Below are 57,671 nucleotides of genomic sequence, written 5' to 3' on the forward strand. Positions count from 1 at the left end.
CGCACAGGGGGTGCTGTGCGGTTATGAGTTCCAGACATACGCCATTTTTAACGATGCCCCCAAGCCGTTTGACAAGGGAGGATGGTGGCTGAATATCGCTCTGGGTGCGATCGCAACCGTCGTGGTTGCGGCAGCAGCGGTGGCTTTGGTCGTGGCGACGGGCGGAGCGGCCGCGGTGGCGATTGGAGTGGGGCTTGGAGCGGTCGCGGCAGGAGGCAGCGCAACTGCGATGGCTGCTATGGAAGACAAGGCGGACGGAGAGGTGAGAAGCTGGGGTTCTGCGGTTGGACAGGCGGCGCTTGGCTCGACGATTGGCGCGGTGACCGGCGGGGTTGTTGCCGTGGCTGCTCCAGCGGCAACTTCCTTGGGAGAAGCAGCCTTGCTCAGCGGAGTTTCAGGGGTAGGTGTGCGCACAGGTGAATCTATGGGCAGTGAAAACATGACATCGGAAGAAAAGCTGAGGAATATCTACGATCCGACTTCAATCGCCATAGATGTTGTTTTTGGAGCATCATTGTATGGATTGGCTCGCTCGATAAAGGCGGCCCCCATTCCCCGGCCGCAGCCGTCCGTTCCGAAAAAAGCCTATGATGTCCTGAGACAGATACGGAATAACAAAGGCTCGCCTCCCAAAGGGTATAAGGGAGGAAGGACTTACCACAACAATCCTACCAACCCTAAAGCGCAGAAGTTGCCAGAGGGTGTATCCTACAAGGAATATGATGTCAATCCCAGTGTGAAGGGCCAGAACCGAGGGAGTGAAAGGATGGTCTTGGGAGATGACGGGTCGGCTTGGTACACAGATGACCATTATAATACCTTTACTCGGATGTAGTAGAAAGAGGAGAGTACTTTATGTATGAAAAAGCGATCAGGCTGTTGGAACAAAGGGGGATTCAGCTGACTCGAGGGCTAAACCAAGCGGAACTGGATCGGATCAGGGAGGTTTACGGAATAGAATTTCCGGAGCCGTTAAAGGTGTTTTTTCAAAGTGTCCTCCCAATGTCAGATGCTTTTTATGATTGGAGAGATTTCAGTGAAAGCAATATCAGTTTTCTGAAAGAGCTTATGGAGTCACCGTTAAAGAAAATTTATGACTGGGCGGGTGAGGTCTACTGGTGTGACGACTGGGGAGATGAACCGGAAGATGAGGCGAAACGTGTTGCATTTATTCGGGGAAAAATACCAGATGCTCCAAGACTGATCCCGATCTACTCTCATCGTTATATGCCGCTATGTAGCTTGGAAAACTATCCGGTTTTGTCAGTGCATGGGGTTGATGTCATTTACTATGGTGGGAATCTTGAAGAATACTTCAATATAGAGTTTGGCGATCAAAAGCAATCTTCTTTGGACATCGCTCATATTGAATATGTACCTTTTTGGTCTGATCTCATGTAGAACCAGCCCCTATCTTTCAGGAGATTTTTCCGTTTAGGGATGACGGGCGCCCAACGCTTGAAATGCGGAACGGGAGGGGGCGTGAGATCAGATATGGAGAAAAACAATAGGGAACCGGAGATGCAGGAAGAGTGGATCAAGCTGGAACAATACGGGATACCGAAGGGGGAATTTATTGTAACAGAGCTGATTCAGGATTGTGAAGGTACGAAAGTTGTGCTCGGGGATGAAAAGGACAGCGTTGAAATCTTTTTTGACGGTATCCCTGTGTTGGTAAGGAATACAGTCGAGGGAATGCGGATGGGTACTTGGGGTGCCGTCCAGCAAAAATATTCTGACCGGTCATTTTTCCGAGACGAAACCTTGTTTGAAGTCAAAAATTCAAAACTGGTACAGTGGTGCGTCGAGGAGAGCTGCGGTTTTTATGAGGCGGATGAGCTGAAACATTATTGTGTCGTCACTGGCGAAGAGCTGGTTGACATTGTTGCAGCCTTTGAACCAACCGTAAAAATAGGACCGCTGCAAGACTCCCTGTGAATATATGTGCTGGGAAGGGTTCGAGTCCACCCTAAAATAGAAAAACTGTTTCGTATTTCTTTACGCAAGGGGGCTTTTTCACTTGCAAAAGGCCCCCTCTTGCCGCTTCGCGGCAATTCACCCGAAAAAAGCGCTTCACAGGATAAAGTATTTCGCTCATTGCGATGAGCGACCAAAGGCTCTGCCTTTGGAAACCGCAATTTTTTGAAAAAAATTGAGTAAAACTTTAGATGCGAACCAGGTTTTTAGGAATAGGTTTTTGTCGTGAGAAGATCATGTTATGCTTAAAACGATACAGGAAAAGATTGACCAAACAGAATATTGGGATTTACCGGTTTTGGATTTTCAGATCAAATTCTTTGGCGATGAGGTGGATCTGTTCCTCTATCATGATGAGGACACAAGTTGGAAACTTTCTTTTTTGACATGCCATCGTGTCGCATATGAAACAGATGCAACCTGGCGAGGCGTTGCCCGCGTGCGGGAGATGAAGAAGCCTCAGCTTGGTTATTATGGGCAGGATATTACCCTGAATGAAAGCAAAGAGTTTGACGGGTTTTACGATGTGTCCATGGACTTGACCATATTAACGGCACAAATCGTCTGCAAAGAGATAACTGTTGAAAAGGTATCCAACGATTCGTGGGACATATTCTGGAAAAAGAATGAAAACGGCAAATAGAAATGAAGTGAAATTTCGATCCAAGTTTTCCGGCGGCATCATCTGGCTCTGCCAGGTGGTGCCGGTTTTGCAATCTTGACATCCCTGGAAAAACCCACTAAGATAGAATTGAGCCAGTCAAAAACGCGGAAATAAAAACACAGCCCGGTCGGTAGTCCGGGCGCGGCCTGTGGGCCGTCAGTAACCTGCCTCCTTGGTTGTCCGTTTTCCGTGGGAAACATCTTTAAGGAGGAAAACAGGATGAACAGCACCGTATCCAGCTTTACCGTTTTTTTCGAAGGCCCGTTCTGGGTGGGCGTTTACGAACGCTTCACCGATGCCGGGCTTGAGGCGTGCAAGGTCACATTCGGGTCCGAGCCAAAGGACTATGAGGTCTACGCCTTTATGCTCCAGAACTGGGGCAGGCTGCGGTTTGGCCCGCCGGTTCCGCAGATGGGCCTGCGGACAGGCAGCAGAAATCCCAAACGGATGCAGCGGCAGATTCAAAAACAGCTTCAGGATACCGGAGTTGGCACCAAAGCCCAGCAGGCCCTTGCACTTCAGCGGGAGCAGCAGAAACAGGAACGGCGGCTGGTTTCCCGCGCAGAGCGGGATGCGGAAAAGGCCCGCCGGTTTGACCTGCGGCAGCAGAAAAAGCGGGAGAAGCACCGGGGGCATTAGCGGGTTCCGGAAGCGGGCCGGGATATTTCCCGGCCCGCTTGCATCTTTTACGCCTTGCTTTTTTGAAAAGATGGAATTTCTCTATTCAAAAAGTTTCGCCCACCTTTTCAAAGGTGGCGGGGCCGAGGGGCGGAGCTCCCGCCGCGCTCCGCAGAGTGCGGAATACTTCACAGCTTCGGCTGTCAACAGACAGGAGAGACCGCTTATGGTAATCGCAGATCTGCATATCCACTCGCGCTATTCCCGCGCCACCAGCCGGGACGCGGTTCCCGAACTGCTCGAACTGTGGGCGCGCAGAAAGGGAATCGGGCTGGTTGGAACCGGGGATTTCACCCATCCGGCGTGGAGGGCCGAACTTGCGGAGAAGCTGGTCCCCAACGGGGAGGGACTTTACACCCTGCGGGAGGGACTGCGGCGTCCGTCCGGCGTCACGGGGGACCAGCAGGTCCCTCACTTTGTAATCTCGGGAGAGATCAGCTCGATCTACAAAAAAGATGGACGGGTTCGCAAGGTGCATAACCTGATCCTGCTGCCCGGCCTGGAAGCGGCGGAAACCCTTTCACGCAGGCTGGAGGCGATCGGGAACCTGCATTCGGACGGGCGTCCGATCCTCGGGCTGGACAGCAGGGACCTGCTCGAGATCACGCTCGAGAGCTGCCCGGATGCGGTCTTTATCCCAGCACACATCTGGACGCCGCATTTTTCCCTGTTTGGGGCATTTTCTGGGTTTGACACGATTGAGGCGTGCTTTGGGGACCTGACGCCCTATATCCACGCGCTTGAAACCGGCCTTTCCTCTGATCCTCCGATGAATTGGCGGGTCTCCGCGCTGGACGGTTATACGCTGGTCTCCAACTCGGACGCCCACTCCCCAGCCAAACTGGGCCGGGAAGCAAACCTTCTGGACATCCCGTTTTCCTATGCTGCAATGGCCGATGCGATACAGGGCAGAACGCCCGAGCGGTTTGGGGGGACGATCGAGTTTTTCCCGGAGGAGGGCAAATACCATTATGACGGCCACCGGAACTGTCACCTTTGCCTGAAACCTTCCGAGGCAGAGAAGTACGACGGAAAATGCCCGGTCTGCGGCAAAAAGCTGACGATCGGGGTGGAGCATCGGGTGGAGCAGCTCGCTGACCGGGCGGAAGGCGCGGTCAGAAACGGTGCAAAGCCGTTTGAAAGCCTTGTTCCGCTCCCTGAGACGATCGCTGCATCCACTGGGCTTTCGGTTTCGAGCAAGCGGGTGGATGCGCAGTATCTTTCGATGCTCGAAACGCTCGGGGACGAATTTTCCATCCTCCGTCAGATGCCGGTTGAGCGGATCGAACAGGCCGCAGGCCCCTGCATTGCGGAGGGAATCCGGCGCCTTCGGGAGGGCAGGGTCGAGCGGATTCCGGGGTACGACGGGGAATATGGGATCATCCGGCTGCTTAGCCCCAGTGAGATCGAGTCTCTGAATGGACAGACCTCGCTCTTTGTGGTCCGGCCGGTGGAAAAGGAGGTGTCCGGCAAGCCGCTGACCGATCATCCCGCCCCTGCTGCCTCCGAACAGCAGGCATCTGTGAAACCCGATATGCTGCCCGCTGGTTCGCTGAATCCGGAACAGCAGGAAGCGGTCGAGGCGGTGGAGCCGGCGGTCGCGGTGATCGCCGGGCCGGGCACCGGCAAGACCAAAACACTGGTGGAACGGATCGCGTTCCTGATCGAGCAGCGCCGGGTCAAGCCGTCTCAGATCACCGCGGTCACCTTCACCAATAAAGCGGCAGCCGAGATGCGGCAGCGTCTGGAGGTGCGCCTCGGAGGAAAACGGGCGGTTCAGGGGCTGACGGTCGGGACCTTCCATGCGATCTGTCTGGAACGCCTCTCCCAGCAAGGCCCGGTTCGGCTGGTGGACGAATCCGAAGCAATCGAGCTTGCGCAAACCGTCTTGCGGGAGCTGGGGCTGTCGAAAAAGAAAAATGCGCCCCGGATGCTTCTGAGCGAGCTTTCCAGACGCAAAAACGGCCTGCCGGAGGAGCATTCAGCGATTCCGGAAGAGGCGTTCACGTGTTATCAGGAGCGGTTACAGCGGTCGGGCTGTCTGGATTTCGACGACCTTCTGCTGAAAGAGCAGGAGCTTCAGGCATCCGCCGGGAAAACCAAGGGAAAGTCCAACCCATTTGCCTATCTGCTGGTGGATGAATTTCAGGACATCAACCGGATTCAATACGACCTGATCTGCGCATGGAGCCGGGGGAGCAAAAGCCTGTTCGTGATCGGGGACCCCGACCAGTCGATCTACGGGTTCCGGGGCGCGGACGCCGGGTGTTTCGACCGGCTGCTGTCCGACCGTCCCGGCTTGCGGAGAATACGCCTGGTGAAAAACTACCGCTCCACCCCCGAAATTCTGGACAGCGCCCTGCTGGTCATCTCTGCCAATCCCGGGGAGGCGCGCGTTTTGGAGGCCCAGCGTCCGACAGGTGCTGCGGTCCGGGTGGTAACCGCGCCCAGCGAGCTTTCCGAGGGCATCTTTCTGGCAAAGGAGATCAACCGCATGGTGGGCGGGGTCGATATGCTGGATGCACAGGGCAGCGCCGCGGTGTCACGGGAACACCCCCGCAGCTTTTCAGAAATTGCGGTACTCTACCGCACCCACCGGCAGTCCGAGCTGCTCGAGGCCTGCCTGAAAAAAGAGGGCATCCCCTATGTAGTGGCGGGGCGGGAGCCGTTCCTTTCGGACAGGACGGTGCGCGGTGTCATCGACTTTTTCCGCTTTCTGGAGGGGGGCTGGGACCGTCCCGCGCTGGAAGGGTGCCTGCGGCGGCTGTGGGACTGCCCGCCCGACCTGGCGGAACAGGTTTCTCTTGCAGTGGGGCGGATGGCGGAGGCCGGGTCAGGCTGGATGACGGCAGGACATCTGGAACAGGTCGCGGCTGGGTTTGACGGTTTACCGCAGCTTGTGCCGTTCTTCGGGGCGGCGCAGGAATGGATGCCGCAGCTTCCCAAGGGCAAGCCATGGAACCTGCTGGACAGCTTCTGTGCACAGCTTCACCCGCCCAAAACCGGCGCAGCCGCTCTGGAAAAACTCCGCCGGATGGCGGTGTTCCATCGGACGATGGGGGATTTTCTGCGTGTGTTGACCCTTGGGCAGGAGAGCGACCTGATGCGCAGCCCGACGGGGCGGATTTACGACGCGGGAGCGGTCACGCTAATGACCCTCCACGGCGCCAAAGGCTTGGAATTCCCGGCGGTCTTTCTCTGCGGTGTCCGCAAGGGGAGCATCCCGCTTGAGTCCGAGCGGCGGTCGGTCGATCTTGAGGAGGAACGCAGGCTGTTCTATGTCGGGTTGACCCGCGCGAAGGAGGAACTGATCCTGGTCTGCGGGAAGGAGCCGTCCCCATTTTTGGAGCAGCTTCCGACCGACCGGATGCAGCAGGAAACGGCGAAGACCTTCTCACATAAGACCCCTGAAGCCGATCAGCTTCGCCTGTTCTGAAAAGCTGGTCCCTACGCTCCGGAAAAGAGGGGCTCTTCTTCTGCGAAAGTCCGTTCATAAAAAATTCACTTGACTTGAAGCTGGCTCCAGCCTGTAAAATAATACAAAAGGAGGTGGCCGGCGGGTTTATCGCCTGAGAACCTGTTTTATGCGCCAAAAGGCCGCCTGTGCCAGGACTTCCTCCGCTGGACAACGCCTGCTGGATGCCGAACCCCTCTCATGGCGTTCAGAGAAAATTGGAAACGGAAGGCGAAAAAGACGTTCCTTGGTCCGGTAATCCGAGGCTGTGAAACAGGTTTTCAGGAAAACAGGACGTCCCTTGTGGGACAGGCAGAAGGAGGAATTTTATGAAGGTATTGCTGCTGAACGGGAGCACCCGAAAGAACGGCTGCACCTACACCGCATTGTCTGAGATTGCATCGGTCCTCAACGAGGAAGGGATTGAAACCGAGACACTTCAGATGGATGCCCATCCAGTGCGGGACTGCGCCGGGTGTGGGCAGTGCGCCGGTAAGGGGAAATGCATATTCGAGGACGACATGGTGAACGACTGGCTCCAAAAAGCGCGGGAAGCGGATGGGTTTGTATTCGGCTCACCGGTATACTATGCCCATCCCACCGGTCAGATGCTGGCTGTGCTCGACCGGATGTTTTATGCGGGCGGAGACGCTTTTTCCCATAAGCCAGGCGCAGCGGTCCTGTCGGCAAGGCGCGGCGGTACGGCAGCTTCTTTCGATGTGCTCAATAAATACTTTACCATCTCCCAGATGCCGGTTGTCTCCTCCACCTACTGGAACATGGTCTATGGGAAGACCCCGGAAGAGGTGCGTCAGGATTTGGAGGGGCTTCAGACCATGCGGAATATCGGCAGAAATATGGCATGGCTGCTGAAATCAATCCAGGCGGGCAGACAGCAAGGTCTGGAAATTCCGCGGACCGAACGGAATGTGCGAACGAATTTTATCCGATGACAGAAAGGAAGAGACAGGATGATCTACAAGCAGTTTCAGGACCTCCAACTGTCTGCGCTCGGGATGGGCGCCATGCGGCTCCCGGTGATTGGCGGCGATGATGCGAAGATCGACCAGCTGGCGGTGGACCGGATGGTTGATGTCGCGATGGAACGGGGGATTAACTACTATGATACCGCCTGGGGGTACCACAGCGGCAGCTCGGAGATCGCGATTGGACGGTCATTGGGACGGTATCCGCGTGAGCGCTGGTATCTTGCAACCAAGTTCCCGGGCTATGACCTTTCTAATATGGATCAGGTGAAGACGGTCTTCGAAAGGCAGCTCGAAAAATGCGGGGTCGACTACTTCGATTTTTACCTTTTTCACAATGTCTGCGAGATGAACATTGAAGCCTATCTGGACCCGAAATATGGGATATTCGACTATCTGACCGAACAGAAGCGCAGCGGCCGTATCCGGCACCTCGGCTTCTCCGCCCACGGCAGCCGCGAGGTAATCGAGCGGTTCCTCAAGGCGTACGGAAAAGGGATGGAGTTCTGTCAGTTGCAGATGAATTATCTCGACTGGTCGTTTCAGGATGTCAAGAACAAGGCCGCGCTTTTGGCAGAGTATCAGCTCCCCATTTGGGTGATGGAGCCGCTTCGCGGCGGGAAGCTGGCGTCGCTTGCGGAAGAGGATGCTGCAAAGCTCAAGGCCCTGCGTCCGGATGAAACCACCCCTGCGTGGGCGTTCCGGTTCCTTCAGTCGATCCCCGGTGTGACGGTGACCCTTTCCGGTATGTCCAACATGCAGCAGCTCGAGGAGAATCTGAGCACCTTTGAAGCCGAGCATCCGCTGAACCAGCAGGAGATGGAAACCCTGCTGGGGATTGCCGACAGTATGGTGCAAAAGACATCGGTTCCCTGCACCGCCTGCCGTTACTGCACCAGCCACTGCCCGCAGTCGCTCGACATTCCTATGCTGCTCGAGCTTTATAATGAACATTGCTTTACCGGCGGCGGATTTATCGCCCCAATGGCGTTGATGGCTGTACCGGAGGAAAAACACCCCGCTGCCTGCATCGGCTGCCGCAGCTGCGAGGCAGTCTGTCCGCAGCAGATCAGGATTTCTGAAGCACTGGCGGATTTTGCGCAGAAGCTTCGATAGTTACCCGCCTGAAAAAGGGGAGCACCGCTTATAAACGAAAAACCGCCTGTGCAATTTTGAGGTTGCACAGGCGGTTCTAATATATGCGAGTTTCTTACATCAGCCGCATCCACAGCCGCCACGCTTATTTCGTTTGGCATAAGGGGCGGGCTGCTGCGCAAACGGGAATTTACAGCTGCCCATGGGGTGTGGCTGCGCGCATCCGCATCCGCACCCATTCGGGGAGGAGGGCTGCTCCGGCATTTTTGCACATGGAGCGGGTTCCGATGGAGCACCGCAGCCACAGGGTGGAACAACAACGACCTCTTCCGCTGTCTGCGGACAGGCGGCTGCTCCGATCGGCATTGCCTCAGGCGGGTTGCAGTGGGTGTCAAAACTCGGGTTAAACGCATAGAAGTTTTTGGAGTTCAGGCCGTCCTGTGTAATCCGCAGCGCATCTCCAAAACGCTGGAAGTGGACGATCTCGCGCTCCCGCAGGAATATGATGGGATCGCGCACATCCGGGTCGTCGATCAGCCGCAGGATATTGTCATAGGACAGCCGGGCTTTCTGTTCCGCAGCGAGATCCTCGTAAAGATCGGCAAGCGCGTCACCAGTGACCTGAAGCGTCGCCGTCGAGAACGGTACCCCGGATGCTGCCTGCGGATAAACCCCGGTGGTATGATCGACAAAATAGGTATCGAACCCACTCTTCTTAATATCGCAGATTGAGAGATTGCGGGTGAGCTGATAGAGGATTGCTGAAATCATCTCGATATGGGCGAGTTCTTCCGTACCAATATCAGTTAAGATCCCTTTCACCTTGGAAGATGGCATACTGTAACGCTGCTGCAGATAGCGGGTTGCGGCTCCGAGCTCACCGTCTGGGCCACCGAGCTGGGAAATGATTACTTTTGCCAGTGCGGGGTTGGGATTTTTGATTTTTACAGGGTATTCGAGTTTTTTTTCATACAGCCACATGTATTACGCCTCCATTTCCCAGGGCCACGGGCTGTCTACCCAGGTCCATCTGTCAGGGTCATTGTTCGAGCGGATATTCAGCGGGCCGAACTGCGCCTGATATGCGGCCGCGGCTTCGTCGCGCATCTGGCGATGCTTCTGGTAGTATGCGAGTCCCTTTTGACAGAAAGGATGGCTGTCGAGATAAAGGCCCACCTCAGTCAACGCAAAATCGCACATACGGATCTGGTTTAGCAGACGATGACGTTCACACACAGGAACACGCCCCCTCCAAAAAAGGTTTATCCAGCCCGGGGAATATTGTGCCGCGGCGGATTGCCTCGGGCAGTTCATAGACGTCCTCCCATTCCTGCCATGGGGAGTAGAGCATGGCGAGGGCGGGCATGTTGTCGGGGCATTGCTGCTGGACAACAATCACATCGGCGCCTGGCTTCAGATTACATTCCATATACCTGCTTCTCCTTTTCCAAATTTTAGGTTGGGACCGAAGTCCCCTTATCACATTCTATGGAGGCGGTTGGGTTTGGTGCAATGGGCGCCCCGCCTCATAAAAAGCGGTAAAACGGAAAAGCTCAAAAAAATTTGGCAGATATGCGGGTAAAACCAGGGGAGTCCGGCGGACAAAAAACAGGAAATCCGGTGCGGGAGAAACCGTCAGGTCACGAAAAATTCAAAATTTATGGCGGAACAAAACTTGTCATTATGGGGAGGATATAGTATAATCGAAGTATTTTAAAAGGGCCATTTCGATTCTTTGGCTTTCTGTGGTGCCTTTGCCGCAGAAGGCTGCCCACAGCGTTCCTGCTTGGGATTTTAGGACCTGTATGCCTGGTATGCTGGAGGGCTATCATAGTAAAAATCTGTTTTGTGACCAGAGACGGCAGAAACTGCTGGTCAACGCCGTGAGACAGGTTTTTAAAAGAAATTCCCAGAGAAACGGTGGGCGGTGCTATGCAGGCCGGACCTGAACTTTCGATTGTGATGATTAACTATAACGCAAAGGAGTTGACCGCACAGGCGGTTGACTCTATTTTTGCTGTATCACCGCAGCTATCGTTTGAGATTGTGCTGGTTGAAAATGGAGATCGTCCAGAGGAGCAGTTTCCAGGCCGGCCTGGCGTAACCGTTTTGCGGAACGTTGAGAACCACGGGTTTGGTCATGCCTGCAATACCGGTGCGGCAGCAGCCAAGGGGAACTGCCTGCTTTTCCTGAACAACGACACGATTATGCATCCGGGGACGCTCGAAGCCTGTACAGCCTATCTGAAAGAAAATCCCCGGACGGGTGGACTGGGGGCGCGCACCCTGCTGGCGGACGGGACGCTCGACCATGCCTGCAAGCGGGGATTCCCCACCCCGATGGCTTCCCTGTACTATTTTACTGGGATGGACAGGCGCCACCCGAAGAGCCGCAGGTATGGGGCCTATCGCCAGACCTTCCTGCCGGAGGATGCGGTTGCGCCGGTGGATTCGGTGGCGGGATCGTTTCTGATGATGCCGCGGCGGGTGTTTGAGCAGGCAGGTGGGTTCGATGAGACATTTTTTATGTATGGGGAGGACATCGACCTCTGTTACCGGGTGAAACAGGCGGGCTATGAGATCGTCTATTATGGTGCGGCAAGCCTGACCCATCTCAAAGGGCAGAGCGGCCTGCATACCAAGTCAAGGCGGGTGATCCGCCAGTTTTATGATGCGATGGCATTGTTCTATAATAAGCATTATCGTGGTCTGTATCCACGTCCGGTCTCGTGGGCGGTCTTGTCTGCAATCTGGGCAAAGCGGACGCTGTCCCTCATCCGCGCGCGGAACTGATCTCAAAAAGAATTGATCGAAGATGGAGGAATGGAATTGTTACCTTATATCTTGCTGGCCGTACTTGCCGGAGGGTTTGGGCTGGTCTGCGAACGCAGGCAGTCCCGCAGACTGGATTTTGCATTCCTGCTGCTGCTGACCGCAGTCATGGTCGGGATGGCGCTTCTGCGCGCGCCGCAGGTGGGGATTGACTACGAATTTACCTACAAGAACTATTTCAACCAGACCGACGGCCAGGGGCTTGCATGGCTGACATCCCCCGCAAATGCCTACAAATCGGAACCCGGCTATGGGGTGCTCAACCTGCTGGTCGGCATCTTCACCGACAGCCCGCTGGTTTTTGCGGGAATTGCGTCCTCGCTGATTATCCTACTGCGGATGGCCTGGACCTGGAAACATTCGTCAATCGTCTGGTTGAGCGTGTTTGTCTATATCACCTTCGACTTTTTCGGATATGCGCTCTGCACCCTGCGGCAGGAGCTTGCGATTTCGATTGCACTGTTTGGCATTCCGTTCCTGCAAAAGCGCAAAATCGTCCCCTATATGCTGATCGCGGTGGCTGCTGGGCTGTTCCACACCAGCCTTTGGATCATGGTACCCATCTATTTCCTTGCAACCCTGCCGGTGAACAAGATCACCCTGCCGCTCTATCTGGGGGGGACGGTCTGCGTCCTGCTGTTTGCGGAGCCGCTTGTGGAACTGTTCATCCGGTTTGTCCCCAAATATGCCGGATATATGCCCGGCAGCTACTTCATGCAGGGCCGCGACTTCAACACCGCGCTGATCCCGGTGATCGTCGGGGCGCTGGCGGTTGTTCTCAAGGGGAAACTGCTCGAGCGGAACCCTGGGAACATTGTCTTGATTAACTTTTCGGTCTATGCGGGGCTGCTGTTTGTGATTACGGTGAAACACTTTGTGTTCCAGCGGGTCGCGTTGATCTTTTTGCCGGCGGCGATGCTGCTGATTCCCGAGATGGTCAAATGCATGATCCGGCCCGAGTGGGAAAAGGAAGCAGCGGATACATCGGGGCAGAAGTACGAAAAACGGGGCGGCAGCTATGTCCGCAAACGGGACAATCTCAAAACTGCGCAGGAGATGTACCGGCTCACGATGGGGATGCTGATGGCGGCGAGCGTGCTTTATTTCTTTTTCCTGCTCAACACCAACCGGCTCGACCTCGTGCCCTACCTGACGATTTTCAGCTAGGAGGCAGGACATGATTAAAGAGAACCAACGCCTGCTCAACTGGCTCTTGAAGCTCGCGGATGTGTCGATCGCCATACTGGTGATGCCGGTCGCCTACTATATCCGGTTTGACCTGCTTTTTGGCAGGCCGGGGATCGGGCCGGGCTACTATATGCAGCTGCTGGTGGTGATCCTGCCGCTCTACCTGCTGCTCTACTACCAGTTCAACCTCTACGACCCGTTCCGCTACAAGTCGCTGCTGAGCGAGGTGCGGCGGGTCGTGCAGGCAAATGCGGTGGGGCTTGTCCTCATCTTTGTGCTCAACTTTTTTCTGCGCGAGGTAGATGTCTCCCGCCTGACCATCGTGATCTTTTCAGCGCTGAATACCACCCTGACTTCCCTGATCCGGGTGAGCCTGCGCAAGACGCTGCGTGTGCTCCGGGAAAAGGGGTATAACATCAAGCATCTGCTGCTGGTGGGATGGAACGAATCGACAGGGGATTTTTTCGACCGGATCACATCCAACAAACAGTTTGGATACCAGATCGAGGGCTACCTGAGCGACAAGGTGCGCCAGGTGGGGAACCGCAGCATTCTATATAAGGGGACGATCTCGCATCTTGCCGGCCTGCTCGACCAGGAGGAGATCGACGAGGTCATCATTTCGCTTGACTACGATGAATTCCCGCTGCTGGCTGAGATCATAGAGGTCTGCGAAAACGAAGGGGTCAAATCCAACCTTCTGCCGTTTTATACAAAATATCTTCCGTCCAAACCCTACATAGACGATATTGACGGGCTTCCGCTGATTAACATCCGGCATATCCCGCTGGACAATTTCCTGTACAGCTTTCTCAAGCGCGCGTTTGATATTGTTGCCTCTGCGCTGGGGCTGGTGGTGCTTTCGCCGCTGCTGCTGGTGACAGCGGTCGGCGTCCGGCTGACCTCCCCCGGCCCGGTGATTTATAAGCAGCTGCGGGTGGGCAGGAATAAGAAGGAATTTATGATGTACAAGTTCCGGTCGATGCGGGTGGACGGCAACGCGGACATGACTACCTGGGGCGGACGCGCCGACAGCCGCCGGACCGCGTTCGGGACCTTCATCCGCAAATGCAGCATTGACGAGCTGCCGCAGCTTTTCAATGTGCTCAAAGGGGATATGAGCCTGGTTGGGCCGCGGCCCGAGCGGGAATATTTTGTACAGAAGTTCCGCGAGGAAGTTCCTCTTTATATGCTCAAGCATCTGGTACGGCCGGGGATCACCGGCTGGGCACAGGTGAACGGATGGCGGGGGGACACCTCGATCGTTGAGCGGATCAAGTGCGACATCTACTATATTGAGAACTGGTCGTTCCTGCTCGACCTGAAAATCCTGATTATGACCGTATTCAAAGGCATCATCAATCCGGAAGAGGAACTATAATGTATAGAGGGAAAGCCTGATTGCGCGGTTTCCCAATATGTGTTATAATCAAAAGTACTTTATAATATGGGATAAGCGATGAACGGAAGTGTCGAGAAAGGATGGGTAAAGATGGACGAAGTGAGGCTGCTCGAAGCAATCGGCAAGATGATGGACGAGAAGCTGGAAAAAATGTTTGATGAGAGGCTTGAGGAAAAGCTGGAAAAAGTTCTGGATAAGAAGCTTGATGAAAAGCTGGACGAAAAACTCGGAAAAACTCTGGATGAAAAGCTCGGAAAAACTCTGGATGAAAAGCTCGGAAAAACTCTGGATGAAAAGCTCGGAAAAACTCTGGATGAAAAGCTGGACCAAAAGTTTGACGAAAAGCTGGCGCCGGTTCATGAACGGCTGGGGCGGCTGGAAAACGATGTCTCCGGGCTGAAAAAGGACATGGCGGAGGTCAAAGCGGACATCAAGGACCTGAAATACAGGGTGATTGTCCTGGAGGACAAGGTTGACGTAATGAGAAAAGACATCGACGGGATGAAAGCCGACATCGACGAGCTGAAATATCAGGGTGAAGTTACCCGGTCGGGCGTGAACACGCTGTTGAGCTGGGCGGAAAATGTGGAATCGGTGGTAAAGGTGCCGTTGATGGGCGCGGCCCGCTGATTTGTGGGAGGATTTATGAAAAAAAACAATGTAATCGAGATGCCGCTGAAAAAATCGGTACTCTGGCGGGACATTGTGCTGATGTCCTTATACCCGCTTTTGAGTGCATGGGTGGTACAGAAACTGGGTGGGATGACCACCGACACAACTCTGCAAAATTTTATTATGATGGCGGCCAACTGGGTCTGGTATTTTGTAACCTGGCTGATGGTGACCAAAATCGAACGGAGAAGCATGGCCCCATACAAAATTAAGGAATGGGCGCTGCTCTGGCAGCTGCTTCTGGGAATTGGGCTAGGGCTTCTCATTTTTTTCATTACCTTTCTTTTACCTGCCCTAACGCAGGGTAGAGTGATTATGGTGAACCCATATCCACCGAGATCGACACGCGGCCTGATGCTGTTCACCTTATTTAATCAGTTCCTGTTTGTCGGCCCCACAGAGGAATTTGTCTACCGCGGCTATCTGCTTGACCGGTGCCGTGAAGCGACAGGCTCCAAGTGGGGAGCGGTTCTGATTATGACCTGTTTGTTTGTCCTTCCGCATATTGTGACCAGCGGGCTTGGGGTTTATCTGCTTTCTCCGCTGGTTCTCTCTCTGCTGACCGCGGTTGTGCGGGTAAAGCTGAAACTGGGTTCCATCTTTGCGCTTGGCGTCGCACATGCCCTTGCGAACAGCCTGCTTACCCTCTGTTCTATCTATCTGATGATGGCATAAATGCGGACATTTCGAAGATTAACAGGGTGCCTATGCAAAGAATAGCAGCATATTTTGGTATGGATGCACAAAAAATAGAATAAAATTAGGCGAAAAATAGATTTGACAAATGCAAATCTTGCCGCTATAATAAGCATATGGATACGGTTCTGGAATGTTTTGGAGAGAGCAGGAAAGGAACGGTCCTACGATTGAAACTGATTTTAAAACTAGGAGGTAGTTTACCATGAAAAGATTAGTATCTTTGACCATGGCTGCTGCTTGCGCAATGTCTCTGGCTGTTCCGGCTTTCGCTGCAAGCGATGCGCTGGATAGTGGCTATTCTGAGATCAAAACTGCAACCATTGTTAAGCAGGCTGCAACAGAGGGCGCAGACGGTAAAATTGTCCTTGCAACCACGAAGACTAATGCAACTGTTACCATCGATGGTGTTAAGCTGAGCGTTCCGGGCGGCAATGGTGTTACTGTTGTTTCGCAGGCTCGCAAGCTGGCACAGAAGATTGAAGCTGTCAACGGCTGGGATGCAGAAATTCGTTACGGCGGCACCGAGGCTTGGTGGAAAGGTGCTTCGACCATCAACCACATCTATGAGGCAGATGATCTTCGGGATGGTGAGATTGAGGTTAACGCACTGAAATCCCCGACTGCTGATGGTACTGTTCTGGGTGCGATTGAAGATCTGACCCTGGACGATATCTTCCTCGGCTACAACAGCGACAAGAAAGATGTCAGAGCGTTCTATGAGAGCGGCGTAGGCAACGATTCCTATGGTGTTCTCCCGAACAAGACCATCTACTTTGTCATCCGTGACCAGTTCTACAAACCCTCTGACATCGAGTTCGACCTGTCCAAGGTTGAGGGCTCCAAGTATGTCAAGAGCATCACTGATACCCAGGAGAGCTTCAGCTCGACTGTTCTGACTGCTGTTGACAACCAGGAGATCACTCTGCCGAAGGGCCGTTATCGTGTCCTGAAAGTCAAACTCAAAGAGAACATGACCGATGATGAGTACAAGCTGCTCTTCGATCTGCGTGTGAAAGTCAAAGAGGAAGGCTTCATGGATTGGAAGAAGGGCGACACCAAGAAGTTCGAGGATATCGGCGAGACTTGGGTCAGCAACGATGAGTGGGTTGGCGATTCCGACTGGGCAGCAGGCACCGGCGGCGTCATGATCAAACCGCAGAAGAACGAAGACAACGAGATCATCTGGTATGATGAGAACCGCGACATCGCGAAAGTTGAGTTCTATGCTGATTCCGACACTGACAAGTTCTTTGTCAAGCTGTCCACCAAGTGGAACAACGAGTGGTACTCTGACATGTTCCGCAACACCGATGCGTTCATCTTCAACTTTGTTGGCGCTCCGAAGATCTCTGCAACCTCTCGTTCGACTCTGACCATCTACAACCCGTTTGTAAATGACGACGACGAGCTCGAGGTCGATCTCGACGAGCTGAAGGTCTACAAAGTCCTTGACACCGCTGCTCTGGCTGCAACCACCGAAGAGGCGATTGCTGAGGCCATTGCTGACGGCCGCATCGAGGATGTCACCAACCTCTTCACCGCTGGTGAGAACGAGGATGGCGATCAGGTTCTGACCACCAGAACTCGTGACCTGGGCACCTACATCGTTACCACTGCAACCCCTGCAGACCTGGTTGATGATGTTGTGGTCGACAGCACCAACAATGGTAAAGTCAACCCCGGCACTGGCCGCTAATTGATCGTTAGCACTCTGCCGCAAGGCTGAATCAGACCTAATTAAGTTTTCCCGGGGGTCGGGAGACCCCCACAAAATTTTAATCACGGCCCTAGAACACAGCGGATGTCTCTCCAGTATCCGCTGTGTTTCTTTTTTTATTGGGGATGGGACGAGGCAAGGGGGCTTTTTCACTTGCAAAAAGCCCCCTCTTGCCGCATCGCGGCAATTCACCCGAAAAAAGCGCTTCACAGGATAAAGCATTTCGCTCATTGCGATGAGCGACCAAAGGCCCTGCCTTTGGAAACCGCAATTTTTTGAAAAAAATTGAGTAAAACTTTAGTTTTGGGAAAAAGTGGCGCCCAGCCCGGAAGGGAGGGGCCTACGGGGAGGGGTCACCGACCCCTCGCCCGTAAGGCAAACTGAGGGGGCGTCGCGCGAAGCGCGCTTCGGGCTGAAAGCCCGAGAAGACCCCCGAAGAAGGGCGCTTGCGTCCCGGAAGTTTGGGCTGGAACCCAAACTTCCGTTGCCTCACTGCCTTTGGAAACCGCGATTTTTTGGAAAAAATTGAGTAAAACTTTAATTTTGGAAAAAAGCGGCACCCAGCCCGGAAGGGAGGGGCCTACGGGGAGGGGCCACCGACCCCTCGCCCGTAAGGCAAACTGAGGGGGCGTCGCGCGAAGCGCGCTTCGGGCTGAAAGCCCGAGAAGACCCCCGAAGAAGGGCGCTTGCGCCCCGGAAGTTTGGGCTGGAACCCAAACTTCCGTTGCCTCACTGCCTTTGGAAACCGCGATTTTTTGAAAAAAATTGAGTAAAACTTTTTGGATTGAGATAGTTGACAATGCGGCCGCTCCGGATATAATAGATATGGACTTCATACCGAACCAGAAAAGGGGGGATTGGCTATGATCCTGACGGTACATATCGACAACCGCGTAATTTCACTCGGCTGTTATGAAAAAGCAGAACTGCTTGTATCCAGCTCGATCGCAGTCAATCCGCTCGGTACAGCCGACCAATATGCCGCGGAGATACAGCAGGTGCTCCGCTTCCGCGGAATCGACACAGACGCCATTGATGGCGCTGTGATCTCTTCTGTGGTACCGGCGCTGACCAGTCGGCTGAAACAGGCTGCGGACCATCTGATCAATGGCGGAAAAACGCTGACCGTCGGTGCGGGCATCAAAACCGGGCTTGACATCCGATGGGATAGCGCGGCGTCGGTGGGGTCGGATTTCATCTGCAATGCGGTGGCTGCCCTGCGGGAGTTTACGCCTCCGCTTGTTGTGGTCCACTTTGCAGGTGCCACCACCTTTACTGCAATCGACACGCATGGCGCTCTGGTTGGAAAATCCATCCTGCCGGGCGTTGAGGAATCAATGGCGCATCTTTGCCAAAGTGCGGCACAGCTTCCAGAGGTGTCGTTCGCGGCGAAAGCGCCTCTTTTCGGGCGCAGCACTGCGGATGCGATCCGTTCCGGCGTGCTCTATGGAACGACCAGCGCTGTAGAAGGGATGGTATCCCGGTATACGGAGATGTTGGGCGGGTCTGTCACGACAGTTGCAACCGGTGGAGAGGTTGCGCGGGCGGTGGTTTCGCTCTGCGGGGGCGGAATTCTCTTTCGGCCGAACCTGCTTCATGATGGGCTTTACCTCCTTTATGAGAAAAACCGGCAGGAGTCCAAAAAATAAATGCGTTGCATCCCGACCGTTTTGCGGGAGTGACAGCAGGAGGAATTTTTTTGGAAAAGACAAAAAACATCCGTTATCTCGTCCAGGTGTCCCTGATGGCGGCGATTGTGTGCGTCGTCGCGTTCGTTCCATTTCTTGGCTTCATCCCATTGGGGGTGATTAAGGCCACCACCGTTCATATCCCGGTGATTATCGGTGCAATTCTGCTCGGCCCGAAGGCTGGGGCGGTGCTTGGAGCGGTATTTGGGCTGACCAGCGTCATCAAAAATACGATCGAACCGGCGGTGGTTTCGTTCGTATTTACCCCGCTGATTCCCGCGCCCGGTGAAACTGCGGGCAGTCTCAAGGCGCTGTTGATTGCGTTTATCCCGCGTATCCTCACCGGTGTAGTGGCCGCGCTGGTCTACCGGGCGATCGCGCGGTTTAATAAAACCAAGACGGTTGCATGTGTCGCGGCGGGTCTCGCTGGTTCGATGACCAATACTGCGTTGGTGATGGGCAGCATCTATTTCCTGTTTGGGCAGCAGTACGCCGCCGCTCGGGAAGTCGCTTTTGAAAAGTTGGCTGGTGTGCTGATGGCGGTTGTTTTTACAAATGGTCTGGCGGAAGCCGCGGTTGCTGGTGTGCTTTGTGCACTGATTGCGCGGCCGTTGGTATCTGTATTTGAAAAACAGAGGCAGAAATAATAGAGAGGCAGACGCATTTCGCGTCTGCCTTTGCTTCGGCCTAAAAGCCGCTTTTTGCGCGGATTAGACCTATGCCCGTCGACCTCCGCGTTAAGAGCCGCCTTTGTCGGTTGTGATTTTTTAAAATATTTGGAATCAGTCAAAGGAGGCGGGGACGAGGGCGACAGTACATGTGAGGGAGGAAGAGCGATGAGAGAGGGAAGGTTGTTTCAGCTTTTGTATCTGCTGATCGAGCGGGGCGGAATGACTGCGGTTGCACTTGCGGAGAAACTCGAAGTTTCGGTGCGGACGGTCTACCGGGATGTGGACGCCCTTTCAGCAGCGGGAATCCCGATCTACGCCGAACGGGGAAAAGGCGGTGGTGTGCGCCTGACCGAAGGGTTTGTGCTCGACCGGTCTTTGCTTTCGGCCGATGAACAGGATATGATTCTTGCGGCTTTGCGCGGGATGCAGGCGGCGGATGCGGTAAAATGTGGACAGATGCTGGAACGGTTGGGCGGGCTGTTCCGCCGGGAAGCGGTCGACTGGGTAGATGTCGACTTTTCCGCGTGGGGCAGCGACGCAGTTGAGCGGGAGCGGTTCGAGATGCTGAAGCAGGCGATTCTGCGGCGCGAGACGGTCTCATTCGGGTACTACAGCGCGGACGGAAACCGAAGTGACCGCGAGATCGAACCGGTTCGGCTGCGGTTCAAGGGCGGGAACTGGTATCTACAGGGATTTTGCCTGCTTAGAAACGAATGGAGGCTGTTCCGGCTTTCGCGGATCGAGAATCTATGTCTGACTGGGCGTCTGTTCCCCCTGCGCGGGAATCCGCCGTCCGAGTTGGAACCCGCCTCCTGTCCACAGGCAGACCTGGTCCTGCGGTTCACCGAGCGGGTGGGATTTCGCATTTACCATACCTTTCGCAGGGAAGAGGTCACCCATGAGCCAGAAGGCGGCTTTACGATACGCACAAGCTACCCGGACGATCGTTGGATTTTGGGATTTCTGCTCTCATTCGGACCGGATGTGCGGGTGATCTCTCCGCCTTCACTTGGGCAGGCATTGGCGGAACAGGCGAAAAAAATCTGTGAACTTTATGAATACCGCTGAAACCTGACACAGGGTGTCATGTATTGGATGATAAAATAGGGTCAAAAACAGGAAAGAAGGCACTCTGAATGAATTATGAGGTTGTAAGGCTCCCGAAGATTACTGTAGCAGGCCCCTGTGCACGCACCACCAATCAAAAATCGGAGAAAATAGGAGAACTCTGGCAAGCGTTGTTTACCATCCAGCCGGATCGTGGGGAAACCTACGGGGTATACACCAACTATCAGGGTGGGATTGACGGAGAATATGACGCAGTCGCGGCGCGGAAATACTATCCAGGGGACCCGCTTCCGGATGGATTCCAGGTGGTGGAAATCCCTGCGGGCAGTTACGCAAAATTCTCATTCCGGGGCGACCCTGCGCGCGATGTCGGCGGCTTCTGGAAACAGATCTGGGCGGAGCCGATCCCCCGCAGGTTTGCGTGCGATTTCGAGCGGTATGTTGGGGACGGTCCGGACGGGATGGAAATTGAGATTTATGTTGGAATCCCAGATTTCTGCCAGAGCTGCGGGATGCCGATGCAGAAAGAGGAGGATTATGGTACCGAGACAGACGGAAGCCGCAGTGAGGACTATTGCGTCTACTGCTACAAGGACGGGAAATTTCTCGCAGACTGCACGATGGAGCAGATGGTCGACTTCTGCCTGAAGATCGGGGAGGATGCAGGGCGATATCCGGATCGGGAGCAAGCGAAGCAGCAGATGCTGACATACTTCCCGACCCTCAAACGGTGGAAAACAGAAAAATGATCGAATACATCCCCGCTAAAACGATCGTCACCCGCACTAAGGCATCGGGAAGCTGGTTTGGAATCGACTACAATATGAACATCTACCGAGGCTGTTGCCATGGGTGCATCTATTGTGACAGCCGGAGTGGCTGCTATCAAATCGAGGAGTTCGACCGGGTGCGCGCCAAGCAGGATGCACTGCGCATCATCCGGGACGATCTGCGGCGCAAGGTGCGGCAGGGGGTGGTTGGGACCGGTGCAATGAGTGACCCGTACAATCCGTTTGAAGAGGAGCTGGAGCTGACCCGCCATGCACTCGAACTGCTGGAAGCGTACGGATTCGGGGCAGCGATCGCGACCAAGAGCAGCCTGATCGAACGGGACATAGATATCCTGAAGGGGATTGCGTCGCAGGCGCCGGTACTCTGCAAAGTCACGGTCACCACCTGTGACGATTCCCTCGCCGCGAAAGTGGAACCGGGTGCACCGCCCTCTTCCCGCCGGTTTGATACGGTTGCCCGGCTCCGTCAGGCTGGACTGTTTGCGGGCATCCTGCTGATGCCGGTTCTGCCCTTTCTCGAAGATACCGAAGAAAATGTGCTGGGGATTGTGCGGGAAGCAAAGCGGGCGGGCGCACGTTTTATCTATCCGGCGTTCGGGATGACTATGCGGGACGGACAGCGGGAGTGGTATTATCGGGAGTTGGAGACCCGATTCCCCGGACAGGGGCTTGCCCAGACCTATGCCAGGCGGTACGGGAGGCGTTACGAGTGTGCCAGTCCGCGCGCTGCCAAGCTGTGGGAGCGGTTCTCAGCAGCCTGTGACCGGGAGGGAATCCTCTATCGGATGCAGGAGATTACCCGCGGGTATCGGACGGGATATGAGGACGCCCAGCTTCGGTTCCCTTGAAAAAGGGCAATAAAAAGGATTGGGGCATAAGCTCCAATCCTTTTTTGTGTGGGATGAAAAGTCCGATTCGGGCAAAAAGGCCATTTACATTGCTTAGGTTCTGGTGCACAGGGCGAATCGGGTTCTCAGTCCGAGGATACGGGTGCACTTTCTTTTGGAGTGGGGGATTCCGGCTCATAACCACACTTGGCGATCCTGCGCCGAAGCCATCCGCCGCGCAGATAGTAGATGACAAAGAGAAGGGATGTGATCGACCAGGTCAGCGGATAGCTGAACATGACGGTAGTCATCTCATGCCGCAGCGGGAGGGCGGCAAACACCCAGACGATCCGCAGCAGGCAGACCCCGCAACCGGTCATAATCATCGGGACGAGCGAATCCCCAACGCCGCGGATCGCGCCTGACAGCACCTCGATACAGATATAGGTGGCATAGAACGGGACGAGGAACCGCAGCATCTGCATCCCCTCGGTCATCACCAGGAGATCGTCGGTAAAGATTTTAAAGATCGGTTCACAGAAGAAATAGAGGAAGAAACTGCAAAAGACAGCGGTTCCCAGCGTCAGTCCGAGACAGATACGCACACTCTGCCGGATACGGTCGTATTTCTGCGCACCGAAGTTCTGCCCGACAAAGGTAGTCACCGAGATGCCGTAGGCGCTCAGGATCATCCAGAAGAAACCGTCAATCTTACCGAATGCGGTCCATGCAGCGATTGTATTGGTGCCAAACGTGTTGATCGCCGACTGGATAATCATATTGGAGATTGTGTACATATTTGACTGCAAGCCAGCCGGAATCCCCACCTTGAGCACGCTTCTGAGAACGTGCGGGGTGAACTTCAGCTCCTCGGGGAACAGCCGGTAGACCTGGTTGGAGTGCATCAGTGTAAAGATCACCAGCCCGGCGGCGAGGATCTGCGAACTCAGGGTGGCCAGTGCAACCCCGAGCACCCCCAGCCGGAAGACCACCACAAGGATCAGGTCAAGGAAGATGTTGGTGAGACAGGCGGCCATCAGGAAATAGAGCGGACGCTGGGTGTCCCCAACCGCCCGCAGGATACCCGAACCGATATTGTAGAGGAAGGCCGCGACGATGCCGAAAAAGTAGACCCGCAGATAGGTCAGCGCATGATCCATGATGTCGGCAGGAGTGCCCATTGCGGTGAGCAGCGGGCGGGAGACCAGCAGGCCGAGAACGGTCATGCACAGTCCTCCCACGACCGCCATCAGGATCGAGGTATGTACCGTCCGGCGTACATCGTCGTAGTTGTGCCCGCCGAAATGCTGTGCAATCGTGACGGTGGTGCCTGATGAGACACCGACAAACAGGTTGACAAACAGGTTAATCAGGGTACCGGTGGTGCCGCCGACCGCCGCAAGCGCCTCTTTGCCGACAAACTTGCCGACGATAATCGCATCTGCTGTATTGTAAAGCTGCTGGAAAAAGGTCCCGAGCAGGATGGGGAAAAAGAAAAACAGCAGCTGCTTCCAGATAACGCCTTCAGTGATCCCGTTTTCAACAGGCGCTGTATGACGCAGGAGACGCATGATTGGGATGCTCCTTTTCTTTAAAATTTCAAAAAAATAACTGCCTGTCTGGACAGTATAACACAGCCTGCAAGCGGTGTCAAAAGGTTTTTTCAGCGCTCGCCGCGCGGCTTGCGGTGTGGTGGCAGGAGGGAGGATATGGGGGTGAAAGGGGCTGTGAAACAGGTGCTTGGAGAATAAAGGCAGGGCACCTCCAAACGGAAACCGTCCACGCCTGCACGTGGACGGTTTGACAAACAGTTATTTTGACTGTTTTTTCGCCTGCAAGTAATCGTTCAGCTCGGCATTGGGAATGTCGGTGATAAACATGTGGCCGGGCGAGTGGGTAATCACGATCGGGGGCTTTGCTGCTTCGATCGCTGCCTGCGGCGTGACGCCACACGGCCAGAACACCGGAATCTCCCCCTCGCGGATTTCGACTGCTTCGCCGTAGTCGGGTTTCATGATATCTGCGACCCCAACCACCGATGGGTCCCCCATATGCACCGGCGCACCGTGTACGTTGGGGAATTTGACCGTGATGTCATAGGCAAGGCGGGCGTTTTCCGGGGTCATAGGGCGCATGCTGCAAACCATGGGGCCTTCAAACGGTCCGGCTTTGACCGTCTGGATATTGGTCTTGTACATGGGGACGTTGCGTCCGGTCGCGATATGCCGGATTTCGATGCCTGCTTTCATCAGCGCTTCCTCGAAGGAGAAGCTGCACCCGATCAGGAACCCGACATACCCCTCTTTCCAGAACGCGGAGGCGTCGTTGACCTTTTCGCTGAACTCCCCGTTCCGGTAAATGAAATATTCGGGAATGTCGGTTACGATGTTTCCTCCCTCGCCCATAGCATGGGTTTCCGGAGTCCCCTCGATAATCTCAAGAACAGGACAGGGGAACGGGTTCTTTTCGGCGTATTCTTTGAAATCTGCTGCATATTCGGGCGGCAGGATCACGAGGTTGGCCTGTGCGTATCCGCGGCACATGCCCGCAGTGGGGAAGGTGATCTCACCCGAACGGATGCGCTGGCGCACCTCGGCGGGGGACATGTCAACATAGGGGGTGATGTCAAAACGCGGCATGGTTATGCTCCTTTCGGTCACTGGTTTTGGGAGAGTGATCCCCGTTTACCGGGGGAGGCAGGCATATTTTTGAGGGCGCGGCGGCTGTTTTGCGGGTCCGGCAGACGGGTCATAGGTGTGGGAGAGCGCTTCACGCAGTGCACGCAGGTAGGCTTTGCGGTCGAGATAGAGGTCCTGCGCTTCGGTAATCCCAACCTGTACAAACCGGATTTTGTCACCCGCCTTGATCTGTGCGGCCTTGCTGAAATCCGCTGAAATGACCGTCGCAATCTTGGTGTAGCCGCCCACTGTCTGCCGGTCGGCAACCATAATAATCGGTTTGCCCTCGGATGGGACCTGGATCGCGCCGAACGAGATACCGTCCGAAATGATGTTGCCGTCCTTGACATGCTCGATCACCGGGCCGTCCAGACGGCAGCCCATCCGGTCGGACTGGACCGTTACCGCGTAGGTTTCCCCAAGGAACGTCTTGATGCCGGCTTCGGTGAATGCATCATCCTGCGGGCCAAGCACGACGCGCAGGGTAACGTCGGTTTTCGTAAACGTCTCGGCATCTGCGACCGCGCGTTTTTCCATGTTCGGGAGCTGGGCAGTGGGTGCGCGGAAGGCGATGATATCCTCTTTATCCAGCTTGCGCCCCTCCAAGCCGCCGATCTTCGCCTTGAGGTAGGTCGAGCGGCTGCCCATGACCTGTGGAATCTCCAGCCCGCCGGCAAATGCGATATAGGCGCGGCAGCCTGAACGGGGAGCCGCAAACGAGAGCACCTGCCCCTTCTGGACTGCAACCGCGCGGTTCATCGGGAAGGATTTCCCGTCGAGCTGGGGGGTGAGGTCGCCGCCGGTGACTGCGATGCAGTTGGCCTCCTGAAACTCAATGCGCGGACCGAGCATGGTGACTTCGAGCACCGCCTCGTTATCCTCGTTGCCGACGAGGATATTTGCGATCGCAGCGGCCTGCGGATCCATCGCTCCCGAGACCGGCACGCCAAACTGCTGGTAACCGATACGCCCGTTATCCTGTACAGTGGTCAGCATCCCGCCGTTTATAATACGAATGCTCATTTCTGCTCCTCCTTTTTGGGATAGCGGCGGCACTCGTAGGCGCCCGCCTCAACCTGCTTCTGAATCTGCTCGAACTCCTTGCGGTCGATCGGGCGGAATTTGATGTACTGTCCCGCTTCGGGCAGGATAGGGACTGCGCGGTTGGGGTCGTACATCTTCACAGGGGTCAGGCCGATGAGCTGCCAGCCGCCGGGGGAGTCGATCGGATAAACACCGGTCTGCTCGCCCGCGATACCGACCGAACCTCCCGGGATTTTCACCCGCGGGCTTTGCAGGCGCGGGGTGGCGATCTCCTTGCTCATGCCGCCCAGATAGGTGAAGCCGGGGGTAAACCCGAGCATGTAGATGAGATATTCGGTTGAGGAGTGGATTTTGATGACCTCTTCGGGGGTCTTGTTGTTGTGCTTGGCGACAAATTCGAGGTCCGGGCCTTCCTCGCCGCCATAGAGCACCGGGATTTCGAGCACGTCGCTCGGGGGGATTTCGATCTTGTCCAGATCGCCCATCAGCCCCTGCATCTGCTCGACCAGCTTTTCATAGCGGATGACCGCAGGGTCGTAATGGACCATCAGCGCGCGGTAGCTCGGCACCGTTTCGACGATGCCCTTGATCCCGCTGCCCTGGAGCGCGATGTTGAACGCGCGGATTTTGGCGTTGATGGCGGTGCTGATCTCATTGCCGAACTCCACCGAAACCGAGGTGTCGCCGGTCAACAGAAATTTTACAGAATCCATAGGTTGGCAGTCCTCCATTCTGAATGGGTTCTCCCATATGCGGACTGTGGCGCGCGGATGCGCGCCACAGCAGCAGGGATCACCGGGTCTTATTTAAACAGGTTGAGCAGGTTCGGGACCGACTTCAGCCCGACAAAACCGGTCAGGCAGACAACGACCACGCCCGCGACGATCAGGAAGGTCGGGTGCTTGTAGCTTTCGCCGACAATCTTCTTGTTGCGGCTGGCAAGCAGCATGACGCCGAGGGTGATCGGCAGGATCAGGCCGTTGAGCGAGCCTGCGACGATCAGCAGCTTGGCAGCGCCGCCGAGGATCGCCATAATCAGGGTCGAGAAAGCGATAAAGCCGATAACAAACCACTTCTCGTTCTGCGCAATGAACGGATGCAGGGTCTTGAGGAACGAAACCGAAGTGTAAGCTGCGCCGATGACCGAGGTGATCGCGGCGGAGAGCAGCGCGATGCCGAACAGGCGGTAGCCGATCTCACCGGCCGCCAGACGGAACGCCTCGGCCGCAGGGTTGGACGCACCCGCGACCTGTGCCGCGGCAGCAGCACCACCCGCGGTGCAGACGCCCAGAACCGCGAGGAAGAGCAGGATGCGGACGGTGCCCGAAACACCGATACCGGTCAGCACGCTCTTGCGGATATGCTGGATGTTTTCCGGGCCGCTGATGCCCGCGTCGATCAGGCGGTGGGAGCCGGAGAATGCGATATAACCGCCGCACGAGCCGCCCAGCAGGGTAATCATCGGGAAGAGCAGGGTGGACGGGTTATCCGGCATAAAGACTTTGGCGGCAACCTCGCCGACCGGGGGCTTGGAAGCAACCGCGACGATCGCGATCGAAACCAGGATGATTCCGGCGAGCACCTTGGTGACCTTATCCATCACGCCGGTGGCGTTTTTGGAAAGGAAGATGCAGATTGCGATAACGCCCGCAATGATACAGCCAACCTTCTCGGGGATACCGAGCAGGGCATTGAAGCCGAGCGCCGCGCCGCCGACATTTCCGATGTTGAATGCGAGGCCGCCGAGCGCAACCATGAAGGCCACGACAAAGCCGAGGCCGGGAAGCACCTTATTGGCGATGTCCTGCCCGCGCATCCCCGAAACACCGATGATCGACCAGATGTTGGCCTGGGCGATGATGTCGAGGATGATGGTACAGAGGATAACCGTCGCGAACGACGATAGGTACTGCGAGGTAAAGGTGGAAGTCTGTGTAAGGAAGCCCGGCCCGATCGCCGAAGTCGCCATCAGGAACGCTGCGCCGAACAGCGCACCGCCGCTCTTTTTCACCGGAGCCGCATTGGTAGTGTTCTCTTTGCTCATGTATGTACCCTCCTAGTTACAATCGTTGGGACCGTCCGGATCAGACGATCGCGTCAAGGTTGCAGATCTCTACGCCGTTTTTCTGAAGCTCTGTGCGGATATTGCTGACAAATTCGAGCGCGGACGGATTGTCCCCATGCACGCAGATCGAATCCGCCTTGATTTCGATCTCCTTGCCGGTGATGCTCTCGACCTTACCCTGGGTAACCATGCCGATTACCCGCTTGATTGCGAGGTCTTTGTCGTGGATGACAGCGCCTTCCTGACGTCTGGGGACGAGGTTGCCGTCCTCGAGGTAGGCGCGGTCCGCGAATACTTCGCTGGCAACCTTCAGGCCAACCTCGCGGCCCGCTTCGAGCATCTTGCTGTTGGCCAGCCCGAGCAGGATGATGCTGCTGTCCACCTCTGCAACCGCTTCGCAGATCGCGAGCGCGAGCTTCATGTCAACCGCAGCCATGTTGTAGAGTGCGCCGTGGGGCTTGACATGCTGGAGGCGGACGTCGGCCGATTTGGTGAAGGCGAGCAGTGCGCCGAGCTGGTATTTCACATCTGCTTTTGCTTCGGCGGGGGAAGCTGCCAGGTTGCGGCGTCCGAAACCAACCAGGTCCGGGAACCCGGGATGCGCGCCGATAGCAGTGCCCGCAGCTTTTGCCAGTTCGACCGTCTTGCCCATGACCAGCGGGTCGCCAGCGTGGAAGCCGCATGCCACGTTTGCCGACGACACGTACTTGAGGATTTCGGAGTCCATACCAATGGTATAGGCGCCAAAGCTCTCACCAAGGTCGCTGTTGAGGTCTACTTTGTACATAAAAAACCCTCCTTAAAAAATTAAGAATTTGTGTTTGTTGGTTAAATTAAACAGCAAATTGAGTGCCAGTTTTCGGGAGCAAAAGCAGAAATATCCGGAAACCCCCGCCAGAAGCGGCGTATAAAATTTTTCTATACCATTTTCCGGCGCAGGAAATACAAGGATTTGCTGCAAAAAAAGCAAAAAGATGTGCAGAATCGCACATGTTGGCTGTGCGGTCATGCACACCTGCGCATCTCTGCACCAACTGGGAATCCCTATCCAGAGGGATAGATGCAAAAAGGCGGGCAGTCCAACGGATTTGCATAGTTTTGAAAAAATCCTGCAAATGGGACGGCCTGTCCGAAATCCCTGTCCAAGCGCTTTGAAATAGTCCTGACCTGCCGGATACCGTCAGGCTTCCAGGCGGCGCTTGAGGGTGAACCGGGTACAGCCGAGAAGCTGGGCAGCTTTTGACTGGTTGCCCCCGCAGAGCGCGAGCGCCTTGTCGATATAGGTGCGTTCAAACCGGTCGATCTCCGCTTGCAGGTCGACCGGGCCTTCCGAGAGGTCTTTGAGCGGAAATGCGCCCGGGGGGCTGATCTGCGGCCCGCCTTCCCGCAGGATCGAACCGGTGAGGGTGCTCCCTTCACAGAAGAGGACACACCGCTCCATCACGTTGCGCAGTTCCCGGACATTGCCTTTCCAGTCGTGGCGGTTCATCTGCTCCATCAAGGCGGGGTCGATCGAGGTGATATTTCTGTTGAATTTTCGATTAAAATACTCTAAGTAATATTCGCTCAGCACCCGGATGTCCTCCCGGCGCTCCCGCAGCGGCGGAATCTGCACCTGCATCACATCCAGCCGGTAGAACAGGTCCTGACGGAACCGGCCGTTCACAATCTCCTTTTCAAGGTCGCGGTTGGTAGCGGCGATCACCCGCACATTGACTTCGATGTCGGTCAGGCCCCCCACCCGCTTGAAGCTGCGGTCCTCCAGAAAGGTCAGCAGCTTGGCCTGCATGGTCAGCGGCATCTCGCCGATCTCATCCAGAAAGATGGTACCGCCGTTCGCCAGCTCGAACAGGCCCTTTTTGGTTTTGAGCGCGCCGGTGAATGCGCCCTTCTCATACCCGAACAGCTCGGCTTCGAGCAGCGTTTCGGGGATAGCGCTGCAGTTGATCTTGACCAGCGGATCATCCCTGCGGCCGCTCGAGTAGTGCACCATGTTGACGACCACCTCTTTGCCGGTGCCGGTCTCCCCGCGGATCAGCAGATCCACATTATCGTTTTTGGCGAGCAGCAGGACATGCTTGCGGATCAGCTGGATGGCGGGGCTGGCGCCGACCAGCTCCCGCGGCTTGCCGCCCTTGAGCAGTTCAAGGCTGCGGCGGTTTTTGAGCTGGACCAGGCTGCGGCGGATCTGAAGGTCGATCGCGTCGATGTCAAACGGCTTCTGCACATAGTCGAACGCGCCTTTCTTGATCGCAGCCACCGCCTGTGAAACGGTGCCGTAGGCGGTCATCATCACAATCTGGATGTCCTCGTCGATCCGCTTGATTGGCTCGATATAGTCGATCCCGAGATCATCCCCCAGCCGGTTGTCAAGCAGGACGAAGTCGGGCCGGAACCGTTCGGCAGCGGCAAGTCCGTCCCGGATGTTGTCCGATGTTTCCACCAGATAGCCGAGGTCGGAAAGCCCGTTTTCGAGCGAAACCCGGATCAGAAATTCGTCGTCGATCACAAGTACCTTATATTTCATGATGTCCCTCCCGTGTGGAAGATGATGGTGATGCGGGTGCCCTGCCCGGCAGCGGTATCGATCGAGAAAGAGCCGTTGTTCTGGGCGAGCAGGCGGGAGACGATCGAAAGCCCCAGCCCGCCGCCGGTACGCCCCTCCTCCAGCGAAGCATGTACGCCCCGCAGGGTGGCTTCGTCCATCCCATCCCCGGTGTCCGAGACAGTGAGGACGGTCGAATCCCCTTCCCTGTGGGCTTCCAGCGCGATTTCCCCACCGCTGTGGAGCGATTTGATGCTGTTGTTGATGAGATTGACAAGCACCTGCCGGATTTCCGATTCGTCGGCATAGAGCGGCGGGTCCCCCTGCACCCCGGCGGTGATCCGGATGCGGTTGTTCTGGGCGATCTTGGCATAAAGGAGCAGCAGCTCGTCGAACAGGGCGGGCAGGTTGATGAGTACCTTCTGGCTCTCCCGTTTGCGGGAGAGGTGGAGCAGGTCCTCGATCAGCCGGTTGACCCGGTCGACCTCCCCGAGGATGCTGGTACTGAGCATCCGGTCGCGGTCGCTCTCGAGCCGCCGGCTGATGACCTGTATTCCGGCCCGGATGCCGGCCAGCGGGTTGCGGATCTCATGCGCAAGCATCGCGGCGAGCTGGCCGGTATAGGCCAGCTTTTCCCCTTCAGTCAGCTTTTCCTCCATCCGTTTTTTGTAGGTGATCTCGTCGAGGGTGCAGAGGGTGCCGCCCTCCCCTTCGTCGGCGGTACGCAGCCGCCAGACCCCGATCTCATAGTCAACCGCCCGGCCGTCGGCATTTTGCAGGCGGATCGGGTCGTGCAGAACCTTGGGGCTGACGATGATCCCATCTACAATCTGCCGCAGGGTTTGCCCGCCGCAGAGGTATCCGGTCTGATCGAGCATCTCGACCGCCTTTGAGTTGATGCAGATGATCTCCTTTTCAGGGCTGCACGCAACGATCCCAAGCGGCAGGCTTTCCACGATCGTCTCGTTGAGCAGCTTCATCCGGAGGATTTCGTCGGTGTGGCTTGCAATGTCTGCCAGCATCCGCTGGAATGCATTGGCAAGCTGCCCGATCTCGTCGCTGCGTTCGGCATATTCATCCACCTGCGGGGAACGCCGGACCGGCTGCTCGCCCACCGCCACCACTCTACAGGCTTCACTGAGCTGCCGGAGCGGTTCGGAGATATTATAGGAAACGAAAAGGCTCACCTGCACAATGACAATCAGCAGGGCGATGGTTGCGAGGATCATATATTTCTGTTCTTCGATCAGGCTGTTCCAGAAGGCGGTGCGGTCTAGGGCATAGCAGGCGCGCCAGCCGAACGCGGGGAGGCCGGTTTCAAGCAGGATGTCATCCGGGTCGGGCGGCTGTGTGCCGAGCAGCAGAACGCCATCCGCATCGAAGAGATAGAGGGAATCGTTCTGGATCAGGCGGTATTTCTGTAGCAGGAGCGTCCCGCTGCCGGAAAGCCCGGCGTCCAGCTCGAGGGCGCGCAGACTGGATGCGGCGGCAGCGCGTTCCCGCTCCATCTTCTGGACATAGCCGTTCCAGGTCATGATCGTGCCGAAACAGAGGATGGTCAGGATGCCGATGGTCAAAAACGGGATCATAATTTTATGCTCGATGTTCAGCCGGAATTTCATCCCCTGCCCCCTTTCCGCGCGCATACAGGCTCCCCGCCGCGAGCGCCGCTGTCGAAATCGCCACGCAGGGCATCGAGGGATGGAACCGGAGCAGGCCCGCATAATAGAGCGGGTAAAAAAGCAGAATCGAAGCAAGCCCGGAAAGCAGGCTGGCCCAGACCCCGGTACGGTTGACCTTTTTGAAGAGCAAGGTGCCATACATTGCGGGAAAAAGGGTGGCGGCGACCACTCCCCAGATGTCGCCTCCGTACGAGATCACGCTGTCGGGCGGGTCGATCGCGAGCAGCATCGAGAGGGTGCCCCCGGCGAAGATCCCGAGCCGGCTCAACCGCAGGATGGATTCGCGGGAGAGGTTCCGCCGGCTGACTGCGGGTGCAATATCGTAGGCGAACGAAGAGGCGATCAGAAGGAGCTGGGAGTTGGCGGTTGAGACGCATGCCCCGATGATCGAGAAGAGGAAAAAACCGCTCCAGGCGCTGTAAAGCTGGTTGTTAATCAGCCAGGTGATGATTTCGTCGGTTTTGGAGACGGTGGACAGGGTGGGGATCAGCACCCGCATCCCCAGCCCGATCTGGATCAACGAGAAATAGACAAGCGCCAGAAACCCCAGGGAACAGAGGACGGTGCGCCGGGCCGTTTTTTTGTTCTGTGCCGAGAGCATCCGGATGGTGTACTGGGGATTTGCGGCGAGCCCCAGCCCCCAGCCGCAGAACATGCTCAGGTTCATCAGCGGGGTGAACAGCCCTTCCCCGAATGGGCGGAGCAGGCCGCCCGGTTCGGTCGGATAGGGGGTCCCAGGGTGGGCGAACCCCGAAATGCCGGCAGCGGAACGGTGGATTTCGAGCACGCCTCCCGCCCGCGAGGTGATGGTGACAAACAGCACAGCGATGCTGATGGCGAGCAGGATCAGGTTAAAGACATCGCTGCGGGTGACCGACCGGTAACCGCCAAAGGTGGTGTAAAGGATGAAGAGATAGACCAGCAGGATCGAGATGCCGTAGGGGATGTCGAAGAGGGTGGAAGCGACCACCCCGAACCCCTTGATCTGGATGACCAGATAAAAGATGTACACCGCGATAAAGACTGCGGCATAGGCCACCTGGAGCCCCTTGGAGCCAAACCGCTTATAAAAAAGCTCGGGGATGGTCAAAATTTCGTTGTCGTAGAGACGGTCGCTGATCCCGACGAGGAAAAATGCGCCGATAAACCAGGGGAATACCGAATAGAGCATGACGTTGTAGCCGCTCTCGTAGACGCTTCCGGTCAGGCTCAGGATGCTGGCAGCGGAAACCCAGGTCCCGGAGAAGGTCGCCATGCACCGCCAGAGGCTGAGGTGGCGTCCGCCGAGAAAAAACTGTCCGACCGTGTTCCCGTCCCGCAGGCTGCTTTTGCCGATCAGGAGCAGGACGGTCGAATAGGCGCAGAAATAGAGCAGGTAAAGCAGGGTCTTATTCATGATGTCCGGCCCCTGTCAAAAGCGGAGCAGCAGGTCATACCAGACCGCGCCGCCATGCACCGACTGGGAGACCCCAAGGTTCTCGAAGCCGAACTGCTCGTAATAGGGGATCAGATGCTGCTTGCAGGTCAGGATGACTCCCTTGCGTCCGTCCGCGCGTGCCAGCTCACAGAATGCCCGCATCAGCTGGGCGGCAATCCCGCGGCGCTGGTATTCGGGCAGCACGCACAGCCCGAATACCGACTGGTAAGCACCATCGGGATTGTGCAGGCTGGCATCGGCGAACAGGTCGTCGGTGATCGTCTGCTGGCTGGTGACGCATCCGTTGATCAGGCCGGCGGGCGCCCCTTCCAGCTCGGCAATCAGGAAGCTGTGCGGAAAGGCCGCGATCCGGCGGGCCATCGTCTCCCTTTTGGCTGCTTCGGCGGGCGGGAAACAGGCCGCCTCGATTTTCGTAACCGTATCAAGGTCAGCGGGGCATATCCTGCGGATCGAAAGGTCCATAAAAGTCCCTCCAGTTGGTTTGGATTGCGGGAGGGCGGAAAGCCCATCCGGCAGGATTATTTTAACACAGAGCCCCTGTTGTTGGCAAGGAGAGGGGGTTTACATCCTGCGGCGAATCTGATATGATAAAAAACATCCGGTATTTGTTTCCTCCGTGTTTTGTATGAACATGCTTGAAAGCATTTCGTCGTTTTTGGCTGTGCCGTTTATAAAAAGAGATGGGAGCGCTTTGGATGGGCTGTGCGCAAAAGGGGTTCGGCTAGGCATGGAACAGATTGATCCCTGAGGGGGAAACGTGCCCCACCGGACAGCAAAAGGGGTTTGTGCCGGTTGGGCTGCGCAAGGATGTCCAGGTGGTGATTGGGGTAAAAAACCTCCGCGTCATAGGGGACGAAACAAATCCTGAGAATGGAGCGGTCTAATGCGAGGGAGAAATAAAACATCTGAATCGAAAAAAGCGGACGTCGATTGACGTCCGCTTTTTGTTTCCCCCTTTACCGCATTAGCACAATCTATATTTGAAAGTAAAAAAGGAAGTGTGTGAAAATGATGCCGGAAAAACATCTGCAATGGCTCCGGACGGTGCCGTTGATCTTGCTTGGGAATGCGGTCTATGCGCTGGCGGTGACCGCATTTATCCTCCCCACCGGACTGGTCACCGGTGGAAGCACCGGTCTGGCGCTGGTCTTTTACCACGGCGCCGGGGTGCCGGTAACTCTGTTTGTCTCGGCCTTCAACCTGCTGATGTTCCTGGTGGGGCTGGCAGTGCTGGGCAGGCAGTTTGCGCTGACGACCCTGCTCAGTACGGTTTCTTATCCGCTCATCCTCGGGGTGCTCGAGCGGCTTCCTCAGCTCGAGGCGCTTACCTCCGACCGGATGCTCGCCGCTGTCTATGGCGGCCTGATGATCGGGCTGGGCATCGGTATCGTCATCAAGGCGGGGGCTTCCACCGGAGGTATGGACATCCCGCCGCTCGTACTCAGGAAAAAACTGGGCATCCCGGTTTCCCTTTCGATGTATGGGTTTGATTTCCTGATCCTGTTGTTCCAGATGCGGTTCGCCGATCAGGAACAGGTGTTATACGGCCTGCTGATGGTGCTGATCTACACCACCGTACTGGACAAGGTGCTGCTGTTTGGGCAGGCGCGCACACAGGTCAAGGTGGTCAGCGAGCAGTATGAGCAGATCAACCGGGAGATCATCCAGACCCTCGACCGCGGGTCCACCCTCATCCATGCGGAGACCGGCTATCTGCGCACCTGCCGGCCGGTGGTTCTGACGGTGGTTTCCAACCGGGAACTGCCCCGGCTCAACGAGCTGATCCTCTCGATCGACCCGAATGCGTTTATGGTCATCAACCGGGTCAGCGAGGTAAAAGGACGGGGGTTCACCCTCTCCAAGGAGAACCGCGCCCCGCTTTTGGAGCCGGAGGAACCGCCCGGCGGGTCGCAAGCGTAGAGCCGGAGATGCCTGCGGCCTTCCTTGCAGGGTGTTTCTTATTCAGGAAAAAGCTCCCTGCAAAAGATGCGAAACAGGCTCCCGAAAAGGAAATGTTTTACAAATTGAGTGCATAAACAGTGCAATATTCGTATAAAAATACATCTTCGGCGCTATGGAAACAGAAGGCAGGGGTGTTTTTTATCGGATTACTGGGATTTTGGATAAAAAAACACATCGAAATCCACGAAAAAAGAGGATTTTGCCGGATAGACAAACCGGAAAAAATATTGTATAATTATCCAAACCGAAAAAGAGGAAGGGGAAGTCAGGTATGCCCGGCAGACGGATGAATCAGTTTTGTATTCAAGCGGGTCTGGTTTTCTATTCTGTTTTTCACCCTTGATGAAACGCCTGCCCATTTCTTTGATGGGTGGGTATTTTTGTGTCTGACTGAAAAAGGAGGAAACGATGAACAGGCTGTGGATCAAACAGGCGCGGTTGATTGATCCGTCCAGCGGGACCGACCAGATGGGGGACCTTCTGGTTGAGAACGGCGTAATCGCCGCGGCCGGGACGGTTCCTGCCCATTCCGGGGACTGCGAAACGCTCGATGCGACGGGCCTTTGCCTTGCCCCCGGGCTGGTGGATATGCACGTACATCTGCGTGACCCCGGCTTCACCCATAAGGAAGATATTTTGACCGGCTGCGCGGCTGCGGCCGCGGGCGGCTTCACCGCGGTGGCCTGCATGCCCAACACCAAACCCGCCTGCGACAGCCCCGAGGTGGTCGCGGAGATTCTCGGGCGGGCAAAAGCGGCAAAAGCGCGGGTCTGTCCGGTGGCGGCGATTACCTGCGGGCTGCGCGGGGAACAGCGCACCAATCTCGCCGCGTTGCGGGAAGCGGGCGCGGTGGCGGTCAGCGATGACGGGCGCCCGGTGCCGAACAACCGCCTGATGCTGGAAACGCTGCGGGAGGCGCAGGAACAGGGCCTGTGCGTCATCAGCCACGCGGAAGACCTTGAGATCGTGGACGGCGGGATCATGCACAAGGGGCGGGTCAGCGCACAGCTTGGGGTCAAAGGGATCGACCGCGCCTCCGAGGACTGCAACACCGCCGCAGTCGTGGCGCTCGCGGAATCCTCCGGGACAAGGGTGCATATTGCCCATGTATCGACCAGCGGGTCGGTGGCGCTCATCCGGGACGCCAAGCGCCGGGGTGCGCAGGTGACCTGCGAAACCGGTCCCCACTATTTCACGCTGACCGATCAGAAGCTGCTCTCCCGGGACGCCAACTTCCGGATGAACCCTCCGCTGCGGGAGGAATCCGACCGGCTGGCTATCCTCGAGGGGATCGCGGACGGGACGATCGACTGTATCGCGACCGACCATGCCCCCCACGCGAAAGAAGAAAAGGCGGTGTTTGAGACCGCTCCAAACGGGGTCATCGGCCTGGAAACTTCGCTTGCCCTCTGCCTGACCCATCTGGTTCGCCCGGGCATTATCCCGCTGGTGCGGCTGATCGAGATGATGAGCCTTTCCCCCGCCCGGCTGCTCGGGATCAAGGCGGGGACTCTGCAAGCCGGTGCGCCCGCCGATCTGGTGCTGTTCGACCCGGAGGAGCGATGGACGGTCGACCGGACCAGGCTGCATGGAAAATCCGAAAATACCTGCTTTGACCGGATGGAGGTCACCGGCAGGGTCAAATACACCCTGCTGGGCGGGCGGTTCACCTACCGGCAGCAGGACGACGATTGAGATGGAGGAAGAGATTTGGAAAAGCTGATACGCAGGATCATCGAGCGGAACAACCCGACCGTCGTGGGACTGGACCCCACACTGGACTATATCCCCGCACAGGTAAAGGCAGAAGCATTTGCGGAATATGGAAAAACGCTGCGCGGCGCCGCACACGCCTATCTCACCTATAATAAAGCGATCATCGACGCGATCTGCGATGTGGTCCCGGCAGTCAAGCCCCAGTGTGCCTATTATGAGCTGCTCGGATGGGAAGGGGTGAAGTGCCTCGCCGAGACGATCTCGTATGCACAGGAAAAAGGGATGTATGTCATCACCGACGGCAAGCGAAACGACATCGGTTCGACCATGCAGGCGTACGCCGCCGCCCACCTCGGGGAAATCGAGATTGAGGGGGAGAGGTGTGTCCCGTTCGGCGGGGATGCGCTGACGGTCAATGGGTATCTCGGCACCGATGGGATTAAACCGCTGCTGGAGGTGATAGGGGACAACCCAGACAAGGGGATTTTTGTGCTGGTCAAGACCTCCAATCCTTCCTCGGGTGAGCTTCAGGACCGGAAACTCGGAGAAAACGAGACGGTTTATGCCGCGATGGGCGATATGTGCGAGCGGTGGGGTGCAGGCAAGATCGGCCGGTACGACTATTCTAAGGTTGGAGCCGTAGTCGGCGCAACCTATCCGGCGCAGCTTTCCGAGCTGCGCGCCCGTCTGCCGCATACCTTCTTTCTGGTGCCGGGATACGGCGCACAGGGAGGCGGCGCCAAGGATGTAGCGGGCGCGTTTGACCAGAACGGCCTGGGCGGGATTGTGAATTCCTCCCGCGCGGTGCTGACTGCTTGGAAAAAAACTGGCGGGGACGGCAGGGACTTTGCGCAGGCCGCGCGTGCGGAGGCAATCCGGATGCGGGATGACATCACTTCGGCAATCCCGCCGATCCATTCCCCCGCGGGTATCTAAAGCTTTACTCAATTTTTCTCGAAAAATTGCGGGGCCGAGGGGCAGAGCCCCCGCCGCCGCGCGCACACGGCGGAACGTTTTGTCCTGGGAAGCGCTTTTTTGGGGTGAATCTGCCCTGACGGGGTCCGTCGGGGCAGATGAGGGGGCTTTTTGCAAGAGAAAAAGCCCCCTGCAAAGATGTGACAGGGTTTGTTTGGAAATGGAGGATACCTATGCAGATTTTACAGAACGAACAGAAAGCGACGCTCCTGCTCGCAGACGGGACAGTCTTTGAAGGGCTGTCGTTTGGCGCGCAGGGCACCACGATCGGTGAAGTGGTGTTCACAACCGGCATGACCGGCTATCAGGAGGCGCTGACCGATCCAAGCTACTGCGGGCAGATCGTCACCCAGACCTTCCCTTTGGTCGGTAACTACGGGGTCAATGAGGAGGACCAGGAGTCCGACCGGTCATACGTCAAAGGATATGTCGTCCGGGAGTGGTGCGAATGCCCCAGCAACTTCCGCTGTGAGGGGACAATCGACGCATTCCTCAAAAAACACGATATCATCGGTCTCTATGACATCGACACCCGCGCTCTGACCCGCAAGATCCGGGAACACGGGGTGATGAACGGGATGATTACCACCGAGGAAATCACCGACCGGGAGGCAGCGCTCGAGCGGATCGGCGCTTTTGCCATCCGGGATGCGGTCAGGACGGTCACAGCCGTCCAGCCGAAAAAATATACCTGTGAGAACCCGCAGTATGAGGTTGCGCTGATCGACTACGGCTACAAGCGCAATATCCGGCGGTCGCTGCTGCTGCGTGGGTGCAATGTCACCGTCCTGCCCGCGACAGTCGCCGCGGACCAGCTACGGGAGGGCGGCTTTGATGGGATTATGCTTTCCAACGGCCCGGGCGACCCTTCCGAAAATACCGAAGCGATCGAAAACCTCCGGGAGATCGCCCGGCTGGGTATCCCGATCTTCGGCATCTGCCTGGGGCACCAGCTGATGGCACTCGCGCAGGGCGCAAAAACTGCCAAGCTCAAGTATGGGCACCGGGGCGGCAACCAGCCGGTGATCGACCTTGCAACCGGGCTGACCTATGTCACCAGCCAGAACCACGGTTATGAGGTGCTGGGGGAGACGCTGCCCGCATCGGTCGGAAAGGTGAGCCACATCAATGCGAACGATAAGAGCTGCGAAGGGGTACAGTATGGGGATGGTTCGATCTTCACTGTGCAGTTCCACCCAGAGGCGCATTCCGGCCCGGAGGACACAGGCGTGCTGTTTGACCGGTTTGTGGACCTGATGAAAGCTGCAAAATCCGCGAAGGAGGTGGGCTGAAATGCCGCTGCGCTCTGATGTAAAACGGGTACTTGTCATCGGCTCAGGCCCGATTGTGATTGGACAGGCCGCTGAATTTGACTACGCGGGCACACAAGCCTGCCGCGCATTGCGCGAAGAAGGGCTGGAGGTCATCTTAATCAACTCCAACCCTGCCACCATCATGACCGACAAGGCGATGGCGGATAAAATCTACATCGAGCCGCTGACCCTTGATGTGGTCAAACGGATCATCAAACACGAGAAGCCGGACAGCGTCCTCTCGACGCTCGGCGGGCAGACCGGCCTGACTCTTTCGATGCAGCTTGCCAAGGAGGGGTTCCTCGCGGAAAACGGGGTCAAGCTGCTCGGCGCAGACCCTGAAACGATCGACAAGGCGGAGGACCGCCAGATGTTCAAGGACACAATGGAGTCGATCGGCCAGCCCTGTATCCCCTCCAAGGTGGTGGAGACGGTCGAGGACGCAGTCTCCTTTGCGGAGGAAATCCACTATCCGGTGATCGTCCGCCCGGCGTTTACCCTCGGCGGGAGCGGCGGCGGCATCGCATCCGACGAACAGGAGCTGCGGGAGATTGCCCGCAACGGCCTGCGGCTCTCGCCGATCACCCAGGTACTGATTGAAAAATGCATCTCCGGCTGGAAGGAGATCGAATTCGAGGTCATCCGCGACCGCAAAGGCAACATCATCACCGTCTGCTCGATGGAAAACCTCGACCCGGTCGGCGTCCACACCGGCGACAGCATCGTTGTTGCGCCTGCGGTCACCCTCGCGGACAAGGAGTACCAGATGCTGCGCACCGCCGCAATCAATATTGTACAGGCACTTGGGGTTGAGGGCGGCTGCAACTGCCAGTTTGCCCTGCGCCCGGACAGCTTCGAGTATGCGGTGATCGAGGTCAACCCGCGTGTCTCGCGGTCGTCCGCGCTGGCCTCCAAGGCCACCGGATACCCGATCGCCAAGGTCGCTGCTAAGATTGCGATCGGCTACACCCTTGACGAGATCGTCAATGCGGTCACCGGCAAGACCTATGCCTGCTTTGAGCCGACGATTGACTATATTGTTGTCAAGTTCCCCAAATGGCCGTTTGACAAGTTTGTCTACGGAAAACGCACCCTCGGAACCCAGATGAAAGCGACCGGCGAGATCATGTCGATCGGCAGTTCGTTCGAGCAGGCGATGATGAAAGCTGTCCGCAGCATCGAGCTGGGGTTGGATACCCTCGATTATGGAAAGCTGGCGGACAAATCGGACGAAGAGATCCTTGCGCTGCTCCACAACTGCGACGACGAACGGATTTTTGTGGTCTACGAGGCGCTGAAACGCGGGGTTACCCCCGATCAGATTTTTGAAATTACCAAGATTGACCGGTGGTTCACCTGCAAGCTGCGCAACCTGGTGGACCTGGAACGGTATCTCGCGGATGGCGCGCTGACCCAAAGGAAATATGAGACCGCGAAAAAGTACGGGTTCCTCGACCGGACGATCAATCGGATTTCCGGGCAGGAGATCCCGGACGCGTGGAAGCGGCACGCCTCCTATAAGATGGTGGACACCTGCGCCGCTGAATTTTCGGCCGAGACCCCCTATTTCTACTCGACCTACGACCGGGAAAACGAAGCGGCGGAGTTTCTGGAGAACCATCCGTCCGGCAAAAAGAAGGTGCTGGTCATTGGCTCCGGCCCGATCCGGATCGGGCAGGGGATCGAGTTCGATTACTGCTCGGTGCACTGTGTCTGGGCGCTCAAGGAGGAGGGGTATGAAGCGATTATCGCCAACAACAACCCTGAGACCGTCTCCACCGATTTCGACACCTCCGACCGGCTCTATTTTGACCCGCTAACCCCCGAGGACATCGACAACCTGCTTGAGACCGAAAAACCGTGGGGGGTTGTGGTGCAGTTTGGCGGGCAGACCGCAATCAAGCTGACCAAGCATCTGATGGAGCGCGGGGAGAACATCCTGGGGACCTGTGCGGACAGCATCGACGCTGCCGAGGACCGCGAGCGGTTCGACGAGGTACTTGAACAGTGCGGCATCCCACGTCCGAAGGGGCATACGGTCATGACCTCGGATGAGGCGGTAGCGGCTGCAAACGATCTGGGGTATCCGGTGCTGCTCCGGCCATCCTATGTGCTGGGCGGGCAGAATATGATTATCGCCTACTCTGACGCGGATGTACGCGAATATATGGCGATCATCACCTCACACCTGATTGAGAACCCGGTTTTGATCGACAAATATATGATGGGCAAGGAGATCGAGGTGGACGCGATCTGCGACGGGGAGGACTACCTGATCCCCGGCATCATGGAGCATATCGAGCGGGCGGGCGTCCACTCGGGTGACTCGATCTCGGTCTATCCAGCGCAGACCCTTTCCCAGAAGATCAAAGCTACCCTGATTGCCTACACTGGGCGGCTGGCCAGGGCGCTCAAGGTGGTCGGGCTGGTAAATATCCAGTATGTGGTTTATAATGGGGACGTCTATGTCATTGAGGTCAATCCCCGTTCCTCCCGTACGGTGCCCTATATCAGCAAGGTCACCGGCGTGCCGATGGTAGACATTGCAACACGGGTCATGCTGGGACACAGGCTGCGCGATATGGGCTACGGCTCCGGGCTGTACCCCGAGGCGGAATATGTGGCGGTCAAGGTGCCGGTGTTCAGCTTTGAGAAGCTGCACGATGTTGACACCATGCTCGGGCCTGAGATGAAGTCGACTGGCGAAGTGCTCGGTATTGCGCATAATTTCGAAGAAGCGCTGCTCAAGGGGTTGACTGCGGCGGGCTACAAGCTCAACCATAAGGATGAGGGCAACCTGCTGCTTACCGTCAAGGACAGCGACCAGATCGAGGTGCTTGAGATTGCGGAGAAGTTCGAGAAGCTCGGGTACCACCTCTATGCAACACCGGGTTGTGCGTCGGTGCTCAACCGTCACATGATCGCGGCCAACACGGTGCGCAAGATGGACGGCGACCATCCCAATATCATGGACCTGATCGAGAGCGGCAAGCTCGACTATATCATCTCCACCTCGTCAAAAGGGCGGATTCCGGCGCGCCATTCGGTGCAGATCCGGCGCAAGGCGGTCGAGCTTTCGATCCCCTGCCTGACCTCCCTTGACACCGCGAACGCGCTCGCGAACTGCCTCAAGATGCAGAAGACGATCGACGATGTGGAACTGGTAGATGTGACAAAGATTTAACGGCTTGGGCAGAAAATCCGGGGGTGCGTCAGGGGGCTTTTTCACTTGCAAAAAGCCCCCTCTTGCCGCTTTTTGAGCGGCAATTCACCCGAAAAATGCGCTTCACAGGATAAGGCGTTCCGCGCTCATCTCGCGCTAAGAGCCCGCCTTCGGCGGGTTGCGCTCGAAACGCTTCGCTGCGGCTCGCAGTGCGGAGCGCGGCGGGGGCTCTGCCCCTCGACCCCGCCACCTTTGAAAAGGTGGACGAGACTTTTAAACAATGATCGGGTAAAAAAGCGCTCCCAATCTGCCGGGGAGGGGCCTGCGGGGAGGGGTCGCTGACCCCTAACCCGCAAGACAGCCCGCAGGGGTGTGCACAGGCCAACCGGCGCAAAAAAATTGAGTAAAACTTTTTGACAGCAGACAGGGTTTTGGAGCGGAGATAGGCGAAATGTTTGGTTTAAGATACAGAAAGGAGTGACGGGATGGACTATCTGGAAAATGCCCGCAGGATTTTCAAAGAGGACTATTTTGCGACAGAGGCAGCGGGCATCGTGATCGACGAGGTGGAGCCGGGATACGCAAAATGTACCATGCCGCTGGGGAAGATTCACAAAAATGCCGCTGGGAACGTCATGGGCGGGGCGGTGTTCACCCTCGCGGATTTTGCATTTGGGGTTGCGGCCAATACCGAGGAACGCGTTTCCACCGTCTCGCTCACCAGTGAGATCCGGTTTATTGGGTTCTCAAAGGGGAGTGTCCTGACCGCCGAGGCCAGACGTATCCGGGAGGGAAAGAGCGTCGCGTTCTATGATGTGGAGGTTTGTGACGATCTCGGTACAGTGGTTGCAAAGGTCGCAATGACCGGTGCACGGAAGGTTTTTCAGGCATAGGAGGGGCGGAGTGGAGTTTACAGAAGACGATTTGAGGGAGGCCAAGCGGCAGATTGACTCGATACTGCACAAGCTGCGGGAGACAGTCAAAACGCTGGAATCAAAAGAACATGCGGAGAGATATCGGTCACAGGTCACGCTGACCAGAAGAAGGATCAAAGCATTTGAGATTGCGAACCGTCTAATAGAAGAAAAACGGCAGGCTGTGCCCGACTGAGAGGAGGGTTTGTGTCTGTTGCTGTTCGGGGTGCCGTTTTGGGACAATTCCAAAACGGCACTCTTTTTTTGTAAAAACACTTGACATATGTTCTAACTGTGTATATAATATAGATACAGTTAGAACACACGGGGGTGGCAGGTTGAATATCATCATTTCCAACACATCGCCGCAGCCACTTTACGAGCAGGTTGAGGAACAGATCAAGCGTGCGATCCTTTCGGGCGAACTGGCGCCGGGGGAGGCGCTGCCTTCGATCCGGTATCTGGCGCGGGAACTGCGGGTGAGCATCATCACCGCCAAGCGCGCCTATGATGATCTGGAACGGGATGGATTCGTCCAGACCACACAGGGGAAAGGGACATTTGTCTCGCTGGCGAATCTCGACCGTTTGCGCGAGGTGGCAATGAGCCAGATTGAGGAAAAACTCGCAGAGGCGGTCGGCGCTGCGAAAGCCATTGGGTTGGGTCTGGAGGAGTTCCAGCAGATCATAGAGGAATTGTACAGGGAGGCGTAACAGATGTATGTCATAGAGATCAGCGGGCTGAAAAAGCGGTTTGAAAAGGGAGGCTTCTGTCTGGACCTGCCGGAGATGCGGGTTCCGGAGGGGTATATCACCGGGTTCATCGGGGAGAACGGTGCGGGCAAAACCACTACCCTGAAACTGATGATGGATATGCTTTACCCGGACGAAGGGACGATCCGGATTCTGGGGCTGGATGCGCATCTGCAAGGGCCGCAGGTCCGCGCGCAGATCGGATATGTGGGAAGCACGCCGGGGTATCTCGCCCATGCCACGCTGGAAACCCTCAAGCGGATGCACGCGCCGTTCTATCCAAACTGGGACGAGGCCCTCTACCGGAGGTTCTGTGACCGGTTTTCGCTCGACGGGAAAAAGAAATACAAGGATCTCTCGACCGGAAAACAGAAGCAGTTTTCGATTTGCATAGCGCTTTCCCACCACCCGAAGCTGCTGCTGATGGATGAACCGACCGCGAACCTTGATCCATTGGCGCGGCAGGAGATTTTGGATATCCTCACGGAGGAGCTGCAAAGGGAGGGGGTCAGCGTCTTTTTTTCGACCCACATCACATCCGATCTTGACAAGATTGCCGACTATGTGCAGTTCCTGCACCATGGGCGTCTGCTGATTGCGGGGGAAAAGGACCGTATCTGCGAGGGAAACCGGGTGGTCAAAGGCCCGCTGCATCTGCTGACGCCCGAAACCGAACCGCTGTTTGTGAATCTGCGGCGGTCGGAATTTGGGTTCACCGGCCTGACCGGGTGTCCGGATGAGGTGTTCAGCCTGCTGGGGGACGAGGCGGTCTACGAAAAACCAACAGTCGAGGATATCTTCCTCGGCTATACACAGGCGGAAAGGGGGCACTGAAGATGGAGAATGTCAAGAATCTGGTGCGGATGGAGGGGTATAAGCTCCTCTGCATCCGAAAGGCTTTGTTTGGTTATCTTGCACTGATGGTTTTCAGTGCGTTCGCGATACAAAGCGCAGGATTTTTCTTTTTCATCCTGCTCTATCTGCTCACCTATACCCCCACTGCCTACGACGAACAGAGCAAAGGGGAGTATCATATTGGGATGCTCCCGGTCGAGCGGGTACAGGTGGTGCAGGCGAAATATCTGGTTTCGCTGGCGGAATTGGTTGTACTGCCGCTGCTGATCGGGCTTTCCGGAGGGCTGGTAAACTGCCTGATTGAGATCCCGGAAAACTACCAGATCTCTTTTGGTGTTGTCCTGTCACTCTTTTTCGGCGGCGCGATGTTTGTGGGGGTTGTGATGCCCTGTCTGTTATGGCTCGGCTCAATCAGGGCTCGTTACCTCGTAATGACCATCTATCTTCTCTCGTTTGCAGGGATGGGTGCGATCTCCTACCTCGATAACCAGTGGATGAACCATATCGCGCAGGCCGGCGGCATCTGGCTGATCCCCTCCGGGCTGGCGGTCCTGCTGTTCTCCTACGCGGTTGCAGTGCCGCTCTACCGCCGCAGGCAGTTCACGAGCTGACAAGAGAGGGGGAAAGGTGCATATGGGAGGAATTTGGAGCCTTATCCTGATGGAACGCCACAGATATGTGTGGTGGAACGCCATTTTGAAGATGGCCCTGCTGCTGTCGGCAATGTGGAACCGGAAGGTCGTCGGATGGATTTTCATTGCATTGTTCCTGACCGGGATGGTCAGCCAGATCGGCTGCAGCGGGGAGGGCGGGGACAACCGGTGGCTCCATACCCTGCCAGTCAGCCGGGCGCAGATCGTCGCCGCCCAATACCTTTTGACAGCGGGCAGGCTGATGGAAGTCACACTGTTGCTGGGCCTGGGCAGTTTTCTGGCGCAGAAATACAGCTTTTTCCCAGGGGTGACGCTGGAGTTCGGGAACGTGCCCTACCTGTTTTTCGTCGGCGCAGTCTATGCCAGTGTGCTCCTGCCATTCCTTCTCTACCATGGCCCGGTGCATGGCCGGATACCGTATGCCCTCTGCCAGGTTGGGTTATATGCCACGGTACTTTCCCAGCTGATCTTTGCAGAGGAGCCCGTCCGGCTCGGGAGAGGGTGGATGTTCCCCGCGGGGATGGTACTCCTGTCGGTTTCCGGCGTCATCGCATGGTGGTTTTACATTGAAAAGCAGTTTTATGAGTAAAAGTCTGTTTCGTGTCCAAAGTTTTTGTCTGATTTTTTCAGAGGATCGCGGGTTTCAGGGGCAGAGATGCTGGATTCCCGCCGCAGCGGGTAAAATAGGTTGCCAAAAGAAGGGGATCACTTCACCATGGAATTTTTGAAGCATTTTCGGCGTCAGAAGATTGGCGTTCGTCCCCATCAGATCATCTTTGAGAAGGAAAACACCGGAAACGTCTATATCTCCTGGGAGGACAAGAGGAAGCCCCGCATCCAGTTGGATGACGGTATCACCCAGGAGGAGTACCAAGCCTTGGCTTCCCGCTGGGATGAGATGCTGTCCTTGGCGGAGGGGATCATCCTACGGAACTATTTGGACCCAAAAAGCGATGATCTCATGTCTGAGGTAGACTCTTTCCCTGATATCCGATACCTCACAGGGAATTACTATGTAGGGGATGCGTCCTACGGCTATGTGTATCGGGATAAAAAGCATCAGCCCTACCAGGTCAAGGAGGGGAATCTGCGGCATAAGTACCACAACGGAAAAGAGTGGGTAGAGGAATGGCTCCCCATGGACAGTCCGGAAATTATCAGGTATTATCAGATTTTCCTCCACCTTCGCCTCACAGGTGACGAGGGAGGCAGAGAAAAGGATTATATGGGTCTGGATTTGGTGGCGGAATGCGTGAAGCTGGATGATCCCCTGGAATTTGAGATCCTTTCCCATAATGTAATTTAGAACCTGTATTCATAATCAGTCGAAAAAAAGGCGTGCCGTCCGGCACGCCTTTTTCTGGCTCAGATGCTACATGCGGGAGATGCCAAAGCTGTTGGCAAGCCCGTCCAGCTTTTCGTTCCCGGCGCAGTGGGGGCAGTCCTTTGCGGAGTAGGTCTCGTAGTTGGGGATGTCCGAGGTAGAGAACAGATGCGCCACCTTCAGGCCGTTGATCTCATCAACAGTGCTGAACACAGCGGCGATCCCCTGCGCGACCCCGCCATAATATTTGATGCACTGGAGCGCATGTTTGGCGGTCCGTCCGGTTGTGATCGAAGCGATCAGCAGCAGGATGTCCTTACCGCGTACCATCGGTTCGAGGTTGTCGCGGAAGATCAGCTGCCCATTATTGTTGATCTCGGGGGTGATGACATAGATGTTTTTCTGACGGTTATAGTTGAGCATATCGTTTTTGGAAAGTTTTTGCGCAAGAAACCCGCCGATCACCTCGCTGCCATCCATGCAGACAATGGTATCAATCGAATGGACATAGGCGTAGTTATTCGCCAGCGTAATCCCAGCTTCACGCGCCATCATATGTTCGTGCTTCATCTTCGAGATGCCAACATAATAGTTGATGTGGGAATGGCTGGTTGCAAAATGGCCGGGAATCGCATTGATCTCCAGCGCGGAGTTGAGCCTGGATTTGATTCTAATCGCGTTCTCCATGTGAAAACCTCCATCCTGTCGTTATCATTCATCACTTCCTCGGTTTCTGTGCTTACCATTATAGCACTTCCGTCAAAAAAATACAACATTATTTAAAAAAATTATGCTTTTCGCTTATTTTACGGAGATTTTATGAGTGTAGTCCCCACCGCAGGGCTGCACAGCCGGGAGTCCCAGCGCGTAAAGGTCGGAAGCGCGTGCGCAGAGCCGGATCATCTGGGCGGCCGCTTCCCCTTTTTCTTCCAGGCGTACAGCCGAATGGGAGACCGGAAGCTGTGCGGTACGGCTGGATTTCGACAGGATTTCCACCCCGCGCCGGCTGGACGAGAGTATCCGGACATAAGGTGGCGGGAGCTGCATCAGGTTGCCCGGAACGCCGAGGTAGGCGTTCCAGACCAGCCTCCGGATACGTGAAAGGGGGTAGCGCTTGGTTTTGACCAGCGAAAGCAGCCCGTCCAGCGAGACCGCTTGCCGCGCCGCCGTGTAAAGACGGTTTTCCAGACCCTCCGAAAGATCGGGCAGCGAAGCCAGCGTTTCCGGAGCCATCTGCCGGAGCGCTGACAGAACCGCTGTGTCAAGGCTGTGAGGGCGGAATGGGAACAGCCCGTCCGACTCCGCCGACCGGTAGACCTCCATCGCCTCTGGCGGAACAAACCGGGCAATCGCGTCGAGCGGCTCGAGGTCGAGCAGGCTGCGCAGCAGGGATGCGGATGCAAAGCTGCCGTCAGCCTGTCCTGCATCGTGCAGTGCGCCCTTCCGCTGGACTGTGAACGGCTGCATCCGCAGGCCCCGGAGGAAGATCTGCCGGAGGTATTCGACCGCAAGGGTGTTGTTCGGTGAGGAGAGCACCTCGGCGACCGCTTCCCCATAGAGGGTTTCCACCGCCCGCTGACGCGCCCGCGCGTAGGTGACCCCTTCGGCGAGCAGATGTTTGGTCAACTCATCACAGCAGGGGGAGAGAACCGCCTCCGCTGCTCTGGCCAACAGCCCGAGATCCCCTGTTTCGCTCCCAAAAGAGAGCACCCCTACACAGCCCAATCCGTCGAGCACCCCGATCGCGCCGAATGCAAACCGTTCAGCGGTTGCCATCGCATAGGGGAGCGGCAGTTCAACCACCAGGTCTGCGCCGCAGGCGACCGCGGCATTTGCGCGCACCGCTTTTGGAGCGCAGGCAGGCCCGCCCCGCTGGATAAAATCCCCGCTCATCACCGCGACGATATGGGTAGCGCCCGCCGCCCGGGTCGCTTCGATCAGGTAAGCGTGCCCGTTGTGGAACGGGTTGTATTCAGCAACGATGCCTGCAACCACCATCTGTGCCATAAAATCTCCCCCTCCTGCTTCCGATGCAAAAATTTTCTATCTTCCACTTGTTTTTTCTTTCTTAGTGTAATAATATAAAATAAGAGAGATACCTGTCAAGCGGCAGGGAATTCGAAAACAAACGGAGGGTCACAAATGAAAGTATTGGTCATCAATGCCGGAAGTTCGTCGCTCAAGTATCAGCTGATCGACATGGAAAGCGAGCAGGTACTCGCAAAGGGAAACTGTGAGCGGATCGGAATTGGAGGGGTAATCACCCATAAGACTGCTTCCGATGTCAAGATTTCCTATGAAAAGGATTTCCCCACCCATACCGAAGCGTTCAAAGAGCTGGTCAAGCTGCTTTCCGAAGGGGAAAACCGGGTGGTCGAAAATGTCGGCGAGATCACGGCGATCGGCCAGCGGGTTGTCCATGGCGGCGAAAAGTTCAACCAGTCGGTCGTAATTGATGACGAGGTTCTCAAAAGCATTGAGGAGTTTTCCGACCTTGCCCCGCTTCACAACCCGGCGGCAGTCCTTGCGATCAAGGCTGCAAAGGAGGTATTCGGGGAGGTGCCGCAGGTCGCGGTGTTCGATACCTCGTTCCATGCCACCATGCCGCCCAAAGCGTACATCTTTGGCATCCCCTACGAGTATTATGAAAAATACCATGTCCGCCGCTATGGATTCCACGGGACAAGCCATCGGTATGTGAGCGGCCGGCTGTTTGACATCTCCGGTCAGGTCAAAAAGGAGAACAGCCGGGTGATCGTCTGCCATCTGGGCAACGGCAGCTCGCTTTCGGCTGTCAAAAACGGGAAGAGCGTTGACACCAGCATGGGTTTCACCCCGCTGGATGGGTTCATCATGGGTACCCGCTCGGGCGGGGTCGATGATTCGATCATCACCTATCTGATGGAAAAAGAGCAGATGAGCGCCCAGCAGATCAACGATATGCTCAACAAGAAATCCGGCCTGCTCGGCATTTCGGGTGTTTCGAGCGATAAACGGGACCTCACTGCGGCGGCTGACGCGGGCAACGAGCGTGCACAGCTGGCGGATGAGATTCTCTGCTATCAGGTCAGCAAGTTTATCGGCAGCTATGCCGCTGCGCTCGGCGGGGTGGATGCGGTTGCATTTACCGGCGGCATCGGGGAGAATGACACCAGTTTGCGCGAGAAGGTCTGTGAGGGGCTGGGCTTCCTCGGGATCGAGATCGACAAACAGCTGAATGATAAGGCGCGCGGCGGTGCGGAGATGAAGGTTTCCTCCGGCAAAACCGAGGTCTGGGTGATTCCGACCAACGAGGAACTGCTGATCGCCCGCGATACCCGCGATCTGGTTCAATAAAACGCTCCGTTTCGGGAACCGGCATGGCTTGCAGCTATGCCGGTTTTTTGTCTGCCTTTCGGGCAGATGCCGCTTCCAACAGGCCGATGCCCCCTACAACCACGCCTGTAGGGATGAGGACCAGGGAAACGGCATATCGGAACCGGTCGAACAGAAATCCATATAACAGCTGCCCGGCCGGCTGCGCACATAAAGTGATTGCTGCTGTATAGGCCATCACCTTTCCGAGCAGATGGTTTGGCGTCTTTTGCTGGATGCGCGAGACCGCAAAGATCGAGAAAATACTGATTGCTGCCTGCATCCCACAAAATGCGGCGGTATTGATCGCATATTTTGCCATGACAGGGATTGGCAGGACAAAGGCAATCCCAGCAATGAGGATGGAGCCTCCGAGTGCCTCCAGAACCAGGGACAGCTTGCAGTATTTTTGTTTCCCGGTGAGAAGCCCTGCAGCGATGCTTCCGCCGATGGCGGCAACCGCCAGCAGGCTTTCTGTTACGCCATAACAGGCCGCATCCAGCCCAAGGACGGTACGTACAAGGTAAGGCAGGCCGACGATTGTGATCCCCATGACAAAAAATCTGGAAAGGGCGGTCAGAAGCAGCATGTTCAGGATGTCCGGCTGTTCTTTGCGGAGGAACCGGATGCTCTCCGAAAAATCCTGCTTTATGGTGGAAAGGACGCCCGCATGGGACTCCGAATGCGGGGGATCCAGCCGGATCATGCATTCCAAAAAGGCGGTTGACAAAAAACAGGCTGTGCTTGCATACAGGACCGGCTTGAGTCCGACTGCCGCATACAGGATGCCGCCAAGCGCGGGAGCGACCAGATAGGCGATCGAGGCCACCTGGTTGACAGCGGCATTTCCTCGAACGATATCATCCCCGGTCAGCATTTGTGGGATGCACGCCTGTACCGTAGGGGTTTCAAACGCACCCAGGACAGAGAGGATCACGAGCAGGGCACCGATCACAGCAACCGCGTTGCTCTGGGATAGGAGAAGGGTGGCGCAAAGGACGGCGGTACCGGTTGCGGCGTCCAAAACCACCATGATCGTTTTCCGGTTGGCCCGGTCCGCGAGGATGCCGCCAAAAGGGGACAGCAGGATGGCCGGGACCGTAGCGGCGGACAGAATCCCCGCGAATATGGCGGCTGAACCGGTAATTTCCAGAATGTACATGGACAGTGCCAGCTTTAGGATAAAATTCCCAAACAAAGAACTGGCCTGGCCCAGAATCAAAAGTATAAAATTTTTTGCGAATAGGGTTCGTTTCATGTCTGCTCCCCTCCATCCGATGTGATTTTTTTGAGGATGTTTTCTGTTCGGGCGGCAGATGCTTCGTCCAGAAGCGGCAGCCCAAGCGCGGCAAGCACCTCCATGAGAAAACGGTATTTGTGGAGGGTTTGCTCGTTGGTAGCGGGGAACACCGAAGGCATCAGCCAGAAGTTGATGAGCGGCAGAAGTTCGGAAAGCTCCCGGGTGTATTCGGTTCGGATCGAACCATCCATCCGCCCCTCCTCGAGCAGTTCGAACCATAGCGGGGTCAGGATGCGCCGGTTTGCCTCGACCGCTGCCGCCAGAATGCGCGGGTCTTTCAGGATGGATACTGCCTGTGTGTTGATCTCTTCGCGCTCGGTGTCCGACCGGTCAACAGCAAGGAGTTTTTGGATTTTTTGCAGGCCGTTCAGGTTGGGACAATTCCGCACCGCTTCAAAAGGATTGTTTTCTAGAAACATGCGGTCGCCTAATGTATGCATTGCCGCTTCCTTGGTGGGGAAGAAGCGGTAGAACATCCCCTTTGCCCCACCCACGGCTTCCATAATGTCCGAGACAGACGTTTCCTCGTAGCCCTTGGAAAGGAACAGCTTTTTTGCAGCGGACAGGATCTCCTCTTTCCACTGTTCGGGAGTTTTTTTGACAGGCCGCGCCATCATATGACCTCCTTCTATCCTATTATTGACCATAAGTCAATAATAGGATAGAACAATTTCAGGGGGATGTCAATACAGGTTTTTCAATATATCTCTTTTTGCAGGATATTTGCTAAAATAAAACCTGACATTGCGACATATTACGACATAATTTCCCACATAATCCATGTTAAAATAAGGATACTCTGCACGATAAAGGGGGATACAACATGAAAAGCAGAAAAAAAACAGTTATTTTGGTCTTTTTGGCCGGAGCAGTTGTGGTATTAGGAATCGCTTGTTTTCTGCTCCTGCAGATGCTGCCCAGCCGCAACAGTCTGGAACTGGAAAATAATGCAACCGTGGGCATTATGCCGGGAATCGACCGGGAGCAACGGCTGAAAGAGCTGCAAAATGAACTGGATAAAGGCTTGATTGCGTTTTCGATCAACACCAGTCCGCTGTTTGACCCGAAAACGCAGGAAGGCAATCTGATGTTGGAAAACCCGAAAAACAACGCAAAACTGCTTGTAGCACAGGTTGTTCTGAATGAAGGGCAAAAAACGCTGTACACCTCAAAGGCGATACAACCGGGTTCTTATCTGGAACGGATCAGGCTGGAGCAGCCTCTTGCCGAGGGGGTCTATGAGGCTACGGTCTACATACAGGCATACGATGAGCAGACACAGGATTTAATCGGTCAGACGGGTGCGGCGGTAACGCTGACCGTACAAAATCAGTGACCGAGGAAAAGGAGGCCTATTCATGAAAAAAGCAGTATCTTTTATTTTGACACTTGCGATGGTATTTGCGTGCAGCCAGACGGTTTTTGCAGATTCACGCGCCTACCGCGACAGCGGCAGCGGCGACATTGTAATTGAAACTTCGGGAGGCAAGGAGATCGAACTGGTGGGACATGTGGAACCGACCATCATCTCGGTTGTCATGCCTTCTTACATTCCATTTGACATCAGCAAGAGCCAGCCGGCAGATAACAAGGTCGTTTCCCCTGAGATTAAGGTGACGAACAATTCCAACGTGCCTGTCGTGATCTACGTGGACAACGCTCGTGTTGATCTGAGCAATCTACAGGGGACCAGCTGGAGCAACAGCGGCGTTGTTGCAGAAAATCAGGTTGCGGTCGGCCTGACCGAAGCAGCGGTGCAGCCGGAGAATCTGGGCGGAGCAAAATGGCTTGCGCAGGGGCAGCAGAATACCGAGCTGATCCGACTGGTTTCCCAGCAGGATGGGAAGATGTTCATTGTCGGCGCTATCGGTTCCCAGGTCCCGGAAAACCAGGTGTTTTCGGTAGTTCCCACCCTGGTAGTAAAGCAGGCGTAAGAAAATGGATTTTGTCGCCTGCTTTTATGAGGCCGTATAGCCGCAAGCATCGAAACGAGCACTCGTTTTTGACGAAGTGTAGGAAGCGGCCCACAAGCGCGTTTTGCGTGCCTGGCGGCTATATAAAATTTGAAGCAGAGCTGCTTATGGAGCCGTCTGCGGCGATCCTGCCGCAGGCTTGAAAGGGATTGCTTGGCTTCTTTTCAACTGCTTCGATGATAAGCATTTTGCAGAGATCGTGCAGCAGCCAGCTTAAAACCGGCAGCCTATGGATGGAGGCTGCCGGTTTTAAAGGTTTTTCCGGGAGCGTATCGCCCTCTTTGCTTTCTCCAGGAAATATGGTATACTGTCTTTAACGCTTTTGGCAGGAGGCTTTGCAGGCCCGAAGGAGGTGGTTTCGATGTCGATGTTCCAGCGTCCGGCCCCGCCTACGTGGAAAATCCTTCTTTATTGTTTTGGGTCACTTGCGGTTCTGCTGCTGCTTGGCAGGATCGCTGCTATTTTTCAGATCGGTTAGTGCATAAAAACAGCCCGGCATGTTTCTGGTATGCCGGGCTGTTTTTATGAATTAGGAGAAAAAAATGAAAAGCAAGGTGGATGACAGCTCTTATGCGGTCTTGCTCATGCCCGATTTCTTCGACTCGGGCTGAGACTGGAACTGGACTCTGGTTGCACGAGCGCGCTTGCGCATTTTGGCCTGCTTGCCATAGGAGATCATCCCGCTGACAAAGCTCCCGCCCAGCCCGAGGAAGAGGCAGGCGGCAAATTTATATGCGAACTTGTTGGTGAACGCGTAGACAACGACCTCCTGGAGGTAACGGAAGACACCCACCTCGGGGGAAAAGCTGACCAGACCACCTGCAAAGATGGAAAGCAGAACGAAAGATACAACAGCAGTGATGCATCCTACGGTGAAAGCGCTCATGGATTTTTGTTTCTTTTTCATTGCTATTGCCCCTTTCAAAAGTTACAAATTGTAACTATTCTGATAAACAATACAAAATTTCATCAATTTTCGATCTCCATATTTATAATATACCATATTATTTTCAAAAATCAAGAGGTAAACGGAGATTTTATTAAAGAAATTTTCATATTTGTAATCAGATTGTAATTTATTTGTTACCAGTTTGTAACCGAGCGCTGCACCCGCTGTAACCGTTCTGTCACCGATGCCCGGCCCGGATATACCTTCTATATGCAGTTTGGGTATCTGCGAGGCCGGTTATACATGGTTTTTCTTTTTTCAGCCTGGAAGCTGCACGCCCCAGACCTCCGCCCGGGTAGATGCAAAAACGGATTCGACGGAAACCCCGGCGATCGTATCCCCGAGCCGTTCCGCCAGCCCTTCTCCGTTCATCAGTTGGGCAAGCTGCAGCTTTGCGGCCTGCGACGCTCCCACAGCGGCGGACGGTTGTGAAGCCAGCAGGCTGTGCGCAATCTGTTTTTTCTTCCACAGCTCCATAAAATAGATGTGCCGGCTGAGGCGCAGCTCCCAGAAATCCGGTTCTTCGTCGTCCGGGCCGCTTCCAGAGCAGGTGATCCGCGGATGGCTGAACGCCTGCACGTTTGCGATGCTGCCGTCCTCTCCGATGGCGATGCACCGGGAAGAACGGGCGGTGATGCCCGGCATGATGGCTTCATTGCGCAGAATATCGAAAGTGAACCACGCGTCGATCCGGGACAGAATCTCTTTGGCATATTCCGGCTCCCGCTCCATCCGCTCCTGCACCGCCGGATGGATGACTACCGCTGTTTTCCCTGCGGGGATCGAACCGAGTTTGCGGATTGCGCTGGACTCCTCGTAGGCAGGGTTGGGGCCGCTGGGCCTCCAGTTTTCCAATGCCTCGGTATCCAGATCCTCCTGATAGAGAAGGTAGTGGGGGTAATCGTTCCGGCTCCGCCAGTAGCTGCTTCCGGCGTCGAACACATGGTAAACCAGTCCGGGATATTTCGCCCGGAGCATACTTTCCAGAGACACCGGTTGTGTCTGGGCGGCCTCTTCTGCCGCCGAAAGGCCGGTTACGCCGGCCGCCTGCTGTGCCACTGCGTCAAGGAAATTGCCCGTCTGACCCACTGCCGGCCGGCTCTGCGCGGATTCCCTATGCATCCGCGCAGCTGCATCAAGATGGGAGGCTGTGTCGATCATCCTGTCTATTCTGTTCATAGGCCGCTCCTTTTCAAAGGGTTCGGAATCTTTGCGCAGGGGGGTTCGTACAACGGACCTCCCTGTAAAAGATACGAAGATGGATTCCTGTTTATTTCCACATCAAATATTCAAAAAACTGTCCCAGACCGCCTGCGCCAAGGGAACCGGAAGAACCGAGTGAACCCAGGGAGCCGAACGATCCGAACGAACCAAACATCCCCATTGCCCCGAGCAGGCCGAGCATATCGGAGGACGGCTGACCATTTGTCTGGTGGTTTCCCTGTTGCCCGTTTTTCTGCTCCAGAAGGGTGCGCAGCGAGACCTGCTGCTGGCCTGCCGGACGGGTCTGACCGCGTGTTTTCCAGAAACTGTCCTGCGAACTGACTTGAAAAATCCGCTCTGCGCTTCCATCCAGGCCGTTTGGATACCAGCTGCTGGCGCGGCGCTCCTCCCGTATGGCGCCATAGCGGAGGGTACTGAAGCTGCCGCCGCAGGATGCCGCCCATTGGTCGGGCTGTGCCCAGCTGGTTTTGATGTCATTGAGGACCCATGCCTCATAGGACGGGTCGTTTTTCAGCGCCTGGAAGCCCGCATCGGTAATCGTAATCGACCGGGATTCCTGCGAACGGGTGGGGTGGATCGGGATTTGTGAAATCTGCTTATAGAGATATTGTTTATATTCTTCCAGCGTCATGTCCTTGCCGGGGCTGGAAACATCCTCCGGCTTGGATGTACCAGGCACCTCCAGGCCGTTGTTTTTCATAATCATCTCGCGGAACCCGCCGGGCCGCGGGGCTGGCAGCTGTGTCCCTTGGCTGTTCAGGGCATTGGTGTAAATCTGCGCCAGATAGTTGGTATCAATCATTTTGGAACACTCCTTTCCTGCAATAAAACGGTCGCGCAAAACTCGTTGTTTCTGGTTTTGATCTCGATTTCCCCCATATATTTTTCCACCTCCCGCCGGACGTTGGAAAGCCCGATTCCGTGGAACATGCCCCCTTTGGTGGAATGTGGAAGCCGTGAATCCCGGTCGATTTCCAGTTCCCCTTCAAAGGGGTTTTTGACCTCGATCAGGAAAAACTTTTTCTGCTGCTTTCCCAGCAGCCGGATGTAGCGGGCGTCCTCCGGGAGCTTTTCGCAGCCCTCCAGTGCGTTTTGCAGCAGATTGTTGAGGATAATGCCGATGTCGTAGGGGTCGTACCGCTCCGACTGCGGATACCGGAAATCCACCTGGAAGGAAATCCCCAGCTTCACCGCCTGCCGCTGACGGTCGCTCAGAATGACGTCGGTGATGGGGTTGCCGGTTTTCACCGTCAGGTCAAACACCTTCATGCTCTCGTCCATCCGCCCGATATATTGCTCAATCTCCCCGTAGCTGCCGCTCTGCGCAAGCCCGCGGATGTTGGCCAGATGGCCCCGCATCTCATGTTTCATCCGCCGGATGCC

Annotated in this window: 54 protein-coding genes and 1 pseudogene (2 of these 55 cut by a window edge); 34 read left to right on the plus strand and 21 right to left on the minus strand. The window is 56.0% G+C overall.

Features of this window, described 5'->3' with window-relative positions; genetic code table 11:
* The 8 genes from C814_RS12140 to C814_RS12175 form a co-directional block, all read left to right on the plus strand.
* Window positions 1-835: the 3' portion of a ribonuclease domain-containing protein gene (locus C814_RS12140; protein WP_016315599.1), read on the plus strand. 1,448 nt of this gene lie to the left of the window's left edge; the window shows 835 of its 2,283 coding nt (coding positions 1,449-2,283); its start codon lies off the left edge, out of view; the stop codon is at window positions 833-835.
* Window positions 836-855: 20 nt separating this feature from the next.
* Window positions 856-1,401, plus strand: coding sequence for a hypothetical protein (locus C814_RS12145; protein ID WP_016315600.1), 546 nt, complete (start codon window positions 856-858; stop codon window positions 1,399-1,401).
* Between the two features lie 93 nt (window positions 1,402-1,494).
* Entirely contained in the window at window positions 1,495-1,938 is a 444-nt protein-coding gene (locus C814_RS12150; protein WP_016315601.1) for a hypothetical protein, read from the plus strand.
* A 280-nt stretch (window positions 1,939-2,218) separates the two neighbouring features.
* Window positions 2,219-2,620 carry a hypothetical protein gene (locus C814_RS12155; RefSeq protein WP_016315602.1) on the plus strand — a complete coding sequence of 134 codons (402 nt, stop codon included), beginning with the start codon at window positions 2,219-2,221 and terminating at the stop codon, window positions 2,618-2,620.
* Between the two features lie 240 nt (window positions 2,621-2,860).
* Window positions 2,861-3,280, plus strand: a complete 420-nt coding sequence (locus tag C814_RS12160; RefSeq protein ID WP_016315603.1) for a YjdF family protein — start codon at window positions 2,861-2,863, stop codon at window positions 3,278-3,280.
* Between the two features lie 205 nt (window positions 3,281-3,485).
* Window positions 3,486-6,755, plus strand: coding sequence for a UvrD-helicase domain-containing protein (locus C814_RS12165; RefSeq protein ID WP_016315604.1), 3,270 nt, complete (start codon window positions 3,486-3,488; stop codon window positions 6,753-6,755).
* A 347-nt stretch (window positions 6,756-7,102) separates the two neighbouring features.
* A complete protein-coding gene (locus tag C814_RS12170) occupies window positions 7,103-7,726 on the plus strand; it encodes a flavodoxin family protein (RefSeq protein ID WP_016315605.1) in 624 nt (207 codons plus the stop codon).
* A gap of 18 nt (window positions 7,727-7,744) precedes the next feature.
* Window positions 7,745-8,875 carry an aldo/keto reductase gene (locus C814_RS12175; protein WP_016315606.1) on the plus strand — a complete coding sequence of 377 codons (1,131 nt, stop codon included), beginning with the start codon at window positions 7,745-7,747 and terminating at the stop codon, window positions 8,873-8,875.
* Between the two features lie 369 nt (window positions 8,876-9,244).
* Here C814_RS12175 and C814_RS0104530 read toward each other — a convergent pair.
* The 3 genes and pseudogenes from C814_RS0104530 to C814_RS12185 all read right to left on the minus strand — a co-directional run.
* A pseudogene (locus tag C814_RS0104530) lies at window positions 9,245-9,835 on the minus strand (manganese catalase family protein); the annotation flags it as partial.
* Between the two features lie 3 nt (window positions 9,836-9,838).
* The gene (locus tag C814_RS12180) at window positions 9,839-10,090 is read right to left on the minus strand and encodes a spore coat protein CotJB (RefSeq protein WP_016315608.1); all 252 of its coding nucleotides are present in this window, start codon (window positions 10,088-10,090) and stop codon (window positions 9,839-9,841) included.
* Window positions 10,083-10,283, minus strand: coding sequence for a spore coat associated protein CotJA (locus C814_RS12185; RefSeq protein ID WP_016315609.1), 201 nt, complete (start codon window positions 10,281-10,283; stop codon window positions 10,083-10,085). Before C814_RS12185 ends, C814_RS12180 begins: the two co-directional genes overlap by 8 nt.
* A 503-nt stretch (window positions 10,284-10,786) precedes the next feature.
* Between C814_RS12185 and C814_RS12190 the strand changes: the two genes are divergently transcribed.
* From C814_RS12190 to C814_RS12235, 11 genes are all read left to right on the plus strand, one after another.
* Complete coding sequence (locus C814_RS12190) at window positions 10,787-11,647, plus strand: glycosyltransferase family 2 protein (RefSeq protein ID WP_016315611.1); 861 nt, start codon at window positions 10,787-10,789, stop codon at window positions 11,645-11,647.
* Between the two features lie 30 nt (window positions 11,648-11,677).
* Complete coding sequence (locus C814_RS12195; protein WP_081644968.1) at window positions 11,678-12,853, plus strand: EpsG family protein; 1,176 nt, start codon at window positions 11,678-11,680, stop codon at window positions 12,851-12,853.
* 10 nt (window positions 12,854-12,863) lie between these two features.
* Window positions 12,864-14,255 carry an undecaprenyl-phosphate glucose phosphotransferase gene (locus C814_RS12200; RefSeq protein WP_016315613.1) on the plus strand — a complete coding sequence of 464 codons (1,392 nt, stop codon included), beginning with the start codon at window positions 12,864-12,866 and terminating at the stop codon, window positions 14,253-14,255.
* 111 nt (window positions 14,256-14,366) lie between these two features.
* Window positions 14,367-14,906, plus strand: a complete 540-nt coding sequence (locus C814_RS12205) for a coiled-coil domain-containing protein (protein WP_022788366.1) — start codon at window positions 14,367-14,369, stop codon at window positions 14,904-14,906.
* A 15-nt stretch (window positions 14,907-14,921) separates the two neighbouring features.
* Complete coding sequence (locus tag C814_RS12210; protein ID WP_016315615.1) at window positions 14,922-15,623, plus strand: CPBP family intramembrane glutamic endopeptidase; 702 nt, start codon at window positions 14,922-14,924, stop codon at window positions 15,621-15,623.
* A gap of 226 nt (window positions 15,624-15,849) precedes the next feature.
* Window positions 15,850-17,343 carry a hypothetical protein gene (locus tag C814_RS12215; RefSeq protein ID WP_016315616.1) on the plus strand — a complete coding sequence of 498 codons (1,494 nt, stop codon included), beginning with the start codon at window positions 15,850-15,852 and terminating at the stop codon, window positions 17,341-17,343.
* Between the two features lie 884 nt (window positions 17,344-18,227).
* Window positions 18,228-19,013 (plus strand): type III pantothenate kinase, encoded by a 786-nt coding sequence (locus tag C814_RS12220; protein WP_016315617.1) that lies wholly within the window; start codon window positions 18,228-18,230, stop codon window positions 19,011-19,013.
* Between the two features lie 50 nt (window positions 19,014-19,063).
* Window positions 19,064-19,699 (plus strand): ECF transporter S component, encoded by a 636-nt coding sequence (locus C814_RS12225; protein WP_016315618.1) that lies wholly within the window; start codon window positions 19,064-19,066, stop codon window positions 19,697-19,699.
* 189 nt (window positions 19,700-19,888) lie between these two features.
* Window positions 19,889-20,791 (plus strand): helix-turn-helix transcriptional regulator, encoded by a 903-nt coding sequence (locus C814_RS12230; protein WP_016315619.1) that lies wholly within the window; start codon window positions 19,889-19,891, stop codon window positions 20,789-20,791.
* A gap of 68 nt (window positions 20,792-20,859) precedes the next feature.
* A complete protein-coding gene (locus tag C814_RS22935) occupies window positions 20,860-21,540 on the plus strand; it encodes a zinc ribbon domain-containing protein (RefSeq protein ID WP_016315620.1) in 681 nt (226 codons plus the stop codon).
* Window positions 21,540-22,430, plus strand: a complete 891-nt coding sequence (locus C814_RS12235) for an SPL family radical SAM protein (protein ID WP_031219618.1) — start codon at window positions 21,540-21,542, stop codon at window positions 22,428-22,430. The genes C814_RS22935 and C814_RS12235 overlap by 1 nt, the downstream gene beginning before the upstream one ends.
* Before the next feature lie 125 nt (window positions 22,431-22,555).
* Here C814_RS12235 and C814_RS12240 read toward each other — a convergent pair whose 3' ends face one another.
* The 10 genes from C814_RS12240 to C814_RS12285 form a co-directional block, all read right to left on the minus strand.
* Window positions 22,556-23,980 (minus strand): MATE family efflux transporter, encoded by a 1,425-nt coding sequence (locus C814_RS12240; RefSeq protein WP_016315622.1) that lies wholly within the window; start codon window positions 23,978-23,980, stop codon window positions 22,556-22,558.
* A 240-nt stretch (window positions 23,981-24,220) separates the two neighbouring features.
* Entirely contained in the window at window positions 24,221-25,048 is an 828-nt protein-coding gene (locus C814_RS12245; protein WP_016315623.1) for a putative hydro-lyase, read from the minus strand.
* 45 nt (window positions 25,049-25,093) lie between these two features.
* Window positions 25,094-26,110, minus strand: a complete 1,017-nt coding sequence (locus tag C814_RS12250) for a 5-oxoprolinase subunit C family protein (protein WP_016315624.1) — start codon at window positions 26,108-26,110, stop codon at window positions 25,094-25,096.
* Window positions 26,107-26,844: a 5-oxoprolinase subunit PxpB gene (pxpB, locus tag C814_RS12255; protein ID WP_016315625.1), complete on the minus strand. Its 738-nt coding sequence runs from the start codon at window positions 26,842-26,844 to the stop codon at window positions 26,107-26,109. Before pxpB ends, C814_RS12250 begins: the two co-directional genes overlap by 4 nt.
* Before the next feature lie 89 nt (window positions 26,845-26,933).
* A complete protein-coding gene (locus C814_RS12260) occupies window positions 26,934-28,175 on the minus strand; it encodes an NRAMP family divalent metal transporter (RefSeq protein WP_016315626.1) in 1,242 nt (413 codons plus the stop codon).
* A gap of 40 nt (window positions 28,176-28,215) precedes the next feature.
* A complete protein-coding gene (locus tag C814_RS12265) occupies window positions 28,216-28,983 on the minus strand; it encodes a LamB/YcsF family protein (RefSeq protein ID WP_016315627.1) in 768 nt (255 codons plus the stop codon).
* A gap of 393 nt (window positions 28,984-29,376) precedes the next feature.
* On the minus strand, window positions 29,377-30,723 hold the full coding sequence (locus C814_RS12270; RefSeq protein ID WP_016315628.1) for a sigma-54-dependent transcriptional regulator: 1,347 nt from the start codon (window positions 30,721-30,723) through the stop codon (window positions 29,377-29,379).
* Window positions 30,720-32,363, minus strand: a complete 1,644-nt coding sequence (locus tag C814_RS12275; RefSeq protein WP_022788370.1) for a sensor histidine kinase — start codon at window positions 32,361-32,363, stop codon at window positions 30,720-30,722. Before C814_RS12275 ends, C814_RS12270 begins: the two co-directional genes overlap by 4 nt.
* Window positions 32,335-33,819, minus strand: coding sequence for a sodium:solute symporter family protein (locus tag C814_RS12280; protein ID WP_016315630.1), 1,485 nt, complete (start codon window positions 33,817-33,819; stop codon window positions 32,335-32,337). Before C814_RS12280 ends, C814_RS12275 begins: the two co-directional genes overlap by 29 nt.
* Window positions 33,820-33,834: 15 nt before the next feature.
* The gene (locus C814_RS12285; protein ID WP_016315631.1) at window positions 33,835-34,323 is read right to left on the minus strand and encodes a GNAT family N-acetyltransferase; all 489 of its coding nucleotides are present in this window, start codon (window positions 34,321-34,323) and stop codon (window positions 33,835-33,837) included.
* 546 nt (window positions 34,324-34,869) lie between these two features.
* Between C814_RS12285 and C814_RS12290 the strand changes: the two genes are divergently transcribed.
* The 12 genes from C814_RS12290 to C814_RS12345 all read left to right on the plus strand — a co-directional run bounded on the left by C814_RS12290 (window position 34,870) and on the right by C814_RS12345 (window position 47,470).
* Window positions 34,870-35,781 (plus strand): YitT family protein, encoded by a 912-nt coding sequence (locus tag C814_RS12290; protein ID WP_016315632.1) that lies wholly within the window; start codon window positions 34,870-34,872, stop codon window positions 35,779-35,781.
* Between the two features lie 450 nt (window positions 35,782-36,231).
* Window positions 36,232-37,518, plus strand: coding sequence for a dihydroorotase (locus tag C814_RS12295; protein ID WP_016315633.1), 1,287 nt, complete (start codon window positions 36,232-36,234; stop codon window positions 37,516-37,518).
* Window positions 37,519-37,533: 15 nt separating this feature from the next.
* Window positions 37,534-38,475: an orotidine-5'-phosphate decarboxylase gene (pyrF, locus tag C814_RS12300; protein WP_016315634.1), complete on the plus strand. Its 942-nt coding sequence runs from the start codon at window positions 37,534-37,536 to the stop codon at window positions 38,473-38,475.
* A 212-nt stretch (window positions 38,476-38,687) separates the two neighbouring features.
* Window positions 38,688-39,806, plus strand: a complete 1,119-nt coding sequence (locus C814_RS12305) for a carbamoyl phosphate synthase small subunit (protein WP_016315635.1) — start codon at window positions 38,688-38,690, stop codon at window positions 39,804-39,806.
* Between the two features lies 1 nt (window position 39,807).
* On the plus strand, window positions 39,808-43,011 hold the full coding sequence (carB, locus tag C814_RS12310) for a carbamoyl-phosphate synthase large subunit (RefSeq protein WP_016315636.1): 3,204 nt from the start codon (window positions 39,808-39,810) through the stop codon (window positions 43,009-43,011).
* Between the two features lie 464 nt (window positions 43,012-43,475).
* Window positions 43,476-43,883, plus strand: coding sequence for a PaaI family thioesterase (locus C814_RS12315; RefSeq protein WP_016315637.1), 408 nt, complete (start codon window positions 43,476-43,478; stop codon window positions 43,881-43,883).
* A gap of 10 nt (window positions 43,884-43,893) precedes the next feature.
* Window positions 43,894-44,100 carry a hypothetical protein gene (locus tag C814_RS12320; RefSeq protein ID WP_016315638.1) on the plus strand — a complete coding sequence of 69 codons (207 nt, stop codon included), beginning with the start codon at window positions 43,894-43,896 and terminating at the stop codon, window positions 44,098-44,100.
* Window positions 44,101-44,242: 142 nt separating this feature from the next.
* Window positions 44,243-44,617 carry a GntR family transcriptional regulator gene (locus C814_RS12325; protein WP_016315639.1) on the plus strand — a complete coding sequence of 125 codons (375 nt, stop codon included), beginning with the start codon at window positions 44,243-44,245 and terminating at the stop codon, window positions 44,615-44,617.
* A gap of 3 nt (window positions 44,618-44,620) precedes the next feature.
* Window positions 44,621-45,490 carry an ABC transporter ATP-binding protein gene (locus C814_RS12330; RefSeq protein ID WP_016315640.1) on the plus strand — a complete coding sequence of 290 codons (870 nt, stop codon included), beginning with the start codon at window positions 44,621-44,623 and terminating at the stop codon, window positions 45,488-45,490.
* A gap of 2 nt (window positions 45,491-45,492) precedes the next feature.
* Window positions 45,493-46,122, plus strand: coding sequence for an ABC-2 transporter permease (locus tag C814_RS12335; RefSeq protein ID WP_016315641.1), 630 nt, complete (start codon window positions 45,493-45,495; stop codon window positions 46,120-46,122).
* Between the two features lie 22 nt (window positions 46,123-46,144).
* Window positions 46,145-46,753, plus strand: a complete 609-nt coding sequence (locus C814_RS12340; protein ID WP_016315642.1) for an ABC-2 transporter permease — start codon at window positions 46,145-46,147, stop codon at window positions 46,751-46,753.
* A 126-nt stretch (window positions 46,754-46,879) separates the two neighbouring features.
* Complete coding sequence (locus tag C814_RS12345) at window positions 46,880-47,470, plus strand: hypothetical protein (RefSeq protein ID WP_016315643.1); 591 nt, start codon at window positions 46,880-46,882, stop codon at window positions 47,468-47,470.
* A gap of 66 nt (window positions 47,471-47,536) precedes the next feature.
* On the opposite strand, the gene C814_RS12350 is transcribed toward C814_RS12345, so the two are convergent.
* Together C814_RS12350 and C814_RS12355 are read right to left on the minus strand one after the other, a co-directional pair.
* Entirely contained in the window at window positions 47,537-48,175 is a 639-nt protein-coding gene (locus tag C814_RS12350) for a phosphoribosyltransferase (protein WP_016315644.1), read from the minus strand.
* A gap of 114 nt (window positions 48,176-48,289) precedes the next feature.
* A complete protein-coding gene (locus C814_RS12355) occupies window positions 48,290-49,495 on the minus strand; it encodes a tRNA(Met) cytidine acetate ligase (RefSeq protein ID WP_016315645.1) in 1,206 nt (401 codons plus the stop codon).
* 135 nt (window positions 49,496-49,630) lie between these two features.
* Between C814_RS12355 and C814_RS12360 the strand changes: the two genes are divergently transcribed.
* The gene (locus C814_RS12360; RefSeq protein WP_016315646.1) at window positions 49,631-50,824 is read left to right on the plus strand and encodes an acetate/propionate family kinase; all 1,194 of its coding nucleotides are present in this window, start codon (window positions 49,631-49,633) and stop codon (window positions 50,822-50,824) included.
* 34 nt (window positions 50,825-50,858) lie between these two features.
* On the opposite strand, the gene C814_RS12365 is transcribed toward C814_RS12360, so the two are convergent.
* A complete protein-coding gene (locus C814_RS12365) occupies window positions 50,859-52,100 on the minus strand; it encodes an MFS transporter (RefSeq protein ID WP_016315647.1) in 1,242 nt (413 codons plus the stop codon).
* Window positions 52,097-52,759 (minus strand): TetR/AcrR family transcriptional regulator, encoded by a 663-nt coding sequence (locus C814_RS12370; RefSeq protein ID WP_242829004.1) that lies wholly within the window; start codon window positions 52,757-52,759, stop codon window positions 52,097-52,099. The genes C814_RS12365 and C814_RS12370 overlap by 4 nt, the downstream gene beginning before the upstream one ends.
* A gap of 206 nt (window positions 52,760-52,965) precedes the next feature.
* On the opposite strand from C814_RS12370, the gene C814_RS12375 reads away from it, so the two are divergent.
* Both C814_RS12375 and C814_RS12380 read left to right on the plus strand, forming a co-directional pair.
* A complete protein-coding gene (locus C814_RS12375; RefSeq protein ID WP_016315649.1) occupies window positions 52,966-53,478 on the plus strand; it encodes a hypothetical protein in 513 nt (170 codons plus the stop codon).
* A gap of 22 nt (window positions 53,479-53,500) precedes the next feature.
* Entirely contained in the window at window positions 53,501-54,076 is a 576-nt protein-coding gene (locus tag C814_RS12380) for a hypothetical protein (protein WP_016315650.1), read from the plus strand.
* Window positions 54,077-54,683: 607 nt separating this feature from the next.
* On the opposite strand, the gene C814_RS12385 is transcribed toward C814_RS12380, so the two are convergent.
* The 4 genes from C814_RS12385 to C814_RS12395 form a co-directional block, all read right to left on the minus strand.
* Window positions 54,684-55,022: a hypothetical protein gene (locus C814_RS12385; protein WP_016315651.1), complete on the minus strand. Its 339-nt coding sequence runs from the start codon at window positions 55,020-55,022 to the stop codon at window positions 54,684-54,686.
* A 300-nt stretch (window positions 55,023-55,322) separates the two neighbouring features.
* Complete coding sequence (locus C814_RS12390) at window positions 55,323-56,243, minus strand: zinc-binding metallopeptidase family protein (protein WP_016315652.1); 921 nt, start codon at window positions 56,241-56,243, stop codon at window positions 55,323-55,325.
* A 91-nt stretch (window positions 56,244-56,334) separates the two neighbouring features.
* Window positions 56,335-57,090 (minus strand): hypothetical protein, encoded by a 756-nt coding sequence (locus C814_RS0104575; protein ID WP_016315653.1) that lies wholly within the window; start codon window positions 57,088-57,090, stop codon window positions 56,335-56,337.
* On the minus strand, window positions 57,087-57,671 hold the 3' portion of the coding sequence (locus C814_RS12395) for a sensor histidine kinase (protein WP_016315654.1). The gene runs 801 nt beyond the window's last position; the window shows 585 of its 1,386 coding nt (coding positions 802-1,386); its start codon lies off the right edge, out of view; the stop codon is at window positions 57,087-57,089. The genes C814_RS0104575 and C814_RS12395 overlap by 4 nt, the downstream gene beginning before the upstream one ends.

This window comes from Anaerotruncus sp. G3(2012), from assembly GCF_000403395.2.
Lineage (GTDB): Bacteria > Bacillota > Clostridia > Oscillospirales > Ruminococcaceae > Anaerotruncus.

Excerpts from the sequence above, each read along its gene's own strand:
- C814_RS12145 (WP_016315600.1), top strand. The coding sequence starts at position 856 with ATGTATGAAAAAGCGATCAGGCTGTTGGAACAAAGGGGGATTCAGCTG.
- C814_RS12150 (WP_016315601.1), top strand. The coding sequence starts at position 1,495 with ATGGAGAAAAACAATAGGGAACCGGAGATGCAGGAAGAGTGGATCAAG.
- C814_RS12155 (WP_016315602.1), top strand. The coding sequence starts at position 2,219 with ATGCTTAAAACGATACAGGAAAAGATTGACCAAACAGAATATTGGGAT.
- C814_RS12160 (WP_016315603.1), top strand. The coding sequence starts at position 2,861 with ATGAACAGCACCGTATCCAGCTTTACCGTTTTTTTCGAAGGCCCGTTC.
- C814_RS12165 (WP_016315604.1), top strand. The coding sequence starts at position 3,486 with ATGGTAATCGCAGATCTGCATATCCACTCGCGCTATTCCCGCGCCACC.
- C814_RS12170 (WP_016315605.1), top strand. The coding sequence starts at position 7,103 with ATGAAGGTATTGCTGCTGAACGGGAGCACCCGAAAGAACGGCTGCACC.
- C814_RS12175 (WP_016315606.1), top strand. The coding sequence starts at position 7,745 with ATGATCTACAAGCAGTTTCAGGACCTCCAACTGTCTGCGCTCGGGATG.
- C814_RS12185 (WP_016315609.1), bottom strand. The coding sequence starts at position 10,283 with ATGGAATGTAATCTGAAGCCAGGCGCCGATGTGATTGTTGTCCAGCAG.
- C814_RS12190 (WP_016315611.1), top strand. The coding sequence starts at position 10,787 with ATGCAGGCCGGACCTGAACTTTCGATTGTGATGATTAACTATAACGCA.
- C814_RS12195 (WP_081644968.1), top strand. The coding sequence starts at position 11,678 with ATGGAATTGTTACCTTATATCTTGCTGGCCGTACTTGCCGGAGGGTTT.
- C814_RS12200 (WP_016315613.1), top strand. The coding sequence starts at position 12,864 with ATGATTAAAGAGAACCAACGCCTGCTCAACTGGCTCTTGAAGCTCGCG.
- C814_RS12205 (WP_022788366.1), top strand. The coding sequence starts at position 14,367 with ATGGACGAAGTGAGGCTGCTCGAAGCAATCGGCAAGATGATGGACGAG.
- C814_RS12210 (WP_016315615.1), top strand. The coding sequence starts at position 14,922 with ATGAAAAAAAACAATGTAATCGAGATGCCGCTGAAAAAATCGGTACTC.
- C814_RS12215 (WP_016315616.1), top strand. The coding sequence starts at position 15,850 with ATGAAAAGATTAGTATCTTTGACCATGGCTGCTGCTTGCGCAATGTCT.
- C814_RS12220 (WP_016315617.1), top strand. The coding sequence starts at position 18,228 with ATGATCCTGACGGTACATATCGACAACCGCGTAATTTCACTCGGCTGT.
- C814_RS12230 (WP_016315619.1), top strand. The coding sequence starts at position 19,889 with ATGAGAGAGGGAAGGTTGTTTCAGCTTTTGTATCTGCTGATCGAGCGG.
- C814_RS22935 (WP_016315620.1), top strand. The coding sequence starts at position 20,860 with ATGAATTATGAGGTTGTAAGGCTCCCGAAGATTACTGTAGCAGGCCCC.
- C814_RS12240 (WP_016315622.1), bottom strand. The coding sequence starts at position 23,980 with ATGCGTCTCCTGCGTCATACAGCGCCTGTTGAAAACGGGATCACTGAA.
- C814_RS12245 (WP_016315623.1), bottom strand. The coding sequence starts at position 25,048 with ATGCCGCGTTTTGACATCACCCCCTATGTTGACATGTCCCCCGCCGAG.
- C814_RS12250 (WP_016315624.1), bottom strand. The coding sequence starts at position 26,110 with ATGAGCATTCGTATTATAAACGGCGGGATGCTGACCACTGTACAGGAT.
- pxpB (WP_016315625.1), bottom strand. The coding sequence starts at position 26,844 with ATGGATTCTGTAAAATTTCTGTTGACCGGCGACACCTCGGTTTCGGTG.
- C814_RS12260 (WP_016315626.1), bottom strand. The coding sequence starts at position 28,175 with ATGAGCAAAGAGAACACTACCAATGCGGCTCCGGTGAAAAAGAGCGGC.
- C814_RS12265 (WP_016315627.1), bottom strand. The coding sequence starts at position 28,983 with ATGTACAAAGTAGACCTCAACAGCGACCTTGGTGAGAGCTTTGGCGCC.
- C814_RS12270 (WP_016315628.1), bottom strand. The coding sequence starts at position 30,723 with ATGAAATATAAGGTACTTGTGATCGACGACGAATTTCTGATCCGGGTT.
- C814_RS12275 (WP_022788370.1), bottom strand. The coding sequence starts at position 32,363 with ATGAAATTCCGGCTGAACATCGAGCATAAAATTATGATCCCGTTTTTG.
- C814_RS12280 (WP_016315630.1), bottom strand. The coding sequence starts at position 33,819 with ATGAATAAGACCCTGCTTTACCTGCTCTATTTCTGCGCCTATTCGACC.
- C814_RS12285 (WP_016315631.1), bottom strand. The coding sequence starts at position 34,323 with ATGGACCTTTCGATCCGCAGGATATGCCCCGCTGACCTTGATACGGTT.
- C814_RS12290 (WP_016315632.1), top strand. The coding sequence starts at position 34,870 with ATGATGCCGGAAAAACATCTGCAATGGCTCCGGACGGTGCCGTTGATC.
- C814_RS12295 (WP_016315633.1), top strand. The coding sequence starts at position 36,232 with ATGAACAGGCTGTGGATCAAACAGGCGCGGTTGATTGATCCGTCCAGC.
- C814_RS12305 (WP_016315635.1), top strand. The coding sequence starts at position 38,688 with ATGCAGATTTTACAGAACGAACAGAAAGCGACGCTCCTGCTCGCAGAC.
- carB (WP_016315636.1), top strand. The coding sequence starts at position 39,808 with ATGCCGCTGCGCTCTGATGTAAAACGGGTACTTGTCATCGGCTCAGGC.
- C814_RS12315 (WP_016315637.1), top strand. The coding sequence starts at position 43,476 with ATGGACTATCTGGAAAATGCCCGCAGGATTTTCAAAGAGGACTATTTT.
- C814_RS12330 (WP_016315640.1), top strand. The coding sequence starts at position 44,621 with ATGTATGTCATAGAGATCAGCGGGCTGAAAAAGCGGTTTGAAAAGGGA.
- C814_RS12335 (WP_016315641.1), top strand. The coding sequence starts at position 45,493 with ATGGAGAATGTCAAGAATCTGGTGCGGATGGAGGGGTATAAGCTCCTC.
- C814_RS12340 (WP_016315642.1), top strand. The coding sequence starts at position 46,145 with ATGGGAGGAATTTGGAGCCTTATCCTGATGGAACGCCACAGATATGTG.
- C814_RS12345 (WP_016315643.1), top strand. The coding sequence starts at position 46,880 with ATGGAATTTTTGAAGCATTTTCGGCGTCAGAAGATTGGCGTTCGTCCC.
- C814_RS12350 (WP_016315644.1), bottom strand. The coding sequence starts at position 48,175 with ATGGAGAACGCGATTAGAATCAAATCCAGGCTCAACTCCGCGCTGGAG.
- C814_RS12355 (WP_016315645.1), bottom strand. The coding sequence starts at position 49,495 with ATGGCACAGATGGTGGTTGCAGGCATCGTTGCTGAATACAACCCGTTC.
- C814_RS12360 (WP_016315646.1), top strand. The coding sequence starts at position 49,631 with ATGAAAGTATTGGTCATCAATGCCGGAAGTTCGTCGCTCAAGTATCAG.
- C814_RS12365 (WP_016315647.1), bottom strand. The coding sequence starts at position 52,100 with ATGAAACGAACCCTATTCGCAAAAAATTTTATACTTTTGATTCTGGGC.
- C814_RS12370 (WP_242829004.1), bottom strand. The coding sequence starts at position 52,759 with ATGATGGCGCGGCCTGTCAAAAAAACTCCCGAACAGTGGAAAGAGGAG.
- C814_RS12375 (WP_016315649.1), top strand. The coding sequence starts at position 52,966 with ATGAAAAGCAGAAAAAAAACAGTTATTTTGGTCTTTTTGGCCGGAGCA.
- C814_RS12380 (WP_016315650.1), top strand. The coding sequence starts at position 53,501 with ATGAAAAAAGCAGTATCTTTTATTTTGACACTTGCGATGGTATTTGCG.
- C814_RS12385 (WP_016315651.1), bottom strand. The coding sequence starts at position 55,022 with ATGAAAAAGAAACAAAAATCCATGAGCGCTTTCACCGTAGGATGCATC.
- C814_RS12390 (WP_016315652.1), bottom strand. The coding sequence starts at position 56,243 with ATGAACAGAATAGACAGGATGATCGACACAGCCTCCCATCTTGATGCA.
- C814_RS0104575 (WP_016315653.1), bottom strand. The coding sequence starts at position 57,090 with ATGATTGATACCAACTATCTGGCGCAGATTTACACCAATGCCCTGAAC.